Genomic DNA, 56,138 nt, shown 5'->3' on the forward strand with positions numbered 1-56,138 from the left:
GACGAATCGAGCAGTTGACGGGACGTGACCTTTCGCGACTGGAGGACAAGCTCGATTTCTTCCTCGCCCTGCGTATGAGCTGATCTCCCGGCCCCGTCAAGGGCGTTGGCGGCTCCGTTCGTTTGTGAAATCTTTCACCTGAGATTGAACGAACCCTTGGCCCGGCATGCGGATCCGTGCTGAGATGCCGCCAGACTCAACAGCTCGATGGCGCGCTTGGGGAGGGCAATGTGGCGCATACCGCCATGTCTGGTTCCGGAACGACAGCAGATGACGATCCGCCGCTCCAGACAGCGGTATGGCGGCTGCGGTCACGCGCCTGCTGGACGGATGCCGCCGCGCTGCTCGAACCCGGCGCCGACACCGATCCGGCCGCCGCGCTCCAGCGGACCGCCCTGCTGACCGAGCGGTGCCTGTACACCGGAAAGGGCTGGACCGACGCCGAGGACGCCCTGCGCACGGCGGAGGCACTGGCCCACGACGACGCCGAACGCGGCGCGGCCGCCTGTGAACGCGGCCACCTGGCCTACGCGTCGACACTCCTGGGGGTACGCGACCGGGCCGACGAGGCCAGTGTCGCCCTGAGCCGGGCCGCCGCGCTGCTCGCCCCGTCCGCGCCGGGCCGCCCGCTGCTGGACTTCCGGCGGGGCCTGATCGCGCAGAACATCGCCGATTCGCCGCAGGCCGCCCGTGCCGCGTACCGCAGGGCCCACGCGGGGGCCACCGCCCAGGGCGACGCGCTGCTGCTCTCCTCCACCTGGCGCCACCTCGCCCTGCTGTCCCTGCGCGAGGGCGAAGTGGCGGAGGCCCGGCACGGCTTCGCGGAGTCCCTGCGGATCAGGGAGGAACTGGGCTACCTGATCGGTACGGCTCCGGCCCTCATCGCCCTCGCGGACTCCGAGCCGGAGCCGGAGCTCGCGACCCGGCTGCGCGCCGAGGCGGGCAGGCTGTTCCGGCTGCTCGGGGGTGTGCCGACGTGGCTGGCCCCCCATCTGGACCCGCCTCCCGCGGAGACGGTCGAGGCCAACTGAGGCCGAACCGGCGATCGGGGGGCCGGCCCGGCGGGCGGCCGGTCCTTGGCCGGTCAGCTCTCGGCGCCGTTGAAGTGTTCCCGCACGAGCGACTGCACGACGGGCAGGTCCTGGGCGATCAGCGCGTCGAGCAGCGCGGTGTGTTCGGCGGCGTCGGCGAGAAGGTCGGCGCGACGGGTGGCGGGGTTGCCCTCCAGCGGCCACTGGGAGCGGCGGTGCAGCTCGTCGGCGACCTGCACCAGTTGCTCGTTCCCGCAGAGCGCGAGGACCGCGCCGTGGAAGGCCCGGTCGGACTCGGCGTAGCTCGCCCGGTCGCCCACGGCCGCGGCGGCCACCGTCGCGTCGGCCAGCGGGCGCAGGGCGCACCAGGTGCCGGGCGGGACGGTACGGGCCAGCCGCAGCATCACGGGCACTTCGATCAGGGCCCGCACCTCGGCCAGCTCGGCGAGCTGGCGCGGGCCGCGCTCGGACACCCGGAACCCTCGGTTCGGCACTACTTGGACGGCGCCCTCGATGGCCAGCTGCTGCATCGCCTCGCGCACCGGGGTGGCGGAGACCCCGAACCTGGCGCCCAGGGCCGGTGCCGAGTAGACCTGTCCCGGCTCCAGCCGGCCGTCGACCAGTGCGGCGCGCAGCGCCTCAAGGATCTGGCCGCGCACGGAGTGCCGTTGCACCGCCGCCCGCGGGGCGGGCGGCTCGCTGTGGGTGTGCTCGCCACGTGCCTGGTCGGGCACCCGGAGGCCCACCGCCGGGGCGGTCGCGGGCACGGCGGCGCCGTACGCCTCACGCGCTCTGCCCTGCTCCACTCGGACCTCCTCGGCCTGCCGTGGGCGCGGCTCGCGTGCGCCATGCCCCTTGTGCACGATAGGCGCAGGAGGCCGCAGTTCAAACATCGATCCGGTCGGGTAAGGTAAGGCTTACCTGCAAACGGTCGCGATTCGGTGGTCCCTGCATGACACTCCCCGCCCTGCTTCCCGGCACCACGGCGTCCGCCGTGACGGACGCGTACGCGCGCCTCGCCGAGGTCTTTCCCGGCCTGCGCGCCCAGGTGCTCGCGGACGACGAGACCGCTCCCGGCGGTGCCGGCTGGGTGGGTGCGGACGAGCTCGCGGCCGGCGGCCCGGCACTCGACACCTTCCTCGACTGGGACCACGCCCAGGTGGTCCGGGACTACGGGCAGCAGCCCCGCCCCGATGTGGTCGCCAGTTTCGGGCTGCACCGTTACGCCTGGCCCGCCTGCCTGTTGGTGACGGTGCCCTGGTTCCTCCACCGGCGGGTGCCCCGGATCCCCGTCAAAGATGTGGCGTTCCAGCGGGCGCTTGGTCATCTGACCCTCCGGGTGCGGGAGTTCGCCTGCCTGCCGGACGATCCGGCCGCCGTGCTGCCGGGCGCCCGCGTGGTGCCCGACGAGGCCGCGCTGCGGGCCGAGGTGCTCGCGGCGGTGGCCGACCACATCGGCCCGGTGCTCGACGGCTTCGGGCCCCGGATGCGGCGCGGCAGGCGCGCACTGTGGGGCATGGCGACGGACGAGATCGTCGAGGGTCTCTGGTACATCGCCCATCTGCTCGGCGAGGAGCAGCGGGCGATGAGCGAGCTGGAGGAGCTGCTGCCGGGCACCACGAAGCCGTACGTCGGCTCCGCGGGTTTCCGCGAACTGACCGGGCCGGACGGCGAGTCGCTGCCCACCCGCGACCGGGCGAGCTGCTGCCTCTTCTACACGCTGCGCCCCGAGGACACGTGTGTCACCTGTCCCCGCACCTGCGATGGCGACCGCGTACGGAAGCTGACGCCGGCTCACTGATCAACACCGCCGCGCGAGTAGTACAATTCGAACGCAACCTGTCGGCCGCGTACGGTCATTCGACCGGATCCCCGTCATCCGCACGCCGTGCCGACCCAATGGCGTTCTCTTGCCCCGAAACCCCCATGTGCATGTGGGGGTTTCGGCAATCATGGCGCCCGAAATGCCCTACGCAATGCAAGGGACCGCGCATGAGACTGACCGACATATCGCTGAATTGGCTGCTTCCGGGCGCCGTGCTGCTCGTGGGAGTCCTGGCGGCGGTGGCGGTGGTCGCACGCGGCAAGCGCGCCGCTGACACATCCGCGGCCGACGACAGCTGGGAACGCAGCGAGGAGCGCCGCAGACGCAAGGAGGCCATGTACGCCAGCGCCTCGTACGTCCTGCTGTTCTGCTGTGCGGCGGTCGCCGCCGCGCTCTCCTTCCATGGGCTCGTCGGCTTCGGCGAGCAGAACCTCGGCCTCTCCGGCGGCTGGGAGTACCTCGTCCCGTTCGGCCTCGACGGGGCGGCCATGTTCTGTTCCGTACTGGCGGTGCGCGAGGCCAGCCACGGGGACGCGGCGCTCGGCTCGCGCCTGCTCGTGTGGACGTTCGCCGGCGCCGCCGCCTGGTTCAACTGGGTGCACGCGCCGCGCGGGATCGACCACGCGGGCGCCCCGCATTTCTTCGCCGGGATGTCGCTCTCGGCGGCCGTGCTCTTCGACCGGGCACTGAAGCAGACCCGCCGGGCCGCGCTGCGCGAGCAGGGCCTGGTGCCCCGTCCGCTGCCGCAGATCCGGATCGTACGATGGCTGCGCGCCCCCCGGGAGACCTTCGGCGCCTGGTCGCTGATGCTGCTGGAAGGCGTACGCACCCTGGACGAGGCGGTCGACGAGGTACGTGAGGACAGGCGGGAGAAGGAGCAGAACCGTCTCCGCAGGAAGGACCAGGAGAAGCTGGACCGGGCCCACATCAAGGCGCTGAACCGGCAGAACCGGGCCTGGCGCCGGGTCGGCCGCGGCACCCAGGTGGATGTCCAGGCCCTCCCCGTCACGGCGGGCACCGCACCGTCCGTCGTGGAGCCCGCCATATCCGAGCCGGGACAACTGCCTCTGCGCCCCCGGCCATCGCTGCAAGCCGTGGCGGGCCCGAGTACCGACGCCTCGGACCGGAGCCCGGATGACCCGGTCACCGTCGACCTCACCGCCGAGGACGATACCCAGGCACTGCCCCGGCTCGATTCGCTGGAGCGGAAACTGAAAGATCTGGAGCAGCAGTTCGGCTGAAGCCGACGGCCCTGACGGCCCGGTCCCTTCCGGGCCGTCAGGGCCTTTCGCCGTCCATTTCGAACCAGACGACCTTGCCCAGCGCATGGGCGGCGACCCCCCAGGCATCCGCGAGACTCTGTACCAGGAACAGTCCCCGGCCATGCGTACCGTCGTCGGCGTTCGGTACGTACGACAGGGGCAGACCGGACACGAAGTCCCGCACTTCGACCCGTAACTTGGCGGGAGCCACACTCACCGTGACGACCGCGCCGTGCCGGGTGTGGATCAGCGCGTTGGTCACCAGCTCACTGAGCAGGAGCTCCGCCACCTGGGCCGGCTCCTCCTTCCACCGGTAGCGCAGGAACTCCCGTAACGCACATCTGGCTTCGCCCACCGCCGCCAGATCGGTGTGGGCCAGTCTGCGATGCAGCCGGACCGGCTCCCGGTCCTGCGCCCCCGGTTCGTGCGAGGCCTCGCCGTTCATGGAATCGGTTTCTCCCTGACGCTCCATCGTCTCCCCCGCCCGCACAGTGCATCGCCCCCTGCTCGTGGTCCGTTGTCCCGTTGTCGGCTTCTTCGCGGAACACGTTCACCGGATGCATGCCCCGCTGACGGGCCGCCACGCTTGTCGACTCATCTATAAGTGAACAGAGAGCCGGTACTGGCCTTCAGACACCCGGACATCAGACCGTCACATTTCCTATCGCCCGGTTAACTTCCAAAAAATTCACAACTGTTGGCGTTGACGGGACCGCATCTACGCGCGTCATCATGGGGGCTATGCGAATCCCCCCACGGATCACCACGCTCGGTGGCGCGGCCGCCCTCCTGTCCGTCCTCCTCGTCGGCGGCCCGGTCACCTCGGCCACGGCCTCGACCCCGTCCACCGATTCGGTGGGCAGCATCTGCTACTCGGCGCTGCCCTCCCAGGCACACGACACCCTCGATCTGATCGATGCCGGCGGCCCGTTCCCATACTCGCAGGACGGCGCCGTCTTCCAGAACCGTGAGGGCGTCCTGCCCGGCCAGAGCACCGGCTACTACCACGAGTACACGGTCATCACGCCCAACTCTCCGACCCGCGGCGCGCGTCGGATCGTCACCGGCGAGCAGGCCCAGGAGGACTACTACACCAGCGACCACTACGCCACCTTCGACCTGATCGACCAGGGCTGCTGAAGCCCGGCCCCTCCGGACCGATCCGCGCCGTAGCCCCCCACCTGCGGCGCGGATCACGGGCCGGAGCCGACATACGGACTTGTACGCTCCACCCATGACCGTGACCTATGTGATCGAAGGCTCCCGGGTCACCGGCCTGGAGCAGTTCTGGAAAGTGATCGGCGAAGCCGTGAACGGCCCCGGCGGCTACTTCGGCCGCAACCTCGACGCCCTCGCGGACTGTCTCGGCGGCGGCATGGGCACGCCCGACGACGGGGACTTCGTCTTCGAGTGGCGGGATCACTCGCTGTCCGCACGGGCCCTGGGCCATGAGGAGACGGCCCGCCATCTTCGGCGGCGCCTGGAGCGGGTGCATCCCACCAACCGGCCCGCGACCCGGAAGCGGCTCGACGAGGCCCTGGCCGGGCGGGGGCCGACGCTCTTCGACCTGATCGTGGAGATCCTGGCGGACGGCACGACGCCAGGCGCGCTGCGGCTCGACTGAGTCCCGGGCCGTGTCCGGCGGACGCGGCCCGAAGGAAGGCACCGGCCGGCCGAGCGGGATCATCACTCGGCCGGCCGGCACCATGGGGGGTCGTTGGGATCAGAACTCGGTGGTGACCTTGGCGCCGTCGAACGCCTCGTTGCCGTAGAGGCTGATGAAGTGGTAGCCCGGCGCCGGGTTGTTGACGGTCAGGGTGTGCTCGTTGCCCGCCCCGACGGACTTGTCGGTGTAGACCTTGGTGGTCGCCCACTCCTTCGCGCTGTAGTAGAGGTCGGCGTCACCGGTGCCGCCGGACGCGGTGATCTTCAACTGGGTGGTGCCGGCCGGGATGACGACCGCCAGGTAGGCGTAGTCGCCCTTGACGGCCTTCAGCGCGCTGCGCATGCAGTTCCGGCCCAGCATCCTGGTGTCGGCGTCCTTGCACTCGGTGATCTCACCGGGCGGGTTGGTGGACCCGCCGCCGCAGGCACCGGCCGCGCAGGCCGCCAGCCAGGTGTTCCAGTCGGCGTCGTAACGGCTGCCGATGGTCGACGTGAGCAGGGTTCGGGCGCCGTCCCAGTCACCCTTGCGGTAGAGGCCGAGCAGGGTGTCGACGTCGGAGCGGTGGGATTCGAGCATGTAACGGACGGCCAGGTAACCCCAGTTGTACACGCGGGTCTGGTCGGCGTTGTCGTAGGTGGTGTCGAACAGGGTGCGCAGGGTGTACGTGCGGTTCGCGGCCTGGGCGATGGCGGCCTCGTAGTCGAGCTTGCGGTACGAGTAGGAGACGAACTCCGCGAAGCCCTCGACCCACCAGACGGTCGGCGTGGTCATTCCGGCGCCGAAGTCGCCGTACATGTTGAAGCGGCCGTCGAGGTAGTGCGTGTACTCGTGGTTGAGGTTCCAGATCTGGAAGTCGGGGCGGGCCCACTCGGCCTCGTAGGCGATGAACCGGGGCTGGTTGCCCGCGGCCTTGGGGTCACCCTCCAGGTACATGCCGCCGTTGTTGGTGTCGATGCCGAAGATCACTCCGGCGTAGGTCTGGTAGTCGGCGCTGGAGTCGAAGGCCACGACCTCGATGGTCTTGTTGTTGTCGTCGGCGACCGCCCCGTTGTCCCGGGCCACCTCGTGGAAGTAGGCGTCCTGGTTGCGCAGGCTGGTGCAGCTCGCTTCCAGTTCCTCGGCGGTCATGTCCTGCGCCCGGATGGTGATGCTGTCGCTACAGGTGTGCTTCACCGGCAGGACGGCCTTCTCGAGACGCTCCGCGAGGTCACAGGCGCCGTAGGCCGCGCAGTTGTCCTTGTCGTAGGCGTCGACCATCTTGGCCAGATTGACCCAGAGCGAGGCGGTGGGGCCGTCGATGGAGCTCTTGCCCATCAGGTCGATCGCGAGCGGGCTCGCCTTGGCGCGCAGCGAGTCCTCCTTGAGGAAGCGGCCGAGCTCGAGTCCCGCGTTGGAGGCCAGGAACGACTGCTTGGTGCCCAGCAGGTCGAGGTGGTTCGCGGCGAAGTCGTGCAGGGAGTTCAGCACGCTGGGGTCAGCCTCGATGGCACTGATGAACTCGGGCACCTGGTGGCCGCGGAACATCACCGTGTACACGCTGTTCACGGCGTTGAGCATGTACCAGGAGCCGTTGTACGACTCGTCGTAGTCGGCCAGCATCCGCTTGACTATGTTCAGGTAGCGGGCGTTCTCCTCGGCGCTGTCGACCAGGATGATCGCCTCGGACAGGCTCTCGCCGTTGGCGTCGGTGACGTCGAAGGCGTGCGAGGAGCCGAAGAATCCGTCGAGCGCGCCCTGGATGGCCGTGCGCAGGCGCGGCCCGTACTCTCCGACGGTGTCGGGGTCGTAGTACTGCACGTAGTAGCCGGCCCGGAGGAAGAGGACCAGCTGGGGCATGCCGGTGCTGCCGTCGCCCGGGTAGGAGGCCGACGCGCCGCGCATCGCATCGGCGATGGTGACCATCTGGTCCTCGCGGAAGGCGTTGTAGCCGTCCTGGCCTTGGATTCGGAACAGCGTGTTGACGCAGTCGGTGGTCGCCGCCTTGACCTTCTCGACCAGGGCGCTTCCGGTGTTGTTGGTGAAATCAGTGATGTTGCACTCGGCCGCGGCCCGGCCGGACTTCTTGGCAAGGGCCCGCTTCTCGGCCTTCATCGAAGGTGCCAGGTGGCTCGGAAGCGCGCTGGCGGGGTCGTCGTAGTCCCTCTTGAGCGCGTCCTTGGACGCGGACAGCGGCGGCCGGTCGGCGGCCTTGAGCGACCTGCGTTCGACGTGAGCGGCATCGTCGGCGGGTGCCGTCAGCGCCTCGGCGGTGGGGCCGCCGGAGTCCTCGGTCCGGGGCTCCGCCTGCTTCTGGGCGGTGTCCAAGAAGTGGGCGGGCACGGTCGACGCGGCGGGGCGTTGCTCGACGGCCTGGCTCGGTGCCGTGAACAGGCCCACGCCCAGGCATGCTGCCAGGACCACAGTGGACATTCCGGTTATCTTTTGCCGAACCCTCAGGTTCTTCACGTGCCGCCTCCCAGCGGAGTGGTGACCGCGCGGCAGGGCGCGGTTGTGGGGGAATGCAAGGGGTCGGCGCCGGACCGGTTCTGAAGGCCTGAACTGCACTCACGTCGTGACATGAGCACGGCCCCTTCTCCTTGCGCGCTGTACAATGGCACATGTCACATGTTCTTTGGAACCCCTCTCGCGCACATTCATCTGCGCGACAACTTCTCGTCGCAGCACGGGATATGACAGGCGGCCCCGAACGCACCGGCCACCACCACCGGTTTCTCACCACCGCAGCACCTCGTCCCCGGAAAGCCGGAATTCCGGCCCGGCCCCGACCCCAGCCCCGACCCCCGCTCTCACAGAGCCCCCCGAGGAGCAATGCCCGTGTCCCGTTCCTTCTCCGCGCCCCGCACCGGCAGCCACGATCTGCCGGTGTCGCCCGCCCTGGACGCCTTCATGAGCACCGGGTGGGCCAGATCCCCGCTGCCGACGGACATGCGAGTCCCCTCCATCGACGCCACCCCGGCCCGCCGGGCCCGGCTGGCCGCCCGTTTCCCCGGCGAGCGCCTGATCATTCCGGCGGGCGTGCTCGCGATCCGCTCCAACGACACCGACCACCGCTTCCGGCCGCACACCGGCTACGCCTGGCTCACCGGCCTCACCGGCGAGGACCAGGCCGGCCACGTCCTCGTACTCGAACCGGACGGCGACGAGCGGCACGAAGCGGTGCTGTACCTGCGACCCCGGTCGCCCCGCGCCGGGCAGGAGTTCTACCGCGACCGCAGGTACGGGGAGTTCTGGGTCGGGCGCAGGCCCGATCTCGCGGAGGCAGCCCGTCTGACCGGCATCCGCTGCGCGCATCTGGACGCCTGGGAGAAGCTGCTGACCGGGCCGCAGCCACCGGTCCGGGTACTGGCCGGCGTGGACCCGTCGGTCGACGAACTCCTGTGTTCCTGCCGCGGGTTCCCGCTCGGACGCTCGGCACCGGCCGGGCTCGAAGCGGTGCTCAGTGAGCTCCGGCTCGTGAAGGACCCCTGGGAGACCGGCCAGTTGCAACAGGCAGTCGATGCCACGGCGCTCGGCTTCGAGGACGTGGTGCGCAGCCTGCCGAAGGCGCTGCTCCACCCGCGCGGTGAACGCTGGATCGAGGGCGTCTTCGATCTCCGGGCCCGGCTGGAGGGGAACGGTCCGGGCTACTCCACGATCGCCGCGGCCGGGGCGCACGCCTGCGTACTGCACTGGATCCGCAATGACGGCCCGCTGGAACGCGATCAGTTGCTGCTGCTTGACGCCGGGGTGGAGACCGACTCGCTCTACACGGCCGACATCACCCGCACCCTGCCGCTGTCCGGCCGCTTCTCCCCCGTGCAGCGAACGGTCTACGAACTGGTGCTCCGCGCACAGGACGCGGGCATCGCGGCGCTGCGTCCGGGGGCGCGGTTCCGTGACTTCCATCTGGCGGCCATGCGGGTCATCGCCGAAGGGCTGCACGAGTGGGGCGTGCTGCCGATGTCCGCCGACGAGGCACTCGACGCGGACAACGGCTTCTACCGGCGGTACACGCTCTGCAGCAGCGGCCACATGCTCGGCATGGACGTGCACGACTGTGCGCAGGCACGTGCCGACACCTATCTGGACGGGCGCCTGGAGCCCGGTCAGGTACTCACGGTGGAACCAGGGCTCTACCTCCAGCCCGACGACGAGACGCTGCCCCGGGCGCTGCGCGGAATCGGGGTGCGGATCGAGGACGACCTCGTGATCACGGCCGACGGTGCCCGCCTCATGTCGTCCGCGCTGCCGCGCACCGTCGACGGAATCGAGGAGTGGATGGGCTCGCTGCTGGAGTCCCGGGCATGAGACTTGGGCTTGAGACCTGGGCTTGAGACCTGGGCACGAGAGCCGGGCCTGCGAGCCCGGCCGTTCATCCTGCATCAACGGCCGCCCGGCGGGCGGCCGTTGAATGGTGGGTCAGCCGCCGGTCGAGGGCTTGCGCGCAGGAGCGGCGAATGCCGATCGGCGGGCTGCGGGCTGCGGGCTGCGGGCTGCGGGCTGCGGGCTGCGGGCTGCGGATCAGGCCTCTGCGGCCGGCATCCTCACGCTTCTGATCCGCTTGCCACCCGCGCTCGTACCGTTGGGTTCATCCTCGGCCCAGAGGTTCCTGACATGTGACATATGACCCAGCATGCACCGCTCCGCGCGCTCCGCGTTGCCCGCGATCAGGAGGTCGAGCAGCTGGGCATGCTCCTCCGCGGACTGGACCAACAAACCGGATTCGTCGAGCCGGTTGAGCCCGAACAGACGTGACCGCTTGCGCAGATTACCGACCTCCTCCACCAAGCGTCGGTTTCCCGCCAGGCCGAGCAGTTCGAGATGGAAGCGGCGGTCGGCCTCCAGGTAGCCGAGGATGTCGTGCTCGGCGGCGGCCGCGACGATCGCCTGGGCGAGTGGCCGCAGCGCCTCCAACTCCTTGGTCCTGCCCATCCGGGCGATGCGGCCGATGGTGGGAACCTCGATCATGACCCGCAGCTCGGTGAAGTCGTCCAGGTCCTGTTCGGTCAACTCCGTTATCCGGAAGCCCTTGTTGCGTACGGCTTCGACCAGGCCCTCACGTGCCAGGTCGAGCATGGCCTCGCGGACGGGGGTGGCGGACACCCCGAAGTCGGCGGCGAGCGCGGGAGCGGAGTAGATCACGCCCGGACGGAGCTCCCCTGCGATCAGGGCCGCCCTGAGGGCGTTGGCCACCTGGTCACGCAAGTGCTCCTGCGCGGAGATGGCGTTGAGCGTCGTCAGGCGGGCCATAACTGTTCCTCCAGCACCGTGCGGGGCCTCAGAATACAATGTCACGTTTCCGTCAGGTCCCGTCGCTCCGGAGCTGTGGACAACTCGCTCAGGGCGCCGAATTCCGGTGCACCGCGGCGGCGACGGCGAGGTCCTCCCAGCCCATTCCGACGCTCTTGAAGAACCGGGGGCCATCGAAACGGGCCAACTCTCCGCCGGGGACGCGACCGGTCACCAGCTCGGCGAGGTTGCCGTGGATGCCCTCGGCCCGGAAGACCCCCTCGGCCACGGGAATCAGCAGATCGCCCGCCTCGGACAGCGCCGCCGACCGTGATTCGACGAAGACGGCGGAGCGGGCCACCAGCGCGGTGTCGACCTCCCGGGCATCGGGGGTGTGCGAGCCGACCGCGACGACCGTCGCCCCGTCCGGTACGAGAGCGCCGTCGAACAGCGGAGTGGCGGAGGTAGTGCAGCAGAGCACCAGGTCGGCCGTGGAGACCTCCTTGGCGCCGGGCGCCTCCGCCGTACGGGCGTCCGTCCCGAGTCGCCGACGGGCATGCGCTGCCAGTGCATCGGCCCGCTGCGGATTGCGGCCGACGACGGTGATCCGTTCGACCTGGCGTTCCGCGAGCAGCGCCGTCAGGTGCCCGTACGCCTGGGGGCCTGTCCCGAAGAGCACGAGGTGCCGCACGACGGGCCCGGTGAGGTGACGGATCGCGAGCGCGGACACGGCCGGGGTGCGCAGGGTGGTGAGCGCGGCCCCGTCCAGCAGCGCGAGCGGCAGCAGGGTGGGGGCGTCGAGCAGCAGATAGCTTCCGGTGATCCGGGGCAGGTCGCGCGCCGGATTGGCCGGGGCCACCCCGGCGATCTTCACGCCGGTCACCTGCTGGGTGGTGGCGGGCATGATCAGCAGCTCCCCGCCGGGCACCGTGACATGGTGCCGGGCGGGGGCCGTTTCTGGATCCAGGCCCCCGCGCAACGCCGCCTCCAGGGCGTCCACGGCTCCGGTCGGTCCCAGGGCCTCGATGTCTGCGGCGCCGAGCAGGGGCAGGTTCACAGCAGGAATCCTTCGGGGAAGGGGTCGGACGGGTTCAGGAAGAATTGTGCGGTACCGGTGATCCAGGCGCGGCCGGTGACGGTGGGAACCACCGCCGGCAGTCCACCCACGGTGGTCTCCTGGACGAGACGTCCGGTGAACGAGGTACCGATGAAGGACTCGTTCACGAAGTCGGTGTCCAGGGGGAGTTCACCGCGTGCGTGCAGCTGCGCCATACGGGCCGAGGTGCCGGTCCCGCAGGGCGAGCGGTCGAACCAGCCGGGGTGGATGGCCATCGCGTGCCGGGAGTGGCGGGCATCGGACCCGGGTGCGATGCACTGCACGTGCTTGAGACCGTGGATGCCGGGGTTCTCCGGGTGGACGGGCCGGTCGGTGGCGTTGACCGCGTCCATCAGGGCGAGCCCGGCGGCCAGGATGTCGTCCTTGCGCGCCCGGTCGAAGGGCAGCTCGAGGTCGGAGAGGTGAACCATCGCGTAGAAGTTCCCGCCGTAGGCGAGGTCGTAGCGCAGCTTCCCGTAGCCGGGTACGTCCACCACGCGGTCGAGCGCGACGCTGAACGCCGGAACGTTGGTGATGGTCACGGCGGTGGCGGCGCCGTCCTTCACCTGTACGTCGACGCTGACGAGCCCGGCCGGGGTGTCCAGCCGCACGGTGGTGACGGGTTCGGTGACCTCCACCATGCCCGTCTCCACCAGAACGGTCGCCACCCCGATGGTGCCGTGCCCGCACATCGGCAGATAGCCGGAGACCTCGATGAACAGGACGCCGTAGTCCGCGTCCGGCCGGGTGGGCGGCTGGAGGATCGCGCCGCTCATGGAGGCGTGGCCTCGCGGTTCGTACATGAGCAGGGTGCGTACGGCGTCCCGGTGCTCCTGGAAGTAACTGCGCCGTTCGGACATCGTCGCACCGGGAATGGTGCCGATGCCCCCGGTGATGACGCGGGTGGGCATCCCCTCGGTGTGTGAGTCGACGGCATGGAAAATGTGACGTGTCTGCAAGGCTCCCCCTGATTGGTCACGGCGTACACGAGAACGCGGGAACGGGAAGGAACGGGAACGAACAGGCTGGACCGGGCTGGACCGGGCTGGACCGGGCTGGACCGAACAGCGCCTGGACCAGGCAGCGCCGGGACCGGGCCTGGCGCGGCTCAGCCCGGGCGCACGGGCTGGTGCCGGCCTCAGTGCAGGCCCTCGGCGAGTGCCTTCTCCGTCGCGGCGCGTACGGCGGCCGCATCTTCGGCGGGGAGCGGGAACCGCGGCGGCCGGGTAAGGCCGCCATGGCGGCCGGCGACGTCCATGGACGCCTTGATGGCCTGGACGAACTCCGGCTTCGAGTCCCACCTCAGCAGCTCGTGCAGTTCCCGGTACAGCGGCAGGGCAGTTGCCATGTCACCGGTGACAGCGGCCCGGTACAGATCCACGCAGGAGGACGGCAACATGTTCGGGCAGCCCGCAATCCATCCGACCGCACCGGCGAGTGCCAGCTCCAGCAGTACGTCGTCGGCGCCCACGAGCAGGTCGAGGCCGGGCGCCCGTTCGGCGATCTCGTACGCCCTGCGGACGTCACCGGTGAACTCCTTGACGGCCACGATGCTGCCGTCCTGGTGGAGGCGGGCAAGCAGGTCCGGAGTGAGGTCCACCTTGGTGTCGTACGGGTTGTTGTACGCGACGACCGGCACTCCCACTTCGGCCACGTCGGCGTAGTGGGCGCGCACCGCCGTCTCGTCGCAGCGGTAGCCGTTGGGCGGCAGAAGGAGTACGGAACCGGCGCCCGCCTCGGCGGCCCGTTCCGTCCAGCGGCGTGCCTCCGCGCTGCCGTACGCGGAGACACCCGGCATGACGCGGCTGCCGTCACCCGCGGCTTCGACGGCGACCCGGACGATCTCGTCGCGTTCCTTGTCGGTCAGGGTCTGGTACTCCCCCAGTGAGCCGTTGGGCACCACTCCGTCGCAGCCCGCCTCGACGAGCTGGCGCACATGGGTGGCGTAGGCCTCGTAGTCGATGGTGCAGTCGTCGCGCAGGGTGAGCGGGGTGGCGACCATGACCCCGTGCCAGGGGCGGGTGCGCGAGTCGGTGTTCGTCTGCATCGTGGCTCCTTGAGAGGTGTGACATGTCACGGTGTAGCGGAAAGCGGAGGACAGTCGGTGGACGCGACGTTCCGGTGGTGTGCGGGAACCTGTCGCGGCGTGCCGTCGGGCTCCGAGTGGAGAACCCGGCCGCGGTCTACCCGGGGCCGGACAGGTCGGCGAGCGTGGAAAGCTTCACGGGGCAGGCCAGCGGGCGCCGGTCCGGGCCGCCCGGCTCCTGCCCGGCGCCGTGCGCGGCGGCCAGTTCACGGACGGCGAATCCGCACGTCCGGCCCTGGCACCACCCCATTCCGGCCCGCGTGAGCAGTTTGACGGTCCGGGTGTCACCGGCTCCCAGCTCCTCGCACGCCGTACGGATCCGGCCCGCGGTGACCTCTTCGCAGCGGCAGACCTCCGTGTCGCCGGTCAGCCACTCGCTCCAGCCGGGCCCCGGCCGGTGCACGGTCCCCATCAGTGCGGCGAAGGCCCGCAGCCGGCGGCGGGAGCGGCGCAGCGCGACGGCTCTGCGCGCCTCCTGCCTCCGCACTCCGCCCCGTACCTCACGGACGATGGAAAGTGCCGCCAACTCGCCTTCGTACAGGGCTAGTTCCACACCGCCGACGCCGCCGGTCTCGCCGGCCGCCCAGATCCCGGGGACGGTGGTCCTGAGCTGTTCGTCGAGGGTGACCGCGTGTGTGCCGTCAGGGCCCGTACGCGTACCGCAGCCGGCTTCCACGGCGAGTTCGAGCTGCGGCACGAGCCCATGTCCCACAGCGAGCGCGTCGCAGGCGATCCGGCGGCCGGTCCCCGCGACGGGGCGCCATCGACGGTCCACCCTGCTGACCGTCACCGCCTCCACCCGCTCGTCGCCGTGCACCTCGGTGACCGCCCGATGGCTCAGCACCCGGACCCGGGCACGGGCCAGTTCCGCCCCGAAGCGGGCCCCTTCCGCCGCCTTGGCGGGGTTGGCGGCCAGCACCCGGGGAGCACGGACGTACGCCCCGTACCCGGCGGCTTCGACCAGCGCCGGAACGCGCGCCCCCGCACGTGTCAGCGACACGGCGACCGCCTGCAGCAGCGGCCCGCTCCCCGCGACCACGATGCGGCGCCCCGGCAACACCAGCCCGGACTTGAGCATGGCCTGGGCCCCCGCCGCGCCCACCACTCCCGGAAGGGTCCAGCCCGGGAAGGGCAGTTGGCGCTCGTGGGCGCCCGTTGCCAGGATCACCCGGCGGGCCCGGACGGCGCTACGGGCCTCCTCGTCGGCTTCCCCGGTGACCGCGTGCAGGATCCAGCCCCCGTCACCGGTTCGTTCGACCGTCCACACCTGGTGGCGGGTGAGGTGGCGGATCGTGCCGGTGTCGCGGTGCGCGGCCAGCCGTGCGGAGAGTTCCGTGAAGGCGCGCCAGTCGTGGTGCAGGGCCTCGGGCCGGGTGGCGCCGAGCCCGTCGGCCGGACTGCGGTAGTACTGCCCGCCGGGTGCGTCGGCCGCGTCCAGCAGGATCACGTCGAGCCCGTGGTCGGCGGCGGTGACGGCTGCGGCCAGGCCCGCCGGCCCCGCGCCCACGACGGCGATCGCGGCGCGGTCGGTCTCCCGCGCCCGGGGCTCATCCGTCGAGTGCGGCATGACCGTCGCCCTCCTGCGTGGTGATGGCGTCGCCCGGTCCCGCGGGCAGCAGGCAGACACGCTGGTTGGGCCGGCCGTTGACGGTGGCCAGACAGTCGTAGCAGGCACCGATGCCGCAGAAGACGCCGCGCGGGCGGCCGTTGACCCGGGTGGTGCGCCAGGTCAGGATGCCCGCCGACCAGAGTGCGGCGGCGATGGTCTGGCCGGGCAGTCCGCGGATCGGGCGGCCGTCGAAGGTCAGCTGGAGCTCCGGTTCGGGCGCGGCCCCGACGAGTTCGGCGGGGGTATGTGCGCGGGTGCGTCTCACTGGGTCCTCTCCTGGGGCACGGGCGCCCCGCTCTCCACCGTCATGTGACATCGCACGTTGCATCGACTGTGGCATCGAACCGGTCGGGGGCGAACGGTCCGAGATCGAGTGCGGGCCGCTCTCCCCGGATCGCGTCGGCGATCAGCAGTCCGGTCGCGGGCGCCAGCCCGATCCCGGCCCCCTCATGGCCGCAGGCGTGGAAGAGCCCCGGCACACGGGGGTCCGGTCCGATCGCGGGGAGGTGATCGGGCAGGTAGGGGCGGAATCCGTGGTAGGCACGCATCACCCGCACATCGGCGAGTACGGGGAAGAGCGCGGCGGCCCCGGCCGCCAGCCGGGCCACCACCGGAACGGACAATGTCCGGTCGAAGCCGACACGTTCGCGGCTCGCCCCGATGAGCACCGGCCCCGAGGGTGTGCCCTCCACCACGGGCGAGGTCTGGAGCGCCGCGGACCCGCTCGACACGTCGCCCACGTACTCCGCCGCGTAGACCTTGTGCCGGATCAGCCGGGGCAGTGGTTCGGTGACCAGTACGAACCCTCTGCGGGGCAGTACCGGCAGGTTCACCCCGGCCAGTGCCGCCAGGTCGCCTCCCCAGGTGCCCGCCGCGTTGACCACGACGGGGGCGCGCAGTTCGCCCCTTGTCGTACGTACCCCACGTACGGCGCCCTCCCGGTCCTTGAGTATCCCGACCACCTCCTCTCCCGGGCACACGAGCGCACCGGCGCGTACCGCCGAGCGGATCAACTCAGCCGCCGCCAGTGCCGGTTGCACCTGCGCGTCCTGCGGGTAGTGGCAGCCGCCGGCCAGGTCCGGCGCGAGGTGGGGTTCGATGTCGCGGAGGCGGTCGGGCGTGATGGGATGCGCCTCGACACCCGCCGCCCGCTGACCGGCGGCGGTCGCGGACAGGGTGGTCAGGGAGTCCTCGGAGGCGGCGACGACCACACCGCCCTTGAGCTCGTACTCGACTTCCGGGGGCAGCTCCTCGGCCAGTTGCCGCCACAACGAGGCGGAGAGCACGGCCAGTTCCAACTCCGGTCCAGGCACTTTGTCGGAGACCAGGAGGTTGCCCTCGCCGGCTCCGGTAGTGCCGCCGGAGACCGGCCCGCGGTCGATGACGGCTACGGACAGTCCGGACCGGGAGGTGTAGTAGGCGCAGGCGGCACCGACCATTCCGGCCCCGACGATGACAACATCCACGGGGTGTCTCGTGAGCACGGCAGTAATATGTCACATTGCTTAAAGGTCGCCAAGGGTGCGCACAGGGCCAGTTGATCAATCGTCACCCCGTCGCGCCGCCCGCAGGGGTGCCTGAGCGGCCGCGGGGGAAGTGGAGCCATGACACCCGCAGGCGCCGACCCCTGGAGCCGTGATGCACGACGACCGCAGCCTGGTGGAGGACCGCCTCGAACGCGCCCTTCACCAGTTCATCCGCCCCGCCCAGTACGCGGAGCGCACGCCGCTCACGCTCTCCGTCCTGCACATCCCCGGCGAACCCGTTCCGGTGGCTCAGGTCCTCCAGGAGCCGTTCGAACCGTTCCGCACCGGCACCGAGTGGGGGAGGCCCTGGTCCACCAGCTGGTTCCGGCTGGAGGGAACCGTGCCGTCGGAGTGGGCGGGGCGGCGGGTCGAGGTGGTCGTGGACCCCGGTTTCTCCGGTCAGGGGCCGGGGTTCCAGGCCGAGGGCATGCTGTACGACACCTCGGGAGTCCCCATCAAGGGCATCCATCCGCGCAATCGCCATCTGACGGTGGCCTCCCCGGCGGCGGGCGGCGAGCCGGTCTCGCTGCTGCTGGAGGCGGCGGCCAACCCCGCCGTACTGGAACACGGCTTCGTGCCGACCCCGCTCGGGGACGTGACGACGGCGGGTGACCGGCCGCTCCACCGGTTCGCCGCCGCGGAGCTGGCGGTGCTGGACGAGGAGGTCTGGCATCTGGTCCTGGACATCGAGGTGCTGTCCGAGCTGATGCGGGAGCTGCCCGTCGGGCGTTCCCGGCGCCACGAGATCCTGCGCTCGCTGGAGCGCATGCTCGACGCGCTGGATCTGCACGACGTGGCGGGCACGGCGCGGGCCGGCCGGGACGAGCTGACCGAAGCGCTGTCCCGCCCCGCCGCGGCGAGCGCGCACCGGATCTCGGCCGCCGGTCACGCGCACATCGACTCGGCGTGGCTGTGGCCGCTGCGCGAGACGGTGCGCAAGGCCTCGCGCACCTTCGCCAATGTCACCGCGCTGGCCCAGGAGTACCCGGAACTGGTCTTCGCGGCCTCGCAGGCCCAGCAGTACGCCTGGGTGAAGGAGCACCAGCCGCACATCTGGGAGCGGATCGAGCGGGCCGTGGCGGACGGCCAGTGGGTGCCCGTGGGGTCGATGTGGGTGGAGTCCGATGCCAACATGCCCGGTGGCGAGGCGCTGGCCCGGCAGCTCGTGCACGGCAAGAGGTTCTTCGAGCAGGAGCTGGGGGTGGAGACCGAGGAGATCTGGCTGCCGGACTCCTTCGGCTACACGGCCGCCTTCCCGCAGCTGGCCCGGCTGGCGGGGGTGAAGTGGTTCCTGACCCAGAAGCTGTCCTGGAACCAGAGCAATAAAATGCCACATCACACCTTCTGGTGGGAGGGCATCGACGGGACCAGGGTCTTCACCCACTTCCCGCCCGTGGACACGTACAACGCCCAGTTCCACGGCGGCGAACTCGCCCACGCCGAACGCGACTTCGCCGAGAAGGGGCTCGCGACCCGCTCCCTGGTCCCGTTCGGCTGGGGTGACGGCGGGGGCGGGCCGACCCGCGAGATGCTGGAGAAGGCGCGCAGGCTCAAGGACCTGGAGGGTTCGCCGAGGGTCGCGATCGAGCGGCCGGCGGCGTTCTTCGCGGCGGCCGAGGAGGAGTACGGGGAGCAGGCTCCGGTCTGGTCGGGCGAGCTGTACCTGGAGCTGCACCGGGCCACGTACACCACTCAGGCCAAGACCAAACAGGGCAATCGCCGCAGCGAACACCTTCTCCGCGAGGCGGAGTTGTGGGCCACGGCAGCGGCCCTGCGCAAATCCGGCCCCGGCCGGGGCTACGCATATCCCCACGAAAGGCTGGACCGGCTGTGGAAGACGGTCCTGCTGCATCAGTTCCACGACATCCTGCCCGGCTCGTCGATCGCCTGGGTGCACCGCGAGGCGCGCGAGACCTATGAGCGGGTACGTGCAGAACTGGCGGATCTGGTGGCGGACGCGGTGGCGGCACTGGACGGTGCCCAGGGGCTGGTGGCGCTCAACTCGTCCCCGTACCACCGCCGCGAAGTGGTCGAGCTGGACGCGGAGGCCAGCACGGTGCTGCCCTCCGGCGCGCGGGTGCAGCACCTGGGCGGCGGCCGCACGGCGGTACTGGCCGAGGCTCCGGGGCTCGGCGCGGGTCCGCTGGACGGTTCGGCGGTGCCGGAGCATCCCGCCAGCGCGACCGGTTCCGCGGACGAGGGGCTCGTGCTCGACAACGGGCTGCTGCGAGTGCTGATCGACGGCGACGGACTGATCGCCGCCGTCCGCGATCTCGGCGCGGGGCGGGACGTCCTCGTCCCCGGCCACCGGGCCAACCTCCTCCAGCTGCACCCCGATCACCCCAACCACTGGGACGCCTGGGACATCGACCGGCACTACCGTCGCACCCGGACCGATCTCACCGGCGCCGACTCCGTCGAGCTGGTCGAGGAAGGTCCTCTGCGGGCCGCGGTCCGCGTCCGGCGCTCCTTCGGGAAGTCACATGTCACACAGGAGATCCGTCTGAGCGCGGGCAGCCGCCGGATCGACATCGACACCGAGGTCGACTGGCGGGAGTCGGAGAAGGTCCTCAAGGTGGCGTTCCCGCTCGATGTGCACGCCGAACGCTCCACGTCCGAGATCCAGTTCGGCCACATCCACCGCCCGACGCACGACAACACCGGCTGGGACGCCGCCCGTTTCGAGATCTGTGCCCACCGCTGGCTGCGGGTCGCCGAGCCGGGGTACGGCGTCACATTGCTCAACGACTCGACGTACGGGCACGACGTGACCCGGACCCCGCACGGTTCGGGCCTCGGCACGACCGTACGGCTGACGCTGCTGCGCGCCCCGCACAGCCCCGACCCGGAGACCGACCTCGGCCGGCACCGGTTCGGCTACGCACTGGCGCCGGGCGGCGAGATCACCGACGCGGTACGGGAGGGGCTCGCGCTCAACCTGCCGCTGCGGGCGGCGGTGGCACCGGTCCTGCCGTCGCTGGTCGACACGGGACATCCAGCGGTCACGGTCGAGTCGGTGAAGCTCGCCGAGGACCGCAGCGGCGATGTGATCGTGCGGCTGTACGAGTCGGCGGGCGGTCGCGCCGGCACCACGCTGCGGGTCGGCTTCCCCGTCGTCCGGGCCACGGTGACCGACCTGTTGGAACGGCCACTGGGCGATGCGGAGACCGACGAGCACGGTCTCGTACTGTCGCTGCGGCCGTTCCAGATCCTGACACTGCGGCTGACCCCGGCCTGACACTGCGGCTGCCCCCGCCTGAGGCTGCTGCTGCGCCCGCCTGAGGCTGCGGCGGGCCCCGTCCCTGATCCGGGCGCGAGCCGCCGGCTCAGGGACGGGGCACGTTCCGCAGGTTGGAGCGGGCCATCTGGACCATCCGGCCCACTCCCCCGTCCAGCACGATCTTGCTCGCGGAGAGCGCGAAACCGGTCACCATCTCGGCGCTGATCTTCGGCGGGATGGAGAGGGCGTTGGGGTCGGTGACGACATCGACGAGCGCCGGGCCCTTGTGCCTGAAGGCGTCCTTGAGGGCGCCTTCAAGCTGCTTGGGCTTCTCCACCCGCACCCCGTACGCCCCGGATGCTCGGGCGATTGCTGCGAAGTCCGGGTTCTTGTTGGTCGTCCCGAACGACGGCAGGCCCGCGACCAGCATCTCCAACTCGACCATGCTCAGGGATGAGTTGTTGAACAGCACGAGCTTCACCGGCAGGTCGTACTGCACCAATGTCAGGAAGTCGCCCATCAGCATGGTGAATCCACCGTCGCCGGACATGGAGACCACCTGGCGGTTCCGGTCGGTGAACTGGGCGCCGATGGCCTGCGGGAGTGCGTTGGCCATCGAGCCGTGGCTGAACGATCCGATGACCCGGCGCTTGCCGTTGGGTGATAGATACCGTGCGGCCCATACGTTGCACATGCCGGTGTCCACGGTGAACACGGCGTCGTCGTCGGCCAGTTCGTCCAGCACCGAGGCGACGTACTCCGGATGGATCGGGACGTGCTTCTCGACCTTGCGGGTGTACGCCTTGATCACGCCCTCCAGCGCGTCGGCGTGCTTCTTCAGCATCCGGTCGAGGAACTTGCGGTCGGTCTTGGCCTTCACCTGCGGAGTCAGACAGCGCAGGGTCTCGCGGACATCTCCCCACACCGCCAGATCCAGCTTGGAACGGCGGCCCAGGTGCTCGGGACGCACATCGACCTGGACGATCTTCACATCGGTCGGGAGGAAGGCTTGGTACGGGAAGTCGGTGCCGAGCAGGATGAGGAGATCGCACTCATTGGTCGCCTCGTAGGCGGCGCCGTAGCCGAGCAGACCGCTCATCCCGACGTCGTACGGGTTGTCGTACTGAATCCACTCCTTGCCGCGCAGTGCGTGCCCGACCGGGGCTTTCACCCGTTCGGCGAACTCCATCACCTCGGCGTGGGCGCCGGCCGTTCCGCTGCCGCAGAACAATGTCACACGTTTCGCCTCGTCGACCATCCGGCGGAGCTTGTCGATCTCCTCGTCACCGGGCCGGACCGTCGGCCGCGAGGTGACCAGTGCGTGCTCGACGGACTTCTCCGGGGCGGGCTGCGATGCAATGTCACCCGGCATCGTGACGACGCTGACCCCGCCCCGGCCGATCGCGTGCTGAATGGCAGTCTGGAGCAGCCGGGGCATCTGCTGCGGATTGGAGATCATCTCGTTGTAGTGGCTGCACTCCTGGAAGAGCAGCTCCGGGTGGGTCTCCTGGAAGTAGCCGAGCCCGATCTCGCTCGACGGGATGTGCGAGGCGAGGGCGAGCACGGGGGCCATGGAACGGTGGGCGTCGTAGAGACCGTTGATGAGGTGCAGATTGCCAGGGCCGCACGATCCGGCGCAGGCCGCCAGCGAGCCCGTGATCTGGGCCTCCGCACCGGCGGCGAAAGCGGCGGTCTCCTCGTGCCGGACCTGGATCCAGTCGATGGCCCGGTTTCGGCGGATGGCGTCGACGACGGGGTTGAGGCTGTCACCGACGACGCCGTACATACGCTTGACGCCGGCCCGGACGAGGATGTCGACGAACTGCTCCGACACGTTCTGCTTGGCCATGGGTGCGTACCCTTTCCGCGCTTCGGCTTCCGGACTCCGCATCCATCAACCCATGGCCCGCGCGGTTACGCCTCCCAGACGCCCACGCCGGTACGGTCGTCGGAGTACCCCTTCACCCGGAGCTGGGTGTCCGCGAGGAACGCCACGAGCCCGGGTGCCCCTTCGGGGGCCCAGCGTCCGGCGAGTTCCTGGACGAGGGCGGGCTCGCCGCGCAGCGGTTCGGCCAGTCCGGGGCTGCACAGCAGCAGTGTGTCTCCCGGCCGGGCCACCGAGCCCCGGAAGCGGAACGGTTCTTCGGCCCCGGAGCCGGCTTCGGATCCGGAACCGTACGCTGATTCGGCCCCGGCCACGGCTCCGCACCTGGGGTCCGTGCCGAGGTCACCGGCTGCCGGGACCACCGGTTCGAGGTCCTGCCAGACGCCGTCGCGCAGCCGGAAGAGTCCACCGGCGCCGACGCCGAAGAAGATCCGGGTGCGGCAGTCGGGGTCCGCCGACAGCAGGAGGCAGCGCAGGCCCGCCGTGTACTGCTGCGGCTCCACCCCCAGCTCGGCGGCGCGGGCCCGCAACTTGCCGTACGTGCGGTCGGTGAGACGGTGCAGTCCGGACTTGAGCTCTCCGCGGCGGCCCGCCCTTATGTCCTCGGAGAGCCGGGCGTGGCTGCGGCCGACCGCTGCGCCGATCCAGCGGCAGGCGTCGGCCGCCGCCAGATGTGCCGATTCGGTGGCGTGGGCCCCGGTGGCGACGGCGACCAGGACCAGGGCGCGTTCGTCGGTGCCGAAGCGGGCGGTGAGCAGCGCGTCGCGGCGGGGCTCGCCGCGAAACCGCGCGGAGTCCCCGCGCACGGAAGCGGCGCGAAGGGTGTACGTGCCGTAGCGGGCGCCGTCGAGCACGGTGTCGGGGACGATGCCGTCCAGTTCCTGCGGGACGGTGGCGGGCAGCGCGGTGGGTTCGGCGTCGTAGGTCGGCGGCCGGTCACCCACATGGCCGATCACGGGGCGGGAGACCGGGCCGGATTCGCGTTCGGTCTCCGGTGCGGGTGCGACGGACGCGGCGGGTGCGGTCGGTGCGGCGGGTGGGCCCGGTGCGACGAGTGCAGTGGACACGACGGATGCGATGGACGCGGCAGGTGGGGCGGAAGCGGCAGGTGGGGCGGAAGCGGCCGATTCGGTGACGGATGCCTGCGAGGCGGCGGGTTTCCCGGCGACCGGCCGCCTGGGCAGCGGCGGCACCGACGGGGGAGGCGGAGCAGACGGCGGAGGCGGCGGACCCGCGGGAACCGGCGGGGCGGCGAAGGTGCGTGGCTGCGTCGGGCCGGCCGGGAGCTCCCCCGGCGCACGTACGATCACGGCGGGCGGCTCGCGCGGAGCACGCTCCCGTACCGCGCCCTCCCCCGCCGGCCGGGGCACCTCCACCGTCCCCGCCTCGGGCGGCGCCCCCGCACCCCCGTCGGGTTCCCCGTCGGTTCCGCCTACATCTGCCCCGCCGCCGTCCGGACCCACCGCTTCCGACGCCGAGTCGAAACGGTCGTCGAGGCTGTCCGGGTCGTCGAGGCTGTCGCCCGCGTCGCTCGTCCCGGTGTCCCGGGCGTTCTCGTCGTACAGCCTGCGCCACCAGTCGTCCTCGTGGGCGGCGGGCTTCTCCCCCTGCTGACTCATGCCCTTATTGTCGACCGCGGGGGCCGTACGAAAACGGGTCATCCGGAAATAGCGGCCGCGGACATGGGTCCGCCGGGCGTCCCCACCCCCCACGGGGAGGACGCCCGGCGGACCGGTCAGGTCGTGATCAGCGCACGGCGTACGCGTCGTTCACGGTCTGGATGACCAAGTTGCCGTTGGTGTCCGTCAGTTCGGTCTTCAGGGTGACGGGCTTGCCGGCCGCGCCCGCGTGGTTCACGGTCGCGGTCCACCGGCCGTCCTGCTGTGCGGTGGCCGCCTCGGTCCAGGTCTTCCCACCGTCGTAGGAGTACGAGACCTTGGCCGCGGTCAGCTTGCCGGGCGTGTAGCCGGCGTGACCGGTGACGCTCAGGCCGATCTTCTGACCGTCCTCGGCCGCGAGGGTCTTGAGCCCGTCCGTGTCCAGGTCGTAACCCGGGAAGAGCAGCGGGATGCCCTGGGAGTACGCGTTCTCGTCCCGCTTCGAACGGAACTTCCAGGTGGTCTCGGTGCTGGTGGACCGCTTCCACACGGCGGCGGGCTGACCGAACTTGGTGGTCCGCAGGGTGAGTTCGTACGCGGCGTCCTCCGCCGGGACGGTGAACACCCCGGACGGCCAGCCGGTCTCGCCGATCACCTTGCCACCGCTGCTCAGGCTCATGTTGCCGACGTCGCCGAAGGAGCCCTGGAGACCGGCGTGCTCGCTGTCGCTCCAGAAGCCCGGGGCGACACCGATCAGGTTGTCCTGGCGCTCGGCGGCGAGCTGGAGCTTGCCCGCGGCGTCGCGCGGGGCGGCGGGGGCGGGGATGCCCCGGTACCAGTTCTCCGTGCGCTTCGAGCCGGCCGTGTAGGTGCGCGGCTGGTCGACCATCATCTCGCCCCAGGGGAAGCTGGAGGAGATGTACCGGACCCACGCGGTGTCGCCCGCCGAGTAGTACTCGGTTCGCTTGCTGGGGGCGGCCACGTAGTCGGTCCCGCCGGAGAACGCACCGCCGTACGGCCGGTTGATGATCATCATGTCTGCGTAGTCCGCCGCGAGGCCCATCGCCTCGTAGTTGGCGGTGACCTTGCCGAGCTTGGTGTCGCGGACCTTGTAGGTGCGGTCCGAGGTGACCGGGCCGGTCTCGGGGAAGGCCAGGTTGTAGACGAACGGGCTGACCGCGGTGGCCTTCCAGCTCAGCTCGACCGGACCGTCGGCCAGGGCGGTCTTCAGCGCGTCGGCCTCGTCGGCCTCGATGCCGAGTGCCGGCAGCGTCGACGCGGCGTAGCCGACGGACGGCTGCCAGGGTCCTGCGGAGGGGCGGTGGGTGATGATGGCCTTGGCGCCGGCTGCCTTGGCGTCGCGCACCTGGGTGTACACGTTGTTGTTGCCGTCACCGACCTGGACAAGGGCGATCTTTCCGGCGACGTCCGCCGCCTTCAGCTCGGCGGGGGTACCGGTGCCGGCGTCGACGAGGGCGGCCTTGCCGGTGCCGTCGAGGTTGACGGAGCCGGTGCTCGCCGTCCTCGGGTGCAGTTCGATGCCGCCGACGACCGACAGCTTCTCGATCTGCGGGGCGTACGCCCGCCAGAAGCTGGCGAACTCGAAGTCGCCGTCAGTGGCCTTGCCCTGCACGTCGGCCAGGTAGTTCTTGACCGCGGAGCCACCGGAGATGGAGCCCGCGTGCAGCCAGACATCGTCCCAGGTGCGGCCGAATGCGAGCGTGGTGGAGCGGCTCTCGGAGGCGCGGTCCTCGGTCTTCACCTGGATCCGGTGCGCCTTGCGGGCGTCCAGGACCAGGGTCGTGTCCTTGGTGACGTTCACCTGGGGCCGCGCGAGGTAGGCGACGGACTCGTCGGCGTTGCCGGTGGCGTCCTTCGGGTCGGCCGTGGTGACGAAGCCGGACACGAAGTACGCCCCGGGGCGCACCTGGTAGACCTGGTCGGTGGAGCCGTCGTTGAAGCGGCGCTCGCCACTGGAGTCGTCGGTGCCGATCACGTCGAGCGAGGAGAAGCCGCCGGCGGGCTTGCCGGCGCCGTCGACGAGCTTGACCCGCAGCGTGACGGTCTCGGCCCCTACGTACAGCGAGAACGGGGTGGAGACCTTGGCGCCGCCGGGGCCGGTGGCCAGCACACGTCCGGTGACGTCACCGTACTGCGCGGCCTTCAGCTTGGCCGTCGGGTCGATCTGCAGCGGGACCTTGACGGTGGCTCCGGCCGGGACGGTGACGGTGTTCGCGTCGAGCTTCGCGACGGAGGAACGGACGGCCGAGCCGTCGTTGCCGGTGACGCCCTGCACGCTCAGCGACAGCTTCACCGGCTTGGTGCCGGAGTTGGTGTACGGGACGTCGACCGTGGTGCGGTCGGTCCGGTCCTGCGGCCAGTTGTAGGTGCCGCCCTGGATGGCGGGGGCGCCGACGACGGTGGTGTCGATGGCGGCCTTGACGTCGAGGCGGCCGCCGCCGGTCTCGCGTACGTCGCCGGGGATGTCGCTCTTCGCGGACGAGACGAGCGCCGCCTTGATCTGCTGGGCGGTCCAGTCCGGGTGACGCTGCTTCACGATGGCTGCGGCGCCCGCGACATGCGGGGTGGCCATCGACGTACCGGACATCGACCGGTACGCGCAGATGCCCCGGCCACCTGCCGCGGCGGCCGAGATGGCGACGCCGGGGGCGGTGATCTCGGGCTTGAGGGTGTGCGATCCGATGGCCGGGCCGCGGCTGGAGAACTGGGCCGTTGTGTCGTCGCGGTCGACGGCGCCGACGGTCAGCACACTCGGGGCGCAGCCGGGCGAGGAGACGGTGTTGAACGTCGGGCCCGAGTTGCCGGCCGCGATCACGAACAAGGTGCCCTTGCTCTGCGCGAGTTCCTCGGCGGCGACGCTCATCGGGTCGGTGCAGTCCGTCGGTTCCGGGCTGCCGAGGCTCATGGAGACGACGTCGGCCTTCTGGTCGACCGCCCACTGCATGCCGGCGATGATCCAGGACTCGGCGCCGGAGCCGCTGTCGTTGAGGACCTTGCCCGCGAGCAGATCGGCGCCGGGGGCGACGCCCTTCTTCTTGCCGCCGCTGGCCGCGCCGGAGCCGCCGACGGTGGAGATGGTGTGGGTGCCGTGGCCCTGGCGGTCGTCGGTCGAGTCGGAGTCGGTGAAGTTCTCCGAGGCGGCGACCCGGCCCTTGAGGTCGGGGTGTTCGGCGTCGACACCGGTGTCGAGGACGGCGACCTTGGTTCCCTTGCCGTCGTATCCGGCGGCCCAGGCGAGGTCGGCACCGACCTGCTCTGTCGACTTGTCGAGGGTGGCCTGAACCTTGCGGTCGAGCCAGAGCTTCTTCATGCCGGAGGCCGAGAAGGAACGGGCGCCACGGGTGACGTCCGACCAGAAGTCGGCGGCCTTCTCCTTCTCCGCCTTGAGGGCGAGACCGCCGATGGCATCGAGCGCGAGTCCGCGCTTGGCGCCGCGCGGGGTGGCGAAGGTGGAGCGGGCCTGGCCCTCGCCGTAAACGGCGATCAGCGGCAGCGACTTGGTGTGGGCGTCGTCGTAACCCTGCCGGATGAGGCCGGTGACGTTGAAGAGCTCCTCGTCGACCTTGCCCGCGGCGAGCGCGGCGGCGGCGCTCTCGGGGTAGACGTAGAGGTCCTTGCCGGACTGCCTGGTCTGCACCAGGGGGACGGTGCCGTCCTCGCGGGGCAGCGCGGTCGCCGAGTCGGCCCCCGAACTGTCCTTGCTCACCAGGACCTTGTCACCGGTGACCAGAGTCACGGTGACCGACTTGTCCTTCGTGGTTTCGGCGGCCGAACTGCCGGTCAGTGCTCTCTTCCCTGTCGCATCGTCCTGCGGCGCTGCCGCGGACGGTGCGATCGCGGTGACGGCCAGGACGGCGGCGGTGGCCGCGCCCAGCGCCGTACGCGATATCGGACGCATCGCTCTCCCCAAGTGAATCCGGAACCAATCAGCGCAAACCGCAGTCTTCCGGAGGTTGTTGGTACTTCGGTGGCGCCACATTGGCAGAGCGCCGGGCGATAAAGGGATGATGTCCACGGCGGGTTTACGCCGTGGCCGCTTTCCGCCATGGACGGACGCCCGACGACAGCGACATCGTGCGGAATCAACGCGTCCGGGAGGGGTCCGGAGATGCTGGGAGCCATAGGGCTCGACGAGATACAGGAGTCGACGTACCGCGCGCTCGTGGCGGTGGGGGCCGCGGAGGTCTCCGATCTCGCGCACCGGCTGGGCGTTCCCGAGTCGGACACCGAGCGGGCGCTGCGCAGGCTGGAGCAGCACGGTCTGGCCGCGCAGTCCTCGGCCCGCACGGGCCGTTGGGTGGCGGCTCCGCCGGGCGTGGCGCTGGGGGCGCTGCTCACCCAGCAGCGCCATGAGCTGGAGCAGGCGGAGCTGGCGGCGGTGCTGCTCGCCGAGGAGTACCGGGCGGATGCCGACGAGCCGGCCGTGCACGATCTGGTCGAGGTGGTCACGGGGGCGAGCGCGGTGTCGCACCGCTTCCACCAGTTGCAGCTCGGCGCGACGAGCGAGGTGTGCGCCCTGGTCACCGGGAAGCCGATCGCCGTCAGCGGGATGGAGAACGAGGCCGAGGAGCAGGTCGCGACGCGCGGAGTGTCCTACCGGGTGGTGATCGAGCGGGAGACGCTCTCGATGCCGTTCGGGATTCTGGAGCTGTCGACGGCGCTGAGCCGGAACGAGCAGTGCCGGGTCATCGACCGGGTGCCGACCAAGCTGGTCGTCGCGGACGGCGCCCTGGCGATGGTGCCGCTGACCGGGCGCGGCGCCGAGCCTGCCGCCCTGGTGGTCCATGCCTCCGGGCTCCTGGAGTCGCTGATGGGCCTCTTCGAGGCGGTGTGGCGCGAGGCGATGCCGCTCAGGCTGGGCGAGGGCAACCGGCTCCAGGAGGAAGACACCGGCCCCGATCCCACGGACCTGGAGATCCTGTCGCTGCTGCTGGCCGGGCTGACGGACGCAAGCGTGGCGAAACAGCTGGAGCTGGGGCTGCGGACCGTACAGAGAAGAGTGAAGGGGCTGATGGAACTGACCGGCGTCTCCACCCGGCTCCAGCTGGGCTGGCATGCGTACGAGCGGGGCTGGGTGGCCCGCACGCCCCGGTTCTGACCCGCACCCCCGGTTACGGAAGAGGCCCGCCACGGAGCGGCCGCGACAACACACCGCTACGGCTCCGATACGCCCTGAGCTGCGCCGACGCCTCCGCCCCCGGGTGCGCTGACGGGCGGGCCCGGCCGGACTCCGGCAGGCTGGTCAGATGAGCGTGTGGCAACTCGTCGCCGTCGGCCTCGTCATACTCCTCGGCCTGCTGGGTGTGCTGGTGCCGGGGGTCCCCGGGCAGGCGATCGTCTGGGCCGCCGTGCTGTGGTGGGCGCTGACCGACATGACGCCGGTCGCCTGGGGCGTACTCATCGGCGCGACGGCGCTGCTGCTGCTGAACCAGGCGCTGAAGCCACTGCTGCCGCCGCGCCGCCCGCGCGAGACGGGCGCGCCGCGCAAGACCCTGATGCTCGGCGGGATCGGTGCGATCGTGGGCTTCTTCGTGGTGCCGGTGATCGGTGCGATCCCCGGATACGTGGGAACCATCTACGGGGCGGAGAGGCTGCGGCTGGGCAGCCACGGGGCGGGGTGGGCATCGGCGCGCTCGGTTATGCGGGCGACCGGCTATTCGGTACTCGTCGAGCTCTTCGCGTGCCTGGTGGTGGCGGGCGCCTGGCTCGGCGCGGTGATCTGGGGCTGATGCACACCCCACCCTTGCGACATCCTGCCAGGCGAACACCAGTACAAGGAGTCCGGCCCGGTCATCGAGACCCCGCTCTCGGCGGCCCAGTCCCTGCACGACATGGTCTGCCAGGTCCTGGGGCGGCACGACCAGGGTCTTCCCGGCACTACCCGCCGCCTGGCGGGAACTGACCGTGCACAACTTCCGGACCCAGGGGGCGTTCCTGCTCAGTGCGGTACGCGAGGAGGGCCGGACCCGGTGGGTACGGCTGACCAGCGAGGCCGGTGCCTCCCTGCGTCGTACGCCATGGCATCGACGGCCCGGTGGAGATCCGCGACCGGCACGGACGGCAGCTGGACCACGAGACGACGGCCGACGGCACGGTACGCATCCGCCTCGGCAAGGGCGAATCGTCCCTGATCACAGCGCGGGGCGACCGACCGGACCTGTCCATGCGCCCGGTGACACCGAACGCCCCCGCACCGCGCTGGGGCCTGCCTGCGTAGGCCCGCTCACAACAGCCCCAGGTGTCGGACCCCGTACGAACGCCAGGGCCGCCACCGGTCCGTCTCGGGCCGCCCGTCCGGATCCACGTCCGGGTCACCGAGCGCACGCATCCTGATCAGCGCCGCGGCTGCCGGGCCGGTCCCCGGCAGCCGCAGCAGCGCCTGCCCGGCCTCGTCGCGGTCGGCCCCGGCATCGAGCCGTACGTCCCCGTCGGCGAGCGCGGCCGCCAGCGCCCGCAGCCCCGGATCGCCCGTCGCACCGGCCAGCACTCCCGGCTCGGGGAACACGTGCGTCAGCCCGCCGCAGGGCACGTCCAGCACCTTCCCGTACAGCTCCACCAGCCGCTCCGCCTCTTCCCGCCCCACCAGCGTCCGTACCGCGAACTCCTCCGGGTCCGCGGCGCCCGGCGAACGCAGCCCGGGGCGGGCGGCGACGCCCGCAGCGAGGAGCGGGTCGGCGCCGAGCAGCTCGTCCACGGCGTACGGATCGGCGTCCAGGTCGAAGAGCCGCCGCAGCCGCTGGACGGCCGTCGTCAGGTCCCGCAGGTCCGTGAGGTGGATCCGGGCGTCCAGCCAGGCCCCGGCGGACCGCTCGTCGACGGCCACGATGCCCGTGCCGTACGGAAGCCGCAGGGTACGCCGGTAGACACGGGCACCGGCCGCACCGCTGACCTCCTCGATCCGGGCGACCGCCTCACCTGCCAGAAGGTCGAAGACCTCACGGGCGGCGTACGGCCCCCGGTGGGCGAGCCGCAGCGGGATCCCGGCGGTGCGCGCCTCCCGGACCGCCGCTCCCAGCCCCGTCCCGGCCTCGGCCCGCAACGCGCTCGGCGTACGGGCGTAGATCTGCCGGATCGTGTCGTTGAACTGGCGCACGCTGGCGAAGCCCGACGCGAAGGCGATCTCCGTCACGGGCAGCCCGGTCGTCTGGAGCAGCAGCCGTGCCGTGTGGGCCCGCTGGGCTCGGGCGAGCGCCACGGGCCCGGCGCCCAGCTCTGCGTTGAGCTGCCGCTGCACCTGGCGTGAGCTGTAGCCGAGCCGGTGGGCGAGACCGGGCACGCCCTCCCGGTCGACCACACCGTCGCCGATCATCCGCATGGCGCGGCCCACGACATCGGCCCGCACGTTCCATTCCGCCGAGCCCGGCACGGCGTCCGGGCGGCACCGCCGGCAGGCCCGGAAGCCGTGGCCCTGCGCGGCGGCCGCGGTCGGGTAGAAGCGGACGTTCTTCCGCTTGGGCGTGACGGCTGGGCAGCTCGGCCGGCAGTAGATCCCGGTCGTTTCGACGGCGAAGAAGAACTCCCCGTCGAAACGGGCGTCGCGGCTGCTCACCGCCTCGTACCTGGTCCGTTCGTCCATCACACCGTCCAGTGTGCGGCACCCACCGGCACCGGACTGGCGGGTTTCGGACGTGGACCCAGCGGTCTGCGGCCATGGACGCCCCCGGACCGGGGACCGCCGCCTACCGCACCCGGCCCCGCTTCACCTCCATGGCGAACCGGCCCTCGGCGCCCTTGCGCTTCCAGTCGCGCAGCATCTCCGAGCGCATCCGGGCATCGGTCTTGGCCGCGATGCGCTGGTTCTCACGGATCAGCTTGCGGAAGCTGTCGAGGCGCCGTTCGTGCAGCGAACCGTCCTCGATCGCGGCGAGCACCGCGCAGCCGGGCTCCGACTCATGGGCGCAGTCGTGGAACCGGCACCGCTCGGCCAGCTCCTCGATCTCGGAGAAGACCTGGCCGACACCGGCCTCCGCGTCCCAGAGCCCGACCCCGCGCAGCCCGGGGGTGTCGATCAGCACGCCGCCGGAGGGCAACAGCAGCAGATTGCGGGTGGTGGTGGTGTGCCGGCCCTTGCCGTCGACGTCCCGCGCGGCCTGCACCTCCATCACGTCGTGACCCAGGAGGGTGTTGGCCAGGGTCGACTTGCCCGCACCGGAGGCGCCGAGCAGCACGCTGGTACCGCCCGAGACGATGGCGGAGAAGACATCGATGCCCTCCCCCGTGGTGGAGCTGACGGTCAGCACCTGTACCCCGGGCGCGACGCCCTCGATGTCCTGGACGAGGTACGACAGAGTGGTGGCGTCCGGTACGAGATCGGCCTTGGTCAGCACCACGATCGGCTCGGCCGCACCGTTCCCGGCCGGCCCCCCGCCCCCCAGCAGCGCGTCACCGCCGGAGCTGGACATGGCAAGGGCGAGGAAGCGCTCCACCCGCCCCAGGTCGAAGTCGACCGCGAGCGAGAGGCAGATGACGATGTGGTCCACATTGGTGGCGAGCACCTGGCCCTCGGAGCGCTGCGAGGACGTGGAGCGGACGAAGGCGGTACGCCGCGGCAGCAGCGTCCGTACGAACTGTGGGTCGCCGTCGGGGTCGACCGCGACCCAGTCACCGGTGCAGACGATCCGCATCGGATCGCGCGGGACGACGAAGGCGGTGTCGGCACGGAGCGTGCCCTCGGGGGTGACGACATCGCACTGACCGCGGTCCACCCGCACCACGCGCCCGGGCAGCAGACCCTGTTCGGCGTACGGTGCGAATTCGGCCGCCCACGCGTCGTCCCAGCCGTACGGGGACAGCGGGTGCGGGGTGGACGAGCCCTGAAGAGAGGAGACGGAAGAGGGGAAGGACGGGAAAGACAAGGGAAACCCTTCAAAGGGTGGCCCCGGCAACGCGCACACGGGCGCGGGGAGTTGCGGAGTAGGTCAGCCGGCGACCACGGGGGTGGGAACGATGCTCTTCGAGTTGTGGGCAGCACCCATCGCAGCGACAGTCATCACAGTCCTCACCTCCTGGTTCAAGCACGGGACCGACCGCGGTAGTTGATCTCCGCCGTCCGGAACAGTGAACACCTTAGCCCGCACGCATCGGCCGGCTCAACACATTTGAACGAGGCCCAGTGCGTCCGCCGGACGGAGAGGGATCCGGACCGCTTTCACCGACCTCATCCCTCGATATCCCTCAATCAGGTGATACACATGCACAACGACCGGTCCGAGGCCGTTATCGTGCCGAGCATGACCTCACCCCAGTCCGCCACCAGCACGTTCACACAAGCCCAGTTGGGCACGATCACGCTGATCGGGTGGAGCGGCGAACATCCCGCCGACGGCCACGATGTCGCCTTCCTGCTCGTCTACTCGCTGGGCGACGGCTCGGAGGGCCGCGCCGACGGCGAGACCGCCATGCGCACGGCCCTGGAGCGCTGCGGACTGACGGTGGGCAGCGGTCCGGTGTACGCCGCCGAGAACCCGGGCCTCCCCGTGAAGCTGCTCGTCCAGGCAGGTCAGGCGGTCCTCACGCTGCCCCACTTCACGGCGCAGTACCCCGCACCGCCCGAGTGGCTGGCCGCGGCCGACCACCGGGGCGAGGTGCACACCATGTTCGCCACCCGCCCATGGCCCCAGGGCGCACCGGGCCGGCCGGTGAGCGAGGAGCTGCTGCGGTCCTTCGCAGCCGCCCCGGAGATCATCACGACCTCCGCCCACTGCGTCGTCCCCGTCCGCAGCCTGGGCTGACCCGCCCCCGGAACGCCGGATGCCCACCGCCCCCGTGGTGCGGTGGGCATCCTTTTGCGTGGAGCCCTGGGGCTGTGCGCCCCGGATCCTGCTGTGCACCGCGGTGCGGGCCGCCGCGGGGTGAGATCCCCGGCAGCCCGCGCCTCGGGTGCGTCAGTCGTTGGCGATCCCATTGCCCGAGAGCACCGGGATGTCGTCGACCAGGTGCGACAGCGGCTCGTCGCCCTTGGCCTGGGTGGAGTTCTCGGCGCACTGCTGGTTCTGCGGCGAGGCCAGCACGTTGACGTCCTGGACCGCGACCGGCACCAGCACGCCGACGAGCGAACCGGCGTCGGCCTTCAGCGGCAGACCGACGCAGGCCTTGTTCAGCGTGCCCTGGACGAGCTGGAACTGCGGGCTGCCGTCGCCCATGGTCACGCTGTTGCCGAAATCGCTCACGGTGCCGTTGCCGTTGACCGACGTGGTGCCCTCGTCATTGCCGATCGCCATGGCCGCGGGGGCCGCGGCGGCGGAAAGGCCGACCAGGGACACGGCCACTGCTGCGCCGGCCATCATCTTCTTCATCACGCTTCACCTTTCGGAGCGTCCCGTTGTGGAACGTACTGATCAACCCGCTACGGAAGCGCCGGTTCCGCAGTGCCACTCAAACGGGTTCGATCCGGCATGAGTTCGACGCTCGTGGTTACCCGTCGACGGCCTCGCCCGAGGTGCGGGCCGCGGGAACCCTGCTGCCCGCGTGACCCCGGTCGGGCCCTGTCGGGGGCGCGGGCTCCGGATTGCCGTGGGCCGCCTGCCACTCGGCGAGCAGCCGGTCGTAGATGGGCGTGCCGTCCTGTGCGTGCCGCTCCCGGCCGCAGGGGCGTTGACTGTCGTACTGGTCCATGTGTGGCCCTTACCCGGTGCGGCGGGTGAGGGCTGCCCGCACTACGGCAACCGGCCCAGTCCACCCGCCCCTTCGAGGGTCCGCCGCGTCCCGGACGCACGAGTGGGGCCGGCACATCCAGGCGGCCGGGGAACGGCTGCGGCGTGGATGTGACGGCCCCACAAGGTGTTTCAGCTACTGCGTGCAGGCGGGCTCGAAGCTGACCGCGGCACGCTCCCCTGCCGTTCCATGGAGTTCAGCGAGGAGCGCCCGGAGCGGTACGGCCTCAGTTGTTGCCGGTACCGTTGCCGGCGAGGATCGGGATGTCGTCCAGGATGTGCGAGAGGGCCTCGTCACCCTTGGCCTGGGTGGAGTTCTCCGCGCACTGCTGGTTCTGCGGCGAGGCCAGGACGTTGATGTCCTGGACCGAGACGGGGACGACCCCGGCGACCGAACCGACGTTGGCCTTGGCCGGCAGCGCGATGCAGGGCTTGTTGAGCGAGCCCTGGATGAGCGCGAACTGCGGGCTCATGTCGCCGTGGGTGGCGGAGTTGCCGAACGACTGAATAGCGTCGTTGCCGTTGACCGACGTCGTGCCGGTGTCGTTGCCGATGGCCATGGCCTGGGGGGCGATCGCGGCGGAGACGCCGACGATCGAAGCAGCGACTGCTGCCGAGGCCATAATCTTCTTGATCACTGAATAGCCCTTCTGAGGTTCTCTGTTGCCCGCCTGTCCGGAGCGAACTGATCAACTCGCGACGGCGGGGATAGTTGTGCCGATTCACTCGAACGGTGCTTCTACGTCCGGTTGTTCGTCGAATTCACCGCACCGGAGGAACACGAAAGGCCGGGGCCGGCCGGGAACCACTGTGGCGCGACTGGTCAGCCGCCGACCGGCAGACCGCCGATGAGCGGGGCCGCGCCCTCGGCCGCACCGGTCGCCTGGTCGGCCAGCTTGGTGACGGTGCCGTTCTCCTGCACCGATTCCGCGGCACCGCCGACCGTGTCGACGATCGGGTCGGCAGCCTGTGGCGCGCTCTCCACCACCTGGTTGATGCCTCCGTTGAGGCTGACGTCGGGGGCCGTGGCGTTGGTGACGGCGAAGGCGGGAGCAGCCGTTCCGAGCGCAACCACGGAACCGGCAACGAACGCAGCAGTCTTCGCGTACTTCACTTTCGGGTTCCCTTCTGCAGCGGCATCTGTTCGGTCGCGCACCCGCGCCGCACGAGCCTTCTTTAGCCGTGCCTTCTGCCGCTTTCGCCCTGGGTAACGATGCGGTTGCGACACGGCAACTGGACGGAGTCGCCTTTTCTGCGGGACCACCCGATCGAATGGGGCGGAGAATGCCGGAAGGCCCCGGATCGCATCGAATGCGTTCCGGGGCCTTCCGGTCACGAGCGTTCAGCCCGTCCGACCAGGGATCAGACGGTGCCGCAGTTGTTGCCGAAGGCGGGGGTGACCGCACCGATCACGTTCAGGGTGTCACCGCACGCGTTGATCGGGACGTGAACCGGGAGCTGGATGGAATTACCGGACGCCACGCCCGGGGAGAGGGCGGCGCCGCCCTCGGCGCCCGAGTCGGCGAAAGCGGGGGCGGCGGCACCCATCGCCATCAGGGTTCCGGCGGCGATGGCGGCAACCTTGGTGTACTTCACTTTTGTTCCCTTTCTTCGACGGAGTCCGAAGCAGCAACGTCTTTCGTGCCGCACGAGCATGATTCTGATCACTCGTAACTCCGCCGCTGCAATTCATAACGATTTAAGACCGTGGGAGAAACTCTTCATCCAGAAGATTCTCGGAAAGTCGCCCGAATGACGCAACAGCGATCGCTCGATATCACCTACGAGCTCCTCCGGCAATCCGAAGCACCCATTTCGGGGAATGACAGCAACAGACCCGGGCCGCGCGGAGGAGGAACGCCGGCGGCCCGGGCCTGCTGCGGCTGGTTCAGCTACGGATCAGCTGTTGCCGGCACCGTTGCCGGAGAACACCGGGATGCTGTCCAGGATGTGCGAGAGCGGCTCGTCACCCTTGGCCTGGGTGGAGTTCTCGGTGCACTGCTGGTTCTGCGGCGAGGACAGTACGTTGACGTCCTGGACCGCGACCGGGACGAGGCCGACGAGGGAGCCGGCGTTGACCTTGGCCGGCAGGCCGACGCAGGGCTTGTTCAGGCTGCCCTGAACCAGGCCGAACTGCGGACTGAGGTCACCGTGGGTCTCGGCGTTGCCGAACGACTGCGAGGCTCCGTTGCCGTTGACCGAGGTCGTACCGCCGCCGTCTCCGATGGCCATGGCCTGCGTCGCGCCCAGACCGAGGATGGAGGCGGCAACGGCACCCGTAGCCAGAACCTTCTTGATCACGATTAACCCTTCTCGTACTGGATGCCCCGTACCGGAGCCCCCTGCCCAACTCACCACCGGGCGTTTGGTTCTCTCCATTCACCCGAATGCCCGGGAGTGCGTACGGCAGTACGAAATGGCACTTCGAGGCGCCCGGACGGAAGCGGTCCGACCGATAGCCTCGCGGCCCTCAACAGCACTTTCCTGCCCGATCGGCCGAAATCCCCTGCACGCCCGCCGGGCCCGGCCCAGCCCACACGAGTACTCCATTCGTGTGATCACAAAATTTCCACGCGTTGTCGAGTTTCCTCGACGAACCCTCCTCGTTATGAGTGACAGATGCGAGCAGGTTCGGGCGCTTGATCGGCAGAAGCGCGGGTCCCTCACTTGAAGCACATGCCTTCATGGGTCTCCGCGCTTTCCCTAACCGCCGCTTGCCGAGTCACGCACGGGCACTGCCGGATTGGCCTCCCGGCGGTCTCCGCACCGGCCTGATGAAGGAACTGCGAGCGTTGTGCTCGCACGGAATGTCCTAAGAAGGGGCAGTCAATGCGAAAAGCCTTGAGTAAGAGCGTGCTGGTGATGGCGGCGGCGTCAGGGATCCTGACCGCCGCCGGTGGATACGCGTTCGCGGATGCCTCCGCCGACGGCGCGACCGTCGGTTCGCCCGGCGTCGGCTCGGGCAACAACGTGCAGGTGCCGGTACATGTGCCGGTCAACGTGTGCGGCAATACGGTGAATGTGATCGGCCTGCTGAACCCCGCATTCGGCAACAAGTGCGGGAACGGGGGCGGTTCCGGCGCCGGTGCCGGGGGCCGGGGCGCGAGCGCCGAGGGCGGCGCGGTCGGCTCCCCCGGGGTGCTGTCCGGCAACAACATCCAGGCTCCGGTGGACGTGCCGGTCAATGCCTGCGGCAACTCCGTGAATGTCGTCGGTGCGCTGAACCCGGCTGCCGGGAACACCTGCGCGAACGTGGACGGGCCGGCCGTCGAGCCTCCCGTGGTCGAGCCTCCCGTGGTCGAACCGCCAGTGGTCGAACCGCCAGTGGTCGAACCGCCAGTGGTCGAACCGCCCGTGATCGAACCGCCAGTGGTCGAACCGCCCGTGATCGAACCGCCAGTGGTCGAACCGCCCGTGATCGAACCGCCAGTGGTCGAGCCTCCGGTGGTCACACCGCCGGTCACGCCCCCGGTCACACCCCCGGTGGTCACACCCCCCGTGACGCCCCCGGTGGTCACGCCTCCCGTGGCCACGCCCCCGGTCACGCCTCGCAGCGGTGAACCGCGGACCAGTATCGAGCCGAAGGGCCCCGTCGGCCAGCTGGCGCACACCGGGGCCGATGCCAACCTGGGCATGGCCGGCGGGGCCGCCGCGGCCATGGTGCTCGGTGGAACCCTGCTCGTCCGCCGTACCCGCGCCTCGAAGAGCTGACCTGCACCGTCGGTAGCCGGTCGTCGATCGACCGGCCGAAAGCCGCGGTCCGTCGCCGCAGCCGGGGCTGTGGCGACGGACCGCTCTCCTGTTCCGGGCGGGGCTCAGACCCTGCTGAGCCCCGCCCGGTCCAGGCAGGCCGCGACCTCGGCGGTCTCGGCCGCGTCCAGGCGGCGCATCGGCGCGCTCATCGCGTTCGTCCCGATGATCCCGCGCAGCATGAGTGCCATCTCGAAGGCGCCGAGGCCCGCGGCGGTGGGGGACGCCGTGCCGGGACGGGCCACGCGGACGATGTCGAAGAGCGCCACGAGGCGGTCCTGTTCGGCCCTGGCTGCGGCCCAGTCGCCCCGTACCGCGGCCTCGTGCAGCCGTACGTAGCCGTGCGGGTCCACATTGCCGAGCCCGGGGACCGAGCCGTCGCGCCCGCCAGCATCAGCGCGTCGACCACCACTTCATGCCCGGTGAGCACGGAGAACTCCGGGAATTCACGGGCTCCGACGGCCAGTCGGCGGAACGAGCCGTCGTCGCCGCTGGAGTCCCTTCACACCGGCCAGCACGCCGTCCGCGGCGAGCGTCAGCAGCAGCTCCGGGTCGAGCTTGCTGTGTACGCAGACCGGTACGTCGTACGCCAGGACCGGCAGGTCGAGGGCGGCGGCGATGTCGCGGAAGTGGCGGTCGATCTCGGTGGGGTGCGTGCGCGTGTAGAAGGGGGCGGTGACGACGACGGCGTCGGCGTCGAGCCCTTCGGCGACGCGGGCCCGCTCGACCGCCCGGTCGGTGGTGGTCTCGATCGCTCCGACGAGTACCGGGACCTGGCCGGCGCAGGCAGACGTGATGACCTCGATGACCTCGTCCTGCCGGCCGGGCGTCAGATAGGCGGTTTCGCCGGAGCTGCCGAGGGCGAACAGGCCGCTGACGCCGCCGTCGAGCAGATGCCCCACGACCCGCTCCAGGGAGGGGCGGTCGATCTCGCCGTCCTCGGTGAGCGGGGTGACGACGGGTCAGCGACCAGGTCGGTGACCACGCCCCACAGCTCCTTGCGCCTGTCCTCGTCGGCGGCCTGGGCGGCCTTGTCGAGGGTCTGCCTGACCAACCAGCGCAGCAGGAGGTCGGCGTCGTTACCGAAGACCGACGGGTCACCGGGGGCGACCAGCACCTCGAAGTCGCCCTTGTCGATCTTGGCGTACTGGGCCGGGAACTGGGCGATGTCGAGGGTGACCTTGACGCCGGCCGCCTCCCAGCTCTCCTTCAGCAGCGGGGCGATGTCCTTGACCCAGCCGGTGTCGGTGGTGAGGACGGTGAAGGAGAGGTTCTTGACGCCCGCGTCGGCGAGCAGCTGTTTGGCCTTCGCCACGTCGTGGGTGTGGACCGTGGCGGCCTTGTGGTAGTCGGGGTGGGTGGCGGGGACGTAGCCGGTAGCGGCCGCCGCGTTGCCCACCATCGCCGTCGAGATGATCTTCTCGGTGTCCAGTGCGTAGTGCAGCGCCTGGCGTACTCTCTTGTCGGCGAACCGCTTGTCGGCGGTGTTGGACGTCAGGAAGAGCAGGCCGAAGGACTGTACGGACTCGGTCTTCGAGGCGCCCGCGAGCCGCTTGACGTCGATGTAGGGCACGTCCTCGATGGCCTGGACCCGACCCGACTCCATGGCGCTGACGCGTGCCGACTGGTCCGACATCAGCCGCCGGATCATCTTCTTGGCCTTGGCCGGGTGGGGGCCGTTGTACTTGTCGTACGCCTCGAAGACGATCTTGTCCTCGCGGGTCGCCTCGATGAACCGGTACGGCCCCGAGCCGACAGGCTTGGCGTCGAACGCCTTGGGGTCCGGTTCGACGATCTTCTTCGGGACGATCCGGGCCACGGCGATGCGGGAGGGGAAGAGCGCAAAGGGGTACTTCAGCTTGAACTCGACCGTGCCGGCGTCGACGGCCTTCACCGTGTCGATGAAGGGCACGAACTGCGCCATGAGCGAGGCGTTCTTCGGGTCCAGGATGCGTTCGAAGCTGAACACCACGTCGTCGGCGGTGACCGGTGATCCGTCGTGGAAGGTCGCGCCCGTGCGGAGCGTGGCCCGGTAGGTGGGTGGCGTTGATCCTCTTCGGCAGCTCGGTGGCGAGTGCGGGACGGGCCACGAGGGTAGCCGGATCGAGATCCACGAGGCCCTCGAAGATGTGCGTATCGGCGGCGTACGGAGTGGCGCCCGAGGTAATCATCGGGTCGGAACCGGTCGACAGGGGTACGGGAGACCGGCCTCGATCAGGCCGCTGCCGCTGCCCTTGTCCGCCGTGCCGTCGGCGGTCGATGACGGGCCGCCGCAGGCGGAAAGGCTCGCCGTGATGGCGGCTGCGGCACCGATGGCACCGATGTGTCGCAGGAAGGTGCGGCGCTCGACACCGGCTGGTCTCAGCTCGGGCACGGGTCCTCCAGGGACGTCGAAGGTGGAACGTGAGGGGGAGATCTGGCGGGGAAGCGGGGGGTGGGAAGCAGGATCACGAGGGATCAGGAACCCTGGGCATCGGACGTCAGATGTCTGATGCCTTGATAGCGTGGGAACGTAGCTGGACAATCGAGAGGGGTCAAGAGGTGGGGAGTTCACATATGTCCGGTGCGAAGCCCGGCCGGCAGCTGCTCCGGCAGGAAGTGGTCGAGGGCATCAAGCGCTACATCCTCGAAGAGCGCCTTCGCCCCGGGGACCCGCTTCCCACCGAGCCCGCCCTGTGCGAGGCGCTCGGCGCCAGCCGCTCCAGCGTCCGCGAGGCGGTCAAGATCCTCGCCGCGCTGGACATCGTGGAGGTGCGGCACGGGCACGGCACGTACGTGGGCAGGCTGAGCCTGTCGGCCCTGGTGGAGAGTCTGACCTTCCGGGGACTGCTCTCCCCCGACGACGACTTCCAGGTGATGGCCGACCTCGTCGACGTACGCGAGCTCTTCGAGCGCGGGATGGCAGACCGGATCGTCTCGCTGCTCAGCGCGGAACAGCTCGACAGGCTGGACGGCCTGGTCACCACGATGCGCAGGACCGGCGCCCAGGACGGGCACGGCTTCGTGGAGGCGGACCGGGCGTTCCACGCACTGCTGGTGGCGCCGCTCGGCAACGACCTGATCGGCCAGCTGTCGATGGCCTTCTGGGACGTGTACTCGATCGTCGCGCCGCACCTCGACGGGTTCACGCACGCCGACGAGATGGCGACGATCGCGGCCCACCAGAACATCGTGGACGCCGCACGGACCGGGGACATCACCGGCTTCATGAAGGCGCTGGGCGAGCACTACGCCCCGGTCAGGCGCCGGATCTCCGAGGCCCGCGCCCGCGACAGCGCCCTGGACTGAGGCACCGTCGGCGGAGCGGGCCGCCGGCCCCGGCCGTGATCCGCCGCCCCGGCCGGTCGTCCGCCGACCCCGGGCCGTGTTCACCGACGCGGTGCGCTGTGTCGAGGCGGTGCGCGAGCACCCCGCGGTCGATCCGGACCGGGTCCTCGTGACCAGGGTCAGCCAGGGCGGCGGGATCGCGCTGGCGGTGCCGGGGCTGGCCGGGGTGATGCCGGACGTGCCTTTCCTCTGCAACTTCCGTCGCGGCGCGGAGATTTCGGGGCGGCCGCCGTTCACCGAGATCGCCGAGTACCTGAAGCTCCACCGCGACCGCACCGGGGCGACGTTCACCACCCTGTCGTACTTCGATGCGGCGCTGCTCACCACCCGCGCCCCCGCTCCCGCGCTGTTCTCGATCGCGATGATGGACGAGATCTGTCCGCCCTCCACCTGCTTCACCGCGTACAACCACTACGCGGGGCCCAAGGCCCTACGCGTCTACGAGTTCAACGGGCACGAGGGCGGCACGGCGTATCAGCAGCGGGAGCAACTGGCCTGGGTGCGTTCCCTGTTGCTGCTCAGCGCCGCCCTGCTGGTGGTCACCGCGACCGGCACCGCCCACGCCGCCCCCCACCCTCGGTCAGCTGACGTCGCAGGACCTGACCGTCGACGGGGTGGGATCGCCCCACTACCGCATCCCGGCACTCACCACCTCGGTCAAGGGCACGGTGCTCGCGGCCTACGACGCCCGCCCCACCCTCGGCGACCTGCCGGGCCGGCGGATGGACGACGAGCCAGGTCGTCGTCCCGGCGCTCAACCCGGGCCAGGGGGCCAATGTGAAGGTCCCGGTGACGGTGGCCGCCGACGCCTCGGGCAGTGCCACGCTCACCGCCACGTACCGGGCGAGCGGCAAGCAGGCGTCCGGCAGCGCCACGGTGACCGTGACTCCGTAGCGGGCGGGGCCTCCGGGAGGTGCCGCGCGTCCCCGGTCCGTCCTCGCGCACCGGTGCGACGATGAGGGCGTTCAGCACCTCCCGGAACGTCAGAACAGGTGGTAGCGCGGTGGCAGTGACGGGTTTACGCATCGGGGTGGTCGGCGGCAGCATCGCCGGCTGCGCGATCGCGATCGCCGGGGCTCGGGCCGGGGCGGACGTCACCGTCCACGAGCGCAGTGACGGCGAGTTGCAGGACCGGGGTTTCGGGATCGTCATCCCGCCGCCGCTCCACCGGGAACTGGTCGCGGGCGGGTATCTGGGCGCGGACATGCCGACCACCCCGGTGGCCACCCGGGTCTGGCTGGCACGGGCACCGGGGCGGCGGTCGGCACGCGAACTGGCCCGGCAGCAGGCCCCGGTGGCACCGTGCAACTGGGGTCTGCTGTGGCGGGCGCTGCGCGCCGACGCCGGGGGCTGCACCTACCACCGCGGGCACCCCGTCGCCTCCGTCGGACGTACGGCCTCCGGCGGCGCCGTGATCCGTTCCGCGGACGGCGAGCGGGAGTACGACCTCGTCGTCGGGGCGGACGGACACCGGTCCGTCACCCGCGAGCTGCTCGCGCCGGAGGTGCGGCCGGTGCCCGCCGGGTATCTCGTCTGGCGGGGCACGATTTTGTCGAGCGCGCTGCGCGACCATCCGAAGCAGCTGGAACTGCTGGAGTCCGCCTGGGTCACCCTGGGCTTCCCCGGCGGGCACGGTGTCTTCTATCTGATCCCTGGGGCGGCCGCGGGTTCGCGGCTGCTGGCGTACGCCGTCTACGCCTCTCCCCCGGCCGCGGACGCGGCCACCGGCCGCCCCGGACGCCCCGGCCCGTGCCGCGTACGTCCGGCACATCGCCGAGGAGCACTTCCCCGCCGAGTGGGCCGACATCGTCACCCGGGGCGAACACAGCTCCCAGGCGCTCCACCCGGTGGCCGACTTCGTGGTGCCCCGGGCGGCGGAACACCCCTTCCTGCTGGCCGGCGACGCGGCGAGCGTGACCCGGCCGCACACCGCGAGCGGGGCGGTCAAGGCGCTCCAGGACGCGCTGTGTCTGGAACGGTCGCTGCGCGCCTCCGCCTCGGCGGCCGAGGCCCTGCACCGGTACGCGGACGAGCGTTCCGCCGAGGGAGCCCGCCTGGTCGGCCTCGGCCGCAGGCTGGGGCGCGCGTTCGTCGAGAACGCGCGCGACTGGCAGGCGATGGGGCCTGCCGAGGTGGAGGCGCTGAGCCGTGCCGCGCTGGACGGCGACGACAGCTATCTGTACGGCAGCGTCCAGCGGCAGGGGTGACGGGCTGACTCAGCGGCAGCGGTGACGGGCCGGTTCAGCGGCCGAGTGGTGCGGACGTCGCCGCGTCGGTGGTCAGCGCGGCCATGTCCACGACCCGGTCGGCGGCGTCCGCGACGGCCGGGTCGTGCGTGGCGACGACCGTGACGCAGTCGTCCTGGCGGGTGCGTTCGGCAAGGAGCCCGGCCAGTTCCCCGGCCTGCGAGCGGTCGACGGCCGCCGTCGGTTCGTCGATCAGCAGCAGCTTCGGGGAGAGGAAGAGCGCACGGGCCAGGGCGACGCGCTGGCGCTCGCCGCCGGAGAGCTGCTCGGGGCGGTGGCGCAGGCGGTGGCCGAGACCCACTCGGGTCAGGGCCTCCTCGGCGCGGGACCGGTGCGCGCGGGGGCGTCGGCCGCCGATGTACACGGCGGCGAGCAGCTGGTCGACGGCGGCCAGTCCGGAGAGCAGGTTGCCGCTCTGGAACATGTAGCCGATCCGTTCCCGGCGGGCCCTGGCGCGCTGGGCCTCGGTGAGCCCGGCGAGATCCTCGCCGTCCAGCAGTACGTGCCCGGCGGTGGGCCGCAGCAACGCGCCCGCGACGGCGAGCAGAGTCGACTTCCCGGAGCCCGACGGACCGACGAGGGCCGTCATGCGGCCGGGTTCGAAGGTGACGTCGAGTCCGTCAAGGACGGTGGTACGTGCGTCGGTGCTGCCGAACTCGACGGTGACGCCGGTCAGTTCGAGGCTCATCGGTTGGCTCCCAGCATGGTCAGCGGGTCGGCTTCGGTCACCCGGCGCAGGGTCAGGACGGTGCCCGCGAGGCCGACGGCCACGACGGTGCACATGGTGCCCACGAGGGTGGTGGCGGGCAGGCTGAACGGCACCTGTTCACCGACCAGCAGCCCGACCGCTCCCGCGAGCACGGCGCCCGCCGCGGTGCCGAGGACGACGACCAGGGCCGCCTGGAGCACGGTGTGGGCGAGCAGCCGCCGACGGGAGGCGCCCAGTGCGCGCAGCAGGGCGAGTTCGGGCTGCCGCTGCACGGTCCACACGGCGAAGAAGGCGCCGACCACGAGCGGGGCGATCAGGTAGAGGAAGACCTGGATCGAGTTCATGGTGACGCGCTCGCCGGTGTAGCCGGGGGCCGCCTCGTACGCCTTCTCCTTGGTGAGGGTGGTGGTGGAGTGCCGCGCGTCGAGGGTGGCGGCCGAGGTCCCGGACGGCGGGGTGCGCAGGGCCAGGGCGCTGAACTGGCCGGGGATCGCGGCGGTCGCGGATGCCGGGGCGCCAGGGGTGCTGAAGCGGATGCGCTGCCAGGTCTTCAACGGGACGTAGGCGACGGGCACATGGCCATAGGCGGAGCGCCCGGTCAGCCCCACGACGCGCAGTTCGATGCCGAGACGGTCGATGACCAGGGTGTCGCCGACGCTTACGCCCTCGTCGGCGAGTTCGGCGGACATCACGATGCTGTCCGCCTTCCCGTCCGTGAGGCCGTCGCCGTCGGTGACCGAGGGGTTGAGGAAGGAGCCGGGCTCGACGCCGAAGGCGGCGAGGTCGACCTCGGCGCCACGGCTGGTCGTGCCGCGGGTGATGGAGACGCCCAGCGGGGTGGAGTCGGTGTCCGCGTCCGCGCGCCAGGCGGCGGCGGTCCTCTCGTCGAGGAGGCTGCGGGCGAACTGGTCCGACCGGGCGTCCGAGGAGAAGACCAGCTGCGTGGCCGGGAGGCGGCGCAGCGCGGAGATGGTGTCGTCACCCAGGCCGGTGGTGAAGCCGGAGACTATGCCGACGAGTGCGGCGACGAGCACCACGACGGACCCCATGAGCAGGAAGCGCCCTCGGGCGGCGCGCAGCTCCAGCAGAGCGAGGAACACGGCGGTTCCCTTCGATGGATGGATGTTAGGGACGGTGTGTCGCCAACATAGATGATGGGGACGCTGCGTCGCCAAGTGGGGTCGGATGTGTGTGCCGGGGCTTCTAGACTGGGCCGGTGCCCAGGATCAATGCCGCCACCGTCGCGGAGCACCACGCCCAGCAGCGGCTGGCCCTGGTGCGGGCGGCGCGCGAACTACTGGAGGGCGGCGACGCCGAGGCCGTGACCTTCACCGCGGTCGCCAGGGCGACGGGCCTGGCCCGCAACAGCCTGTACAAGTACTTCCCCGGCCGGCCCGAACTGCTCGCCGCGGTCGTCGAGGACGCGATGCCCCGTTGGACGGACGCCATCCGGGCGGGCATGTCGGCGGCCGGCACGTCCGAGGAGAAGATCGCCGCCTACGTCTCGTCCCAGCTGGAGCTGGTGCGTGGCGGGGAACACCGGATCGCCCAGGCGCTGGCCGGTGTCCGGGACGCGGCCATGGTGCGGGAGAGCGCGATGCAGGCCCACCGGGAGCTGCTCACCCCGCTGATCGGCGCGCTGACCGAGCTGGGCGAAAAGGACCCGCGGCGCACGGCACTGCTCCTCCAGGGGATCGTCAACGCGGCGACGACGGCGATCGAGAACGGCGACGACCCCGAGGCGGTGACGGACCGGGCGGTGCGGATGGCCGTCACCGCGATCACCGGGGCGACCCCGGGGCGGTGAGGCCCCGCCACCGCGCCGTGGCCGGGCGGGCGCGCCCGGCTACCGGACCGGCGACGGTTCCAGGCGGGTGCGGATGCCGTCGAAGTGGGTGCGCATGGCGCGTGCCGCGCGTTCGCCGTCGGCCGCCGCGACCGCCGCGACGATCTCGCGGTGCTGGGCGCAGGTGGCGACAGGGTCCTGATGGCCGTCGTCGAGATCCTCGCGTACCCGGTCCATGGCCGCCCAGAACGCGTCGAGCACCTCGCTGAGCAGGTGGTTGTCGAGCGAGGCGTAGAGCGCCAGATGGAAGGCGCGGTCGGTGCAGCGCGCCACCCGGCCGTGATCGCGGGCCTCGTCCTCCATCTTCGCGACGAGACCGCGCAGCGCATCGAGGTCCTCGTCGGGGATCCCGGCCGTGACGGCGCCGACCAGACCGGCCTCCAGCGCCTCCCGTACCTTCATCAGCTCGAAGAGGCCCGGCTCTCCCTGCCGATGCCGGACGGCGGCCCGGAAGGCGAGCGCCTCGGCGAAGGGTGACAGGGAGAGCGAGCCGACAAAGGTGCCGAAGCCTCGGCGGATCTCCACGACATTGACGGCCTGGAGCGCCTTGAGGGCCTCGCGCACCGACACCCGGCCGGCCCCGAAGAGCTCCATCAGTTCGCTCTCGGTGGGCAGCGCGTCTCCGGGGGCGAGCCTGCGCTCCAGGATCAGTTCCTTGAGCCGTCGCTCCATGTCCTGAGCCAGGGTGGGGCGCGCCACAACGACCTCCCGGGGTGCGTTTGCCCCTTGACCGTTCGCAGGAGCATCCGTTTAAGGTGAGTCAGACATAGGACATCTTACGTCTCATGTATCGATCCGTGCAGCCGTTCCGGCCATGGACCGGTGCACCGACCGAGCCCTCATCGAGCTGGAGCCCCTCACCATGTCCCTGACCTCACCACTGCACGGCGTCGTCCCGCCGGTCTGCACCCCGCTCGACCCCCAGGGGGAGGTCGACACCGCGTCCCTCGCCCGGCTCGTCGAGCACCTCATCGGCGGCGGTGTGCACGGGCTGTTCGCGCTCGGCTCCACCAGCGAGGTCGCGTACCTCACCGACGAGCAGCGCGCCACGGCGCTGGAGACCGTGGTCGACGCGACCGACGGCAGGGTTCCGGTGCTGGCCGGGGTCATCGACACCACCACCGCCCGCGTCGTCGAGCACGCCCGCTCCGCCGCCGCACTGGGCGCGGACGCCCTGGTCGCGACCGCGCCGTTCTACACCCGCACCCACACCAAGGAGATCGCCCAGCACTTCCGGCGGCTGCGGGCGTCGGTCGACCTGCCGCTGTTCGCGTACGACATTCCGGTCGCCGTGCACAGCAAGCTCTCCCCCGCGCTGGTGCGCGAGCTCGCCGAGGACGGCACCCTGGCCGGCCTGAAGGACAGCAGCGGCGACGAGGGCGGACTGCGCCGCCTCATCGTCGAGCTCGGTGGCCGCAGCGGCCGCGCGGACGGCCCCGCGCCCCGCTTCAGCATCCTCACCGGCTCCGAACTCACCGTGGACGCCGCCCTGCTGGCCGGGGCCGACGGTGTGGTGCCGGGCATCGGCAACGTCGACCCGGCCGGTTACGTACGGATCTACGACGCCTCGCGGGCCGGGAACTGGGAGCTGGCCGCGAAGGAGCAGGAGCGGCTCGTCGAGCTGTTCGCCATGGTCGACGCGGGCCCGGAGGCGGACATGGGCCGCAGCTCCTCGGCGCTCGGCTCCTTCAAGTCGGCGCTCCAGCTGCTCGGCATCATCGCCTGCGGTGACACGGCCTTCCCGCAGATCCAGCTCAGCGCCGAGTCCGTCGCCCTGGTCTCCCGGCGCCTGCGCGCCGCCGGTCTGCCGCCGGTCCGATGAACGACGACCGCTCCCGGCCGTCCGCCGCCAAAACCGGTGCCGCGGTCGTCGGACTCGACCTCGGCGGTACGAAGATCGCCGCCGCGCTGTTCGGGCCCGACGGCACCGTCCTGGCCCGGCACACCCGGCCCACCCCGGCCCTGGACGGCGCGGCGGCCGTGCTGGACGCGCTCGCCGGGGCGGCCGCGGCCGTCGACCCGGGGCGGCTGGCCGCGGCGCTCGGCATCGCGGCGGCCGGCGTCGTCGACCCCCGTACCGGCATGGTCACCAGCGCCACCGAGCCGAATCTCAGACCGCGATCCGCTCGAAGACTGCGGCGAGCCCCTGCCCGCCGCCGATGCACATGGTCTCCAGGCCGTACCGGGCCTCGCGGCGGTGCAGTTCACGGGTGAGCGTGGCGAGGATACGGGCGCCCGTGGCGCCGACCGGGTGGCCGAGGGAGACGCCGGAGCCGTTGACGTTGATCCGCTGCTCGTGGTCCTTCTCGCCGAGCCCCAGCTCCCGGGTGCAGGCCAGCACCTGGGCGGCGAAGGCCTCGTTGAGCTCGATCAGGTCGAGGTCGGCGAGGGTGAGTCCGGCGCGGTCCAGAGCGGCCCGGGTCGCCGGGACGGGGCCGATGCCCATCGTCGCGGCGGGCACCCCGGCGCGGGCGAAGGAGACCAGCCGGACCAGCGGGGTGAGGCCGAGCCGCTCGGCGGTGGCCGCGCTCGTGACCAGGCAGGCGGCGGCCGCGTCGTTCTGGCCGCTGGCATTGCCGGCGGTGACGGTCGCCTCCGGGTCGGACTTCGCCATGACCGGGCGCAGCGCGGCAAGTTGTTCCGCGGTGGTGTCGGGGCGGGGGTGTTCGTCGGCGGTGACGACGCTCTCGCCCTTGCGGGTGCGTACGGTGACGGGGACGGTCTCCGCTTCGTACCGCCCCTCCGCCGCCGCCCGGCCGGCCCGCTGCTGGGAGCGCAGGGCCAGGGCGTCCTGGTCGGCGCGGCTGATGCCGTACGCGCGCCGGAGGTTCTCGGCGGTCTCGATCATGCCGCCCGGCACGGGGTGGTTGACGCCACCCGCGGTGACCCGGCCCCGGGCCAGCGAGTCGTGGAGCTGGAGACCGGGGCCCTTGATGCCCCAGCGGCCGTCGTGCGTGTAGTACGGGGCGGCGCTCATCACGTCGACGCCGCCCGCGATCACGACCTCGCTGAAGCCCACCCGGATCTGCATCGCGGCGTCGAGCACGGCCTGGAGGCCCGATCCGCAGCGGCGGTCGACCTGGGAGCCGGTGACGGTCTCGGGCAGTCCGGCGTCGAGCGCGGCGACCCGGCCGATGGCGGGGGCCTCGGCGGACGGGTAGGAGTGGCCGAGGATCACCTCGTCGACGGCGGCGGGGTCGATCCCGGTACGGGCCACGACCTCGGCGATGACGCGTGCGGCGAGTGCGGCCGGCTTCTGCTGCGCGAACACTCCGCCGAAACGGCCGATGGGGGTACGCAGTGGTTCACAGATGACGACATCGAGCTGCTGGTCGGGCTGGTCGGGCACGGCGTGGCCTTTCGGTGGCGAGCGCGGTTGCCGCTCGGTGGCGGGAGCGTATGCCGCTCGGTGGCAAGCGCGGTTGGCGCCCGGTGGCGAGAGCGTTTGCCCTCGACCCTTGCACCCGGCGACTGAGTCGGTCCAATATCCAGTTTGCCCTGGTTCAAGACGTGGCGCGTCTCAATTCCTGCCTGCGGGGGCCCGGTTCCCGACCGGGCCCGTAGGCGTGGGCAGGGCCTCCTCCGCCACAGCGAGGACCGCGCGCAGCGCGGCGGAAGGGTTGTCGGCCCGCCAGGCCAGCGCCGCCTGGAGCCGGATCGGCGGGCCGGGCAGGGGCCGGTAGACGAGGCCGTGCTGCTGGATGTGCTGGACGGAGGTGACAGTGAGCGTGACCCCGACGCCCGCGGCGACCAGCGCCAGGATGGTGTACGAGTCGGGTGCCTGGACGACCCGGGGGTTGAACCCGGCGGCCTCGCAGGCCCCGACCATCGCGTCGCGCACGGTGGAGCCGGTGTTGGCGGGGAAGGAGACGAAGGGCTCCTCGGCCAGGACGCCGATGGGGACGCTCTCCAGCCGGGCGAGCGGGTGGTCGAAGGGCAGCGCGCACACCATCTCCTCCTCGTCGATCACCCGGTACGCCACTCCCGGCCGGGTCACCGGCAGCCGGACGAACCCCAGGTCCAGCGAGCCGTCGGCGACCCGGTCCAGGGCCACGTTGGCGTAGGTCTGGCCCCGCATGACCAGTTCGAGGGCGGGGTGGGCGGCGCGCACGGCCCGGGTGAGGTGCGGCAGCGTCTCGTGGCTGGAAGCGCCCGCGAAGCCGATGGTGACCCGCCCGTACTCGCCGCGGCCCGCCGCCTTCGCGGCACGCACCGCGGTGTCGAGGTCGTCCAGCACGGTGCGGACCGGCTGGAGGAAGGACTCCCCCGCTCTGGTGAGCCGCACCGAGCGGGTGTTGCGTTCGAAGAGCTGGACACCCAGCTCCTTCTCCAGCTGGCGGATCTGCTGGCTCAGCGGCGGCTGGGCCATCTGCAGCCGCTTCGCCGCCCGTCCGAAGTGCAGTTCCTCGGCCACGGCGACGAACGCGGACAGATGACGCAGCTCCATGCGTGCCCCTTCGGTCGATTCATCAACCAGACGTCTTTATACGACCGTAATTTGGTATTGGACAGCAATCAATAGCCGCTGACACGGTGGGGCGACGCGCATTCCAGGACGCGCCGGCAGAGCCGGAGGAGCACCGTGGCCACGAGGGACCGGAAAGACAAGACGATGTCGCTGAAGGCGGCCATCGCCGCGTTCGTCCACGACGGCGGCACCGTCTGTCTCGAAGGCTTCACCCATCTCGTCCCGACCGCCGCGGGTCACGAGATCATCCGCCAGGGCCGCCGGGACCTCACCGTGGTCCGGATGACCGCGGACATCGTGGTGGACCAGATGATCGCCGCGGGCTGCGTCTCGCGGCTGGTCTCCTCCTTCGTCGGCAACTCCTCCGCCGACTCGCTCGGCGAACTGCGCCGCCGCATCGAGACCGGGGATCCGGCGCCGCTCGCCTTCGAAGAGTACAGCCACTACGGGATGATCTGCCGGTACCTGGCCGGTGCCCAGCGGCTGCCGTTCCACCCGCTGCGCAGTTACGGCGGCAGCGATCTGCCGTCCGTCAACAGCGGTCTGCGCAAGGTCACTTCACCCTACCCCGGCCCGGACGGCGAACCCGAGCAGATCTATGTCGTACCGCCGGTCAACCCGGAGGTGACGATCATCCACGCCCAGCGCGCCGCCCGCGGCGGCAACACCCAGATGTGGGGCCTGACCGGCATCCAGGCCGAGGCGGTGTACGCGGCGGAGAAGGCGATCGTCGTCGTGGAGGAGATCGTCGACGACAAGGTGGTCCGCTCGGACCCGAACCGTACGCTCGTCCCCGCCCACGCGGTCGACGCGGTCGTCGTCTGCCCGCGCGGCGTCCACCCCTCCTTCGCGCAGGGGTACTACGACCGGGACAACGCCTTCTACCGCGCCTGGTCGCACATCAGCAAGGATCCGCAGCGGCTCCAGGACTGGCTGGCCGAGTGGGTGCTCGGGACGGCCGACCACGCGGAGTACGTCGACAAGCTCGGCGAGGACTTCTGGGAGGGCCTGGCGGTCGGCGAGGCGCTGAGCCGGCCCGTGAACTACGGGCGGCGGCTGTGAACGGGCGGACGGAAACGGGACACGAGACGGAGACGGGACACGAGAAGGAAAGCGCCATGACCACGACCATCACCTCCTCCGAGCTGCTCTCCGTCGCAGCCTCCCGCGAACTGGCCGCGCGACGCACCGTGTTCGCCGGCATCGGCCTGCCGACGCTCGCCACCGAGCTGGCTCATCTGACGGTCGCCCCGCAGATCGAGGTGGTGTACGAGTCCGGGGTCTGCGGCGCACACCCCTCGCACCTGCCGGAGACCATCGCCGACGCGGTCCTGATCACCGGTGCCGAGGCGGTGCTGTCGATGCCCGCGCTCTTCGGCTGTGTCCTCCAGGGCGGCCACATCGACGTGGGGTTCCTCGGCGCCGCGCAGATCGACCGGTGGGGCAACCTCAACACGTCCGTGATCGGCGACTGGGACCGCCCCTCGGTCCGGCTGCCCGGCTCCGGTGGCGGCATCGAGGTGATGGCCAACTCCCGCGAGGTCTTCGTGGTGATGCGCCGCCACCATCCGCGTTCCTTCACCGAGACCCTCGACTTCTGCACCACTCCCGGCCCCGACCGGGCACTCGCCGAGGGCATCCGGCCGCTGGGCGCCGGTGTCACCCGGGTCATCACCGAACTGGGCATCCTGGCCCGCGCGGGCGTCGGCGAGGAACTCCGGCTGGTCGCCGTCCACCCCGGCGTCACCGTCGAGCAGGTACGGGCGGCCACCGGCTGGGACCTGGAGGTGGCCGACACGGTCGGGACCGTCCCGCCGCCGACCGCGGCCGAACTCCGGCTGCTGCGTGAGGACGTGGACCCGGACCGCGTCTATCTTCGCTGAGACGGAACCGGGCCTGTCTTCACCGAGACCGGACCGCGTCCGTCTCGCCGAGACGGATCACAGGTCACAGCCGTCGGCTCGGACCTGTCACATGTCACATCCCGAGAGGACCGCAACCGCCATGCGTATCAGGATCGTCGGCGCCGGGGCCATGGGCCGCGGCATCGCCCAGTGGGCGGCGACCGCCGGACACACCGTCGAACTGTGCGACGTCCGCACGGAGGCCGTGACGGCCGCCGTGGACTTCGTCCGTTCCATGCTCGAACGGGCCGTCCAGAAGGGCCGGATGTCCGCGGCGGACAGCGCCGCCGCCCTGGCGCGGCTGGTCCCGCTCGACGACCCGTGGGCCCAGGGTCCCGATGTCGAGCTGGTCATCGAGGCCGTGCGGGAGGACCTCGGCACCAAGACGGAGGTCTTCGGCAGGCTGGAGCAGGCCCTGCCCGCGTCGGCCGTCTTCGCGACCAACACCTCGTCCCTGTCGGTCACCAGGATCGCCGCCGGGCTGAAGGACCCGACCCGCCTGGCCGGGCTGCACTTCTTCAATCCGGTGCCGCTGATGAAGATCGTCGAGATCGTGCCCGGCGCGGCCACCCGCCCAGAGATCCCGCCGGCCCTCACCGCGCTGGTCGAGAGCTGCGGCCACCGCGCGGTCACCGTCGCCGACACCCCCGGCTTCCTCGTCAACCACGCCGGACGCGGGCTGGTGACCGAGGCGCTCGCGCTGCTGGAGGAGACGGTCGGCGACCCGGCGGACATCGACCGGATCGCCCGTGACGTACTGGGCCTGCGGATGGGCCCGTTCGAGCTGATGGACCTCACCGGCCTCGATGTGACGGCCGCGGTGATCGACTCGATCTGGCAAGGCTTCCGGTACACGGACCGGCTCCGCCCCTCCTACCTCACCCCGAACCGGGTGGCGGCCGGGCTGCACGGCCGCAAGACCGGGCACGGCTGGTACGCGTACGGCCCCGAGGCGCCCGCGCCCTCCCCGGAGCCGCCGGTCACCGGCGACGCGGACCGGCCGGTGTTCGTCCACGGCACCGCGGGACAGGAGCGGGACGCGGCGGCGCTGCGGGCCGCGCTGACCGCCGCGGGTGCCGTCGTCGAGACCGGCGACGTACCGTCCGCCGGCGCCCTGGTGCTGGTTCCGGTCTGGGGCACCACGGTGGCCGGGGCGGTCGCCGGAGACGGGCTGCCCGCACGGCGCACCTTCGGTGTGGACCCGCTGCCCGCGGCCGGCCGGCGCCGGGTGCTGGCCGTGACCCCGGCGGCGGACCCGGCCGCCGCGCGCGACGCCCGTGCGGTGCTGGCCCGCGCGGCCGAGGGCGACGAGCCGTGGGCGGTCTCGGTGGTGCGGGACACCGCGGGCTCGGTGGCGCAGCGGCTGCTCGCCTCGATCGTGTCGGTCGCGGCGGGCATCGCGGAGCGCTCCATCGCGGCTCCCGCCGATATCGACCTGGCCGTCACCGCCGGGCTCGGCTACCCCGTCGGCCCGCTGGCCTGGGGCGACCTGATCGGCGCGGACCGGATGCTGGAGCTGCACCGGGCCCTGCACCGGGCGACCGGCGATCCGCGCCATCGCCCGAGCCGCTGGGTCACCGAACGCGCCCAGCTCTCCCTCGCGCTGACCGACCCGGGCACTTCGCCCGCCGACTGCACAGCGTCCTCGTAGCAGTCGCGGCAGCGGGGCGGGGTGCCGGCGACCGCTCGCGGCACCCCGTACGCGCCCGTCCGGGCCGATGTCCGATCCGTACAAGACCCGTGCCGGGGCCCGGCATACGGTCGGGGCATGACTCCACGCATGGACGCGATCGGCATCGTCACGGCGGATCTGGCCGCATCGCTCACCTTCTACCGCCGGCTCGGTCTCGACATCCCCGCCGGGGCGGAATCCGCACCCCATGTCGAAGTGACGCTCCCGGGCGGGCAGCGACTGCTGTGGGACACCGAGGACGTGATCCGCTCGTTCGACCCCGAATGGACCGCGTCCGCAGGCGGGGACCGTCTCTCCCTGGCCTTCCTGTGCGACAGCCCGGCGGAGGTGGACGCGGTGTACGAGGAGCTGACCGGTGCGGGCTACCGGGGGCGGCTGAAGCCGTGGGACGCGGTGTGGGGGCAGCGTTACGCGACGGTCCTCGATCCGGACGGCTGCGCGGTGTCGTTGTTCGCCGCCAACGGCTGAGGCAGTAGGCCATGGCGGGCCAGGTAGGCGGTCAGGGTGGTCCCGGCCAGGTCGCGCATCTCCCGGGCGAGATGGGCCTGGTCGCTGCAGCCCGCCCGGACGGCCGCCTCGGCGTACGGCGTCCCGGACCGGACGAGGGCGAGCGCGCGCTGGAGGCGCAGGATCCGGGCGAGCGTCTTGGGCCCGTAGCCGAAGGCCGCGAGCGAACGGCGGTGCAGCCGGCGGGCGCCGAGCCCGGCCCGTTGCGCGGTGTCCGCGACGGACCACCCGGCGTCGAGCCGGTCCGCGACGTACCGCAGCAGCGGGTCCGGCGGCGCCGTGCCGGCCGCCCGGCGCAGCGCGACGGCCTCCAGCTCGGCAGCCGGGTCGGGGGCCTCGGCCAGCTGCTCGGTGAGCTCGCGGACCCGGCCCGAGGGCCACAGGTCCGCGAGGTCGACGCGGCGGTCGCGCAGCTCGTGCGCCGCCACGCCGAGCAGCGCGGGGGCGGTGCCGGGCGCGAACCGGATGCCGGCGCACCGCCCGTCGGCCGGGGCGGACGGCGTCGCGGCACGGGTGTCGGGGCCCGCGACGAGCAGCCGGCCGCCGATCCAGAGCAGGTCCATGCATCCGTCGGGCAGCACCGGGTGGACCGCCCCCTCCGGCATGGTCAGCGTCCACACGATTGCCCCGTCGAACCGCGACACCCGCTCTTCGTACCGCTCGCGCATGTCTCACACGCTAATGTCGTCGGCGAACGGAATCAGCTTCCCGGGGGCGGCCATGACGGCACTGATGGAGTTCAGCACCGACAGCGGTGCGACGGTGACGGTCGAGGTGGACCGGCACACGCAGGGCGCGCAGCTGGTAGCGCTGGGCGACGACAACACGCTGGCCAGGGCCGGGCGCACGTTCGACAGCGCGCTCACGGGAATCCGGTCGGCGGCCGAGTCCGCGCTCGCGGTGTTCCGGGACGGCGCCCTGAAACCGGACGGTGTGGAGCTCGAATTCGGGGTGAAGATCACGGCGGAGGCCGGTGCCGTGATTGCGAAGAGCGCGGTCGAGG

General features: G+C 71.2%; 49 protein-coding genes and 5 pseudogenes (2 of these 54 cut by a window edge). 25 read left to right on the forward strand and 29 right to left on the reverse strand.

The features are described 5' to 3' along the window. Together ACIRJP_RS13795 and ACIRJP_RS13800 are read left to right on the forward strand one after the other, a co-directional pair. On the forward strand, positions 1-83 hold the final stretch of the coding sequence (locus tag ACIRJP_RS13795; RefSeq protein ID WP_404172428.1) for a PucR family transcriptional regulator. The gene continues 1,675 nt to the left of window position 1, outside the view; the window shows 83 of its 1,758 coding nt (coding positions 1,676-1,758); the start codon falls outside the window, past its left edge; it ends in the stop codon at positions 81-83. A 162-nt stretch (positions 84-245) separates the two neighbouring features. Then, positions 246-1,031 (forward strand): hypothetical protein, encoded by a 786-nt coding sequence (locus ACIRJP_RS13800; RefSeq protein WP_404172431.1) that lies wholly within the window; start codon positions 246-248, stop codon positions 1,029-1,031. A 53-nt stretch (positions 1,032-1,084) separates the two neighbouring features. Here ACIRJP_RS13800 and ACIRJP_RS13805 read toward each other — a convergent pair whose 3' ends face one another. Continuing rightward, the gene (locus ACIRJP_RS13805) at positions 1,085-1,837 is read right to left on the reverse strand and encodes a GntR family transcriptional regulator (protein WP_404172434.1); all 753 of its coding nucleotides are present in this window, start codon (positions 1,835-1,837) and stop codon (positions 1,085-1,087) included. Between the two features lie 146 nt (positions 1,838-1,983). Here ACIRJP_RS13805 and ACIRJP_RS13810 point away from each other — a divergent pair, with 146 nt between their 5' ends. Next, positions 1,984-2,832: a (2Fe-2S)-binding protein gene (locus ACIRJP_RS13810; RefSeq protein ID WP_404172437.1), complete on the forward strand. Its 849-nt coding sequence runs from the start codon at positions 1,984-1,986 to the stop codon at positions 2,830-2,832. A 191-nt stretch (positions 2,833-3,023) separates the two neighbouring features. Further along, complete coding sequence (locus ACIRJP_RS13815; RefSeq protein WP_404172440.1) at positions 3,024-4,097, forward strand: DUF2637 domain-containing protein; 1,074 nt, start codon at positions 3,024-3,026, stop codon at positions 4,095-4,097. A 37-nt stretch (positions 4,098-4,134) separates the two neighbouring features. Here the strand turns inward: ACIRJP_RS13815 and ACIRJP_RS13820 are convergent, their stop codons facing one another. Then, positions 4,135-4,497 carry an ATP-binding protein gene (locus ACIRJP_RS13820; protein ID WP_404172844.1) on the reverse strand — a complete coding sequence of 121 codons (363 nt, stop codon included), beginning with the start codon at positions 4,495-4,497 and terminating at the stop codon, positions 4,135-4,137. 362 nt (positions 4,498-4,859) lie between these two features. Here ACIRJP_RS13820 and ACIRJP_RS13825 point away from each other — a divergent pair, with 362 nt between their 5' ends. Both ACIRJP_RS13825 and ACIRJP_RS13830 read left to right on the forward strand, forming a co-directional pair. Further along, on the forward strand, positions 4,860-5,258 hold the full coding sequence (locus ACIRJP_RS13825) for a ribonuclease domain-containing protein (protein ID WP_404172443.1): 399 nt from the start codon (positions 4,860-4,862) through the stop codon (positions 5,256-5,258). A gap of 94 nt (positions 5,259-5,352) precedes the next feature. Continuing rightward, positions 5,353-5,742: a barstar family protein gene (locus ACIRJP_RS13830; RefSeq protein ID WP_404172446.1), complete on the forward strand. Its 390-nt coding sequence runs from the start codon at positions 5,353-5,355 to the stop codon at positions 5,740-5,742. A 99-nt stretch (positions 5,743-5,841) separates the two neighbouring features. Here the strand turns inward: ACIRJP_RS13830 and ACIRJP_RS13835 are convergent, their stop codons facing one another. Further along, positions 5,842-8,193, reverse strand: coding sequence for a M9 family metallopeptidase (locus ACIRJP_RS13835; RefSeq protein ID WP_404172449.1), 2,352 nt, complete (start codon positions 8,191-8,193; stop codon positions 5,842-5,844). A 399-nt stretch (positions 8,194-8,592) separates the two neighbouring features. Between ACIRJP_RS13835 and ACIRJP_RS13840 the strand changes: the two genes are divergently transcribed. After that, on the forward strand, positions 8,593-10,071 hold the full coding sequence (locus ACIRJP_RS13840) for an aminopeptidase P family protein (protein WP_404172452.1): 1,479 nt from the start codon (positions 8,593-8,595) through the stop codon (positions 10,069-10,071). Between the two features lie 213 nt (positions 10,072-10,284). On the opposite strand, the gene ACIRJP_RS13845 is transcribed toward ACIRJP_RS13840, so the two are convergent. From ACIRJP_RS13845 to ACIRJP_RS13875, 7 genes are all read right to left on the reverse strand, one after another. Beyond that, positions 10,285-11,013 (reverse strand): GntR family transcriptional regulator, encoded by a 729-nt coding sequence (locus ACIRJP_RS13845; RefSeq protein ID WP_404172455.1) that lies wholly within the window; start codon positions 11,011-11,013, stop codon positions 10,285-10,287. Between the two features lie 88 nt (positions 11,014-11,101). Beyond that, positions 11,102-12,049: an ornithine cyclodeaminase family protein gene (locus ACIRJP_RS13850; RefSeq protein ID WP_404172458.1), complete on the reverse strand. Its 948-nt coding sequence runs from the start codon at positions 12,047-12,049 to the stop codon at positions 11,102-11,104. Next, positions 12,046-13,047, reverse strand: coding sequence for a proline racemase family protein (locus tag ACIRJP_RS13855; protein WP_404172462.1), 1,002 nt, complete (start codon positions 13,045-13,047; stop codon positions 12,046-12,048). Before ACIRJP_RS13855 ends, ACIRJP_RS13850 begins: the two co-directional genes overlap by 4 nt. A gap of 179 nt (positions 13,048-13,226) precedes the next feature. Beyond that, the gene (locus tag ACIRJP_RS13860; protein WP_404172465.1) at positions 13,227-14,135 is read right to left on the reverse strand and encodes a dihydrodipicolinate synthase family protein; all 909 of its coding nucleotides are present in this window, start codon (positions 14,133-14,135) and stop codon (positions 13,227-13,229) included. 136 nt (positions 14,136-14,271) lie between these two features. Beyond that, positions 14,272-15,741: an NAD(P)/FAD-dependent oxidoreductase gene (locus ACIRJP_RS13865; protein ID WP_404172468.1), complete on the reverse strand. Its 1,470-nt coding sequence runs from the start codon at positions 15,739-15,741 to the stop codon at positions 14,272-14,274. Further along, positions 15,722-16,048, reverse strand: a complete 327-nt coding sequence (locus tag ACIRJP_RS13870) for a (2Fe-2S)-binding protein (protein WP_404172471.1) — start codon at positions 16,046-16,048, stop codon at positions 15,722-15,724. Before ACIRJP_RS13870 ends, ACIRJP_RS13865 begins: the two co-directional genes overlap by 20 nt. A 40-nt stretch (positions 16,049-16,088) precedes the next feature. Beyond that, the gene (locus tag ACIRJP_RS13875; RefSeq protein ID WP_404172474.1) at positions 16,089-17,267 is read right to left on the reverse strand and encodes an NAD(P)/FAD-dependent oxidoreductase; all 1,179 of its coding nucleotides are present in this window, start codon (positions 17,265-17,267) and stop codon (positions 16,089-16,091) included. A gap of 154 nt (positions 17,268-17,421) precedes the next feature. Between ACIRJP_RS13875 and ACIRJP_RS13880 the strand changes: the two genes are divergently transcribed. Beyond that, the gene (locus ACIRJP_RS13880) at positions 17,422-20,547 is read left to right on the forward strand and encodes an alpha-mannosidase (protein WP_404172476.1); all 3,126 of its coding nucleotides are present in this window, start codon (positions 17,422-17,424) and stop codon (positions 20,545-20,547) included. 88 nt (positions 20,548-20,635) lie between these two features. Here the strand turns inward: ACIRJP_RS13880 and ACIRJP_RS13885 are convergent, their stop codons facing one another. From ACIRJP_RS13885 to ACIRJP_RS13895, 3 genes are all read right to left on the reverse strand, one after another. After that, positions 20,636-22,378: a pyruvate dehydrogenase gene (locus ACIRJP_RS13885; protein WP_404172479.1), complete on the reverse strand. Its 1,743-nt coding sequence runs from the start codon at positions 22,376-22,378 to the stop codon at positions 20,636-20,638. A 65-nt stretch (positions 22,379-22,443) separates the two neighbouring features. Next, positions 22,444-24,033, reverse strand: coding sequence for a protein phosphatase 2C domain-containing protein (locus ACIRJP_RS13890; protein ID WP_404172482.1), 1,590 nt, complete (start codon positions 24,031-24,033; stop codon positions 22,444-22,446). Positions 24,034-24,160: 127 nt separating this feature from the next. Then, positions 24,161-27,931, reverse strand: coding sequence for a S8 family serine peptidase (locus ACIRJP_RS13895; RefSeq protein WP_404172485.1), 3,771 nt, complete (start codon positions 27,929-27,931; stop codon positions 24,161-24,163). Positions 27,932-28,141: 210 nt separating this feature from the next. On the opposite strand from ACIRJP_RS13895, the gene ACIRJP_RS13900 reads away from it, so the two are divergent. The 3 genes from ACIRJP_RS13900 to ACIRJP_RS13910 all read left to right on the forward strand — a co-directional run bounded on the left by ACIRJP_RS13900 (position 28,142) and on the right by ACIRJP_RS13910 (position 30,250). Continuing rightward, complete coding sequence (locus ACIRJP_RS13900) at positions 28,142-29,131, forward strand: helix-turn-helix domain-containing protein (RefSeq protein ID WP_404172488.1); 990 nt, start codon at positions 28,142-28,144, stop codon at positions 29,129-29,131. A 148-nt stretch (positions 29,132-29,279) separates the two neighbouring features. After that, a complete protein-coding gene (locus ACIRJP_RS13905; RefSeq protein ID WP_404172490.1) occupies positions 29,280-29,762 on the forward strand; it encodes a DUF456 domain-containing protein in 483 nt (160 codons plus the stop codon). A 266-nt stretch (positions 29,763-30,028) separates the two neighbouring features. Next, positions 30,029-30,250 (forward strand): hypothetical protein, encoded by a 222-nt coding sequence (locus ACIRJP_RS13910; RefSeq protein ID WP_404172492.1) that lies wholly within the window; start codon positions 30,029-30,031, stop codon positions 30,248-30,250. A 6-nt stretch (positions 30,251-30,256) separates the two neighbouring features. Here the strand turns inward: ACIRJP_RS13910 and ACIRJP_RS13915 are convergent, their stop codons facing one another. Continuing rightward, the gene (locus tag ACIRJP_RS13915; protein WP_404172847.1) at positions 30,257-31,609 is read right to left on the reverse strand and encodes a DNA-3-methyladenine glycosylase 2 family protein; all 1,353 of its coding nucleotides are present in this window, start codon (positions 31,607-31,609) and stop codon (positions 30,257-30,259) included. A gap of 103 nt (positions 31,610-31,712) precedes the next feature. Continuing rightward, a complete protein-coding gene (gene rsgA, locus ACIRJP_RS13920; RefSeq protein WP_404172495.1) occupies positions 31,713-32,888 on the reverse strand; it encodes a ribosome small subunit-dependent GTPase A in 1,176 nt (391 codons plus the stop codon). A gap of 375 nt (positions 32,889-33,263) precedes the next feature. Here rsgA and ACIRJP_RS13925 point away from each other — a divergent pair, with 375 nt between their 5' ends. Further along, positions 33,264-33,764 carry a DUF5949 family protein gene (locus ACIRJP_RS13925; RefSeq protein WP_404172498.1) on the forward strand — a complete coding sequence of 167 codons (501 nt, stop codon included), beginning with the start codon at positions 33,264-33,266 and terminating at the stop codon, positions 33,762-33,764. Between the two features lie 153 nt (positions 33,765-33,917). On the opposite strand, the gene ACIRJP_RS13930 is transcribed toward ACIRJP_RS13925, so the two are convergent. The 6 genes from ACIRJP_RS13930 to ACIRJP_RS13955 form a co-directional block, all read right to left on the reverse strand. Further along, positions 33,918-34,328, reverse strand: coding sequence for a rodlin (locus ACIRJP_RS13930; protein WP_404172501.1), 411 nt, complete (start codon positions 34,326-34,328; stop codon positions 33,918-33,920). A 118-nt stretch (positions 34,329-34,446) separates the two neighbouring features. Continuing rightward, positions 34,447-34,647, reverse strand: a complete 201-nt coding sequence (locus tag ACIRJP_RS13935) for a hypothetical protein (RefSeq protein WP_404172504.1) — start codon at positions 34,645-34,647, stop codon at positions 34,447-34,449. Between the two features lie 265 nt (positions 34,648-34,912). Then, complete coding sequence (locus tag ACIRJP_RS13940) at positions 34,913-35,323, reverse strand: rodlin (protein WP_404172507.1); 411 nt, start codon at positions 35,321-35,323, stop codon at positions 34,913-34,915. A gap of 185 nt (positions 35,324-35,508) precedes the next feature. Next, complete coding sequence (locus tag ACIRJP_RS13945; protein WP_404172510.1) at positions 35,509-35,799, reverse strand: hypothetical protein; 291 nt, start codon at positions 35,797-35,799, stop codon at positions 35,509-35,511. A 248-nt stretch (positions 35,800-36,047) separates the two neighbouring features. Beyond that, positions 36,048-36,281: a chaplin gene (locus ACIRJP_RS13950; protein ID WP_404172513.1), complete on the reverse strand. Its 234-nt coding sequence runs from the start codon at positions 36,279-36,281 to the stop codon at positions 36,048-36,050. 303 nt (positions 36,282-36,584) lie between these two features. Beyond that, entirely contained in the window at positions 36,585-36,986 is a 402-nt protein-coding gene (locus ACIRJP_RS13955) for a rodlin (RefSeq protein ID WP_404172516.1), read from the reverse strand. A gap of 528 nt (positions 36,987-37,514) precedes the next feature. Here ACIRJP_RS13955 and ACIRJP_RS13960 point away from each other — a divergent pair. Continuing rightward, positions 37,515-38,396 (forward strand): chaplin, encoded by an 882-nt coding sequence (locus ACIRJP_RS13960; protein ID WP_404172519.1) that lies wholly within the window; start codon positions 37,515-37,517, stop codon positions 38,394-38,396. Between the two features lie 104 nt (positions 38,397-38,500). Here ACIRJP_RS13960 and ACIRJP_RS13965 read toward each other — a convergent pair. Both ACIRJP_RS13965 and ACIRJP_RS13970 read right to left on the reverse strand, forming a co-directional pair. Continuing rightward, positions 38,501-39,364: pseudogene (locus ACIRJP_RS13965) on the reverse strand (dihydrodipicolinate synthase family protein). Between the two features lie 32 nt (positions 39,365-39,396). Further along, a pseudogene (locus ACIRJP_RS13970) lies at positions 39,397-40,809 on the reverse strand (ABC transporter substrate-binding protein); the annotation flags it as partial. A 182-nt stretch (positions 40,810-40,991) separates the two neighbouring features. Between ACIRJP_RS13970 and ACIRJP_RS13975 the strand changes: the two are divergent. The 4 genes and pseudogenes from ACIRJP_RS13975 (at position 40,992) to ACIRJP_RS13990 (ending at position 43,969) form a co-directional block, all read left to right on the forward strand. Continuing rightward, on the forward strand, positions 40,992-41,723 hold the full coding sequence (locus ACIRJP_RS13975) for a FadR/GntR family transcriptional regulator (protein WP_404172522.1): 732 nt from the start codon (positions 40,992-40,994) through the stop codon (positions 41,721-41,723). 70 nt (positions 41,724-41,793) lie between these two features. Then, positions 41,794-42,273, forward strand: a pseudogene (locus ACIRJP_RS13980) (acetylxylan esterase); the annotation flags it as partial. Next, positions 42,253-42,478 (forward strand): annotated as a pseudogene (locus ACIRJP_RS13985) (exo-alpha-sialidase); the annotation flags it as partial. The pseudogenes ACIRJP_RS13980 and ACIRJP_RS13985, both read left to right, overlap by 21 nt. Before the next feature lie 1,089 nt (positions 42,479-43,567). After that, positions 43,568-43,969, forward strand: coding sequence for an FAD-dependent monooxygenase (locus ACIRJP_RS13990; protein ID WP_404172850.1), 402 nt, complete (start codon positions 43,568-43,570; stop codon positions 43,967-43,969). Positions 43,970-44,003: 34 nt separating this feature from the next. On the opposite strand, the gene ACIRJP_RS13995 is transcribed toward ACIRJP_RS13990, so the two are convergent. Continuing rightward, positions 44,004-44,696: an ABC transporter ATP-binding protein gene (locus ACIRJP_RS13995; RefSeq protein ID WP_404172525.1), complete on the reverse strand. Its 693-nt coding sequence runs from the start codon at positions 44,694-44,696 to the stop codon at positions 44,004-44,006. Continuing rightward, on the reverse strand, positions 44,693-45,817 hold the full coding sequence (locus ACIRJP_RS14000; RefSeq protein ID WP_404172528.1) for an ABC transporter permease: 1,125 nt from the start codon (positions 45,815-45,817) through the stop codon (positions 44,693-44,695). The genes ACIRJP_RS13995 and ACIRJP_RS14000 overlap by 4 nt, the downstream gene beginning before the upstream one ends. A gap of 116 nt (positions 45,818-45,933) precedes the next feature. On the opposite strand from ACIRJP_RS14000, the gene ACIRJP_RS14005 reads away from it, so the two are divergent. Further along, positions 45,934-46,524, forward strand: a complete 591-nt coding sequence (locus ACIRJP_RS14005; RefSeq protein ID WP_404172531.1) for a TetR/AcrR family transcriptional regulator — start codon at positions 45,934-45,936, stop codon at positions 46,522-46,524. Between the two features lie 39 nt (positions 46,525-46,563). Here ACIRJP_RS14005 and ACIRJP_RS14010 read toward each other — a convergent pair whose 3' ends face one another. Then, positions 46,564-47,262: a FadR/GntR family transcriptional regulator gene (locus tag ACIRJP_RS14010; protein WP_404172534.1), complete on the reverse strand. Its 699-nt coding sequence runs from the start codon at positions 47,260-47,262 to the stop codon at positions 46,564-46,566. A 163-nt stretch (positions 47,263-47,425) separates the two neighbouring features. Here ACIRJP_RS14010 and ACIRJP_RS14015 point away from each other — a divergent pair, with 163 nt between their 5' ends. Continuing rightward, positions 47,426-48,385, forward strand: a complete 960-nt coding sequence (locus ACIRJP_RS14015) for a dihydrodipicolinate synthase family protein (protein WP_404172853.1) — start codon at positions 47,426-47,428, stop codon at positions 48,383-48,385. Further along, positions 48,382-48,666 (forward strand): annotated as a pseudogene (locus ACIRJP_RS14020) (ROK family protein); the annotation flags it as partial. The gene ACIRJP_RS14015 and the pseudogene ACIRJP_RS14020, both read left to right, overlap by 4 nt. 7 nt (positions 48,667-48,673) lie before the next feature. Here the strand turns inward: ACIRJP_RS14020 and ACIRJP_RS14025 are convergent. Together ACIRJP_RS14025 and ACIRJP_RS14030 are read right to left on the reverse strand one after the other, a co-directional pair. Then, complete coding sequence (locus tag ACIRJP_RS14025; RefSeq protein WP_404172537.1) at positions 48,674-49,912, reverse strand: acetyl-CoA C-acetyltransferase; 1,239 nt, start codon at positions 49,910-49,912, stop codon at positions 48,674-48,676. A 171-nt stretch (positions 49,913-50,083) separates the two neighbouring features. Beyond that, entirely contained in the window at positions 50,084-51,010 is a 927-nt protein-coding gene (locus ACIRJP_RS14030; protein ID WP_404172540.1) for a LysR family transcriptional regulator, read from the reverse strand. A gap of 165 nt (positions 51,011-51,175) precedes the next feature. Here ACIRJP_RS14030 and ACIRJP_RS14035 point away from each other — a divergent pair, with 165 nt between their 5' ends. The 4 genes from ACIRJP_RS14035 (at position 51,176) to ACIRJP_RS14050 (ending at position 55,096) form a co-directional block, all read left to right on the forward strand. After that, positions 51,176-52,093 (forward strand): CoA transferase subunit A, encoded by a 918-nt coding sequence (locus ACIRJP_RS14035; protein WP_404172855.1) that lies wholly within the window; start codon positions 51,176-51,178, stop codon positions 52,091-52,093. Positions 52,094-52,149: 56 nt separating this feature from the next. Next, the gene (locus ACIRJP_RS14040) at positions 52,150-52,914 is read left to right on the forward strand and encodes a CoA-transferase subunit beta (protein WP_404172543.1); all 765 of its coding nucleotides are present in this window, start codon (positions 52,150-52,152) and stop codon (positions 52,912-52,914) included. A 121-nt stretch (positions 52,915-53,035) separates the two neighbouring features. Continuing rightward, the gene (locus ACIRJP_RS14045) at positions 53,036-54,586 is read left to right on the forward strand and encodes a 3-hydroxyacyl-CoA dehydrogenase (protein ID WP_404172546.1); all 1,551 of its coding nucleotides are present in this window, start codon (positions 53,036-53,038) and stop codon (positions 54,584-54,586) included. 117 nt (positions 54,587-54,703) lie between these two features. After that, on the forward strand, positions 54,704-55,096 hold the full coding sequence (locus ACIRJP_RS14050; protein ID WP_404172549.1) for a VOC family protein: 393 nt from the start codon (positions 54,704-54,706) through the stop codon (positions 55,094-55,096). Here the strand turns inward: ACIRJP_RS14050 and ACIRJP_RS14055 are convergent. After that, complete coding sequence (locus ACIRJP_RS14055; RefSeq protein WP_404172552.1) at positions 55,036-55,803, reverse strand: DUF6597 domain-containing transcriptional factor; 768 nt, start codon at positions 55,801-55,803, stop codon at positions 55,036-55,038. The genes ACIRJP_RS14050 and ACIRJP_RS14055 overlap by 61 nt on opposite strands. A 52-nt stretch (positions 55,804-55,855) precedes the next feature. On the opposite strand from ACIRJP_RS14055, the gene ACIRJP_RS14060 reads away from it, so the two are divergent. After that, positions 55,856-56,138, forward strand: the 5' portion of a protein-coding gene (locus ACIRJP_RS14060) for a CU044_2847 family protein (protein ID WP_404172858.1). The gene runs 143 nt beyond the window's last position; 283 of the gene's 426 nt are visible here — the first part of the coding sequence; it begins with the start codon at positions 55,856-55,858; the stop codon falls past the right edge of the window.

Source organism: Streptomyces sp. NPDC102437 (assembly GCF_044765565.1).
Taxonomy (GTDB): domain Bacteria; phylum Actinomycetota; class Actinomycetes; order Streptomycetales; family Streptomycetaceae; genus Streptomyces.

Coding starts and splice junctions, on each gene's coding strand:
- ACIRJP_RS13995 (WP_404172525.1), bottom strand. CDS start 44,696: ATGAGCCTCGAACTGACCGGCGTCACCGTCGAGTTCGGCAGCACCGAC.
- ACIRJP_RS13825 (WP_404172443.1), top strand. CDS start 4,860: ATGCGAATCCCCCCACGGATCACCACGCTCGGTGGCGCGGCCGCCCTC.
- ACIRJP_RS13880 (WP_404172476.1), top strand. CDS start 17,422: ATGCACGACGACCGCAGCCTGGTGGAGGACCGCCTCGAACGCGCCCTT.
- ACIRJP_RS13885 (WP_404172479.1), bottom strand. CDS start 22,378: ATGGCCAAGCAGAACGTGTCGGAGCAGTTCGTCGACATCCTCGTCCGG.
- ACIRJP_RS13915 (WP_404172847.1), bottom strand. CDS start 31,609: ATGGACGAACGGACCAGGTACGAGGCGGTGAGCAGCCGCGACGCCCGT.
- ACIRJP_RS13845 (WP_404172455.1), bottom strand. CDS start 11,013: ATGGCCCGCCTGACGACGCTCAACGCCATCTCCGCGCAGGAGCACTTG.
- ACIRJP_RS14015 (WP_404172853.1), top strand. CDS start 47,426: ATGTCCCTGACCTCACCACTGCACGGCGTCGTCCCGCCGGTCTGCACC.
- ACIRJP_RS13905 (WP_404172490.1), top strand. CDS start 29,280: ATGAGCGTGTGGCAACTCGTCGCCGTCGGCCTCGTCATACTCCTCGGC.
- ACIRJP_RS14030 (WP_404172540.1), bottom strand. CDS start 51,010: ATGGAGCTGCGTCATCTGTCCGCGTTCGTCGCCGTGGCCGAGGAACTG.
- ACIRJP_RS13840 (WP_404172452.1), top strand. CDS start 8,593: ATGCCCGTGTCCCGTTCCTTCTCCGCGCCCCGCACCGGCAGCCACGAT.
- ACIRJP_RS13860 (WP_404172465.1), bottom strand. CDS start 14,135: ATGCAGACGAACACCGACTCGCGCACCCGCCCCTGGCACGGGGTCATG.
- ACIRJP_RS13925 (WP_404172498.1), top strand. CDS start 33,264: ATGACCTCACCCCAGTCCGCCACCAGCACGTTCACACAAGCCCAGTTG.
- ACIRJP_RS14045 (WP_404172546.1), top strand. CDS start 53,036: ATGCGTATCAGGATCGTCGGCGCCGGGGCCATGGGCCGCGGCATCGCC.
- ACIRJP_RS13865 (WP_404172468.1), bottom strand. CDS start 15,741: ATGCCGCACTCGACGGATGAGCCCCGGGCGCGGGAGACCGACCGCGCC.
- ACIRJP_RS13960 (WP_404172519.1), top strand. CDS start 37,515: ATGCGAAAAGCCTTGAGTAAGAGCGTGCTGGTGATGGCGGCGGCGTCA.
- ACIRJP_RS13895 (WP_404172485.1), bottom strand. CDS start 27,931: ATGCGTCCGATATCGCGTACGGCGCTGGGCGCGGCCACCGCCGCCGTC.
- ACIRJP_RS13830 (WP_404172446.1), top strand. CDS start 5,353: ATGACCGTGACCTATGTGATCGAAGGCTCCCGGGTCACCGGCCTGGAG.
- ACIRJP_RS14055 (WP_404172552.1), bottom strand. CDS start 55,803: ATGCGCGAGCGGTACGAAGAGCGGGTGTCGCGGTTCGACGGGGCAATC.
- ACIRJP_RS13815 (WP_404172440.1), top strand. CDS start 3,024: ATGAGACTGACCGACATATCGCTGAATTGGCTGCTTCCGGGCGCCGTG.
- ACIRJP_RS13935 (WP_404172504.1), bottom strand. CDS start 34,647: ATGGACCAGTACGACAGTCAACGCCCCTGCGGCCGGGAGCGGCACGCA.
- ACIRJP_RS13930 (WP_404172501.1), bottom strand. CDS start 34,328: ATGAAGAAGATGATGGCCGGCGCAGCAGTGGCCGTGTCCCTGGTCGGC.
- ACIRJP_RS13975 (WP_404172522.1), top strand. CDS start 40,992: ATGTCCGGTGCGAAGCCCGGCCGGCAGCTGCTCCGGCAGGAAGTGGTC.
- ACIRJP_RS13835 (WP_404172449.1), bottom strand. CDS start 8,193: ATGTCCACTGTGGTCCTGGCAGCATGCCTGGGCGTGGGCCTGTTCACG.
- ACIRJP_RS14035 (WP_404172855.1), top strand. CDS start 51,176: ATGTCGCTGAAGGCGGCCATCGCCGCGTTCGTCCACGACGGCGGCACC.
- ACIRJP_RS14050 (WP_404172549.1), top strand. CDS start 54,704: ATGACTCCACGCATGGACGCGATCGGCATCGTCACGGCGGATCTGGCC.
- ACIRJP_RS14040 (WP_404172543.1), top strand. CDS start 52,150: ATGACCACGACCATCACCTCCTCCGAGCTGCTCTCCGTCGCAGCCTCC.
- ACIRJP_RS13800 (WP_404172431.1), top strand. CDS start 246: ATGTCTGGTTCCGGAACGACAGCAGATGACGATCCGCCGCTCCAGACA.
- ACIRJP_RS13810 (WP_404172437.1), top strand. CDS start 1,984: ATGACACTCCCCGCCCTGCTTCCCGGCACCACGGCGTCCGCCGTGACG.
- ACIRJP_RS13890 (WP_404172482.1), bottom strand. CDS start 24,033: ATGAGTCAGCAGGGGGAGAAGCCCGCCGCCCACGAGGACGACTGGTGG.
- ACIRJP_RS13900 (WP_404172488.1), top strand. CDS start 28,142: ATGCTGGGAGCCATAGGGCTCGACGAGATACAGGAGTCGACGTACCGC.